The sequence below is a fragment of the Pseudarthrobacter naphthalenicus genome (assembly GCF_029076445.1).
Taxonomy (GTDB): Bacteria; Actinomycetota; Actinomycetes; order Actinomycetales; family Micrococcaceae; genus Arthrobacter; species Arthrobacter naphthalenicus.
In genome coordinates this window covers 1-57,671 of the sequence record NZ_JARESG010000001.1, presented here as the reverse complement: position 1 = coordinate 57,671, position 57,671 = coordinate 1, and the positions used below count along the sequence as shown (strand labels likewise).

The following is a 57,671-nucleotide window of genomic DNA, read 5'->3' as shown; positions in this document are numbered from 1 at the left end:
AGCACCACGCGGCCATCGATCTTGGCGTGCTTCATCTCGTCAAGGACTGCGTTGATTTCCCCGAGCTCCCGCACGGACACGGTGGGGTGAATTTTGCCCTGCGCGTAGAAGTCCAGCGCTTCCTCCAGGTCCTGCCGCGTGCCCACGATCGAACCGCGGACGGTCAGGCCCTTGAGCACAATCTCGAAAATGGGCGCCGGGAAATCGCCCGGCGGCAGGCCGTTGAACACAATCGTCCCGCCCCGGCGTGCCATGCCGATCGCCTGTCCGAAAGCGGACGGGTGCACTGCGGTGACAAGGACTCCATGGCAACCTCCGGTTTCGCGCTGAATGACTTCCACAGGATCCTCGTGCAGGGCGTTGACCGTCAGTTCGGCACCATGGGCCTTGGCGAGGGCGAGTTTGTCGTCCGCGATGTCCACCGCGGCCACCCGCAGCCCCATGGCCACGGCATACTGGACGGCGATGTGGCCCAGGCCGCCGATGCCGGAAATGGTGACCCACTGCCCGGGCCTGGCCTCGGTCATTTTGAGCCCCTTGTAGACGGTGACGCCGGCACAGAGCACCGGCGCCACCTCGACGGGGTCGGATCCCGCCGGTATGCGCGCCGCGAAGCGCGAGTCCACCAGCATGTACTCGCCGAAGGAGCCGTCCACGCTGTAGCCGGCGTTCTTCTGCGCCTCACACAGCGTTTCCCAACCGGTACGGCAGTACTGGCAGTCCCCGCAGGCGGACCACAGCCACGCGTTTCCCACCAGGTCCCCGACGGCGAGGTCGGTGACCCCCTCGCCGAGGGCCACCACTTCACCCACGCCCTCGTGGCCCGGAATGAACGGCGGGGTCGGCTTGACCGGCCAGTCGCCCTCCGCCGCGTGGAGGTCAGTGTGGCAGACGCCGGTGGTGAGAACCTTGACCAGGGCTTCCCCCGGACCCGGAGCGGGAAGCGTGACGTCCTTGATCTGGAGGTCCCTGCCGAATTCGGTTACTACTGCAGCTTGCATTGTCGTCGTCATTGGCGAAATCCTTAGCGTTTGAGTGCAGGTGATGAGGGTGGGCGGGCGGCCCTGGGGCCACCCGCCCGGACGGGCTTAGAAGAAGCCCAGCTTGTTTTCGTTGTAGCTGACCAGCAGGTTCTTGGTCTGCTGGTAGTGGTCCAGCATCATGGAGTGGTTTTCACGCCCGATGCCTGAGGACTTGTAGCCGCCGAACGCGGCACCCGCCGGGTAGGCGTGGTAGTTGTTGACCCACACACGGCCTGCCTGGATTTCGCGGCCTGCCCGGTAGGCAACGTTGCCGTTGCGGGACCAGACGCCGGCGCCGAGGCCGTAGAGGGTGTCATTGGCGATGCCCATGGCGTCGTCGTAGTCACTGAATTTCGTCACCGAAACCACGGGCCCGAAGATCTCCTCCTGGAAGATCCGCATCTTGTTGTGGCCCTCGAAGACGGTGGGCTGGACGTAGTAGCCGCCGGCCAGGTCGCCTTCGAGCTGGGCACGCTCCCCGCCGATCAGCACCTTGGCGCCTTCCTGCTTGCCGATGTCGATGTAGGAGAGGATCTTTTCGAGCTGGTCGTTGGAGGCCTGGGCGCCCACCTGGGTTTCGGTGTCCAGCGGGTTGCCCTGGATCATCTTTCCCACCCGGGCAATGGCGTCCTCCATAAAGGAGTCGTAGATGTCTTCCTGGATCAGGGCGCGGGACGGGCAGGTGCAGACTTCGCCCTGGTTGAAGGCGAAGAGCGCGAAGCCCTCCTGCGCCTTGTCGTAGAACGCGTCGCCCGTGTCCGCGGCAACATCGTTGAAGAAGATGTTGGGGCTCTTGCCGCCGAGTTCCAGCGTGACCGGGATGAGGTTCTGGCTGGCGTACTGGCTGATCAGCCGGCCGGTGGTGGTTTCGCCGGTGAAGGCGATCTTGCGGATCCGGGGGCTGGAGGCCAGCGGCTTGCCCGCTTCGACGCCGAAGCCGTTGACCACGTTCAGCACACCGGCGGGCAGGAGGTCACCGATGAGTTCCATCAGGACGAGGATGGAGGATGGCGTCTGCTCGGCCGGCTTGAGGACCACGGCGTTGCCTGCCGCGAGGGCGGGGGCCAGCTTCCAGACGGCCATTAGGATGGGGAAGTTCCACGGGATGATCTGGCCCACGACGCCGAGCGGTTCGTGGTAGTGGTAGGCGGTGGTGTCGTCGTCGAGCTGGGACAGCCGGCCTTCCTGGGCACGGACGGCCGAGGCGAAGTAGCGGAAGTGGTCGGCGGCGAGCGGGATGTCTGCGTTAAGGGTTTCTCGAATCGGCTTGCCGTTGTCCCAGGACTCGGCGACGGCCAGCATTTCCAGGTTCTCGTCGATCCGGTCCGCGATTTTGTTCAGGACCGCGGCCCGCTCGGCAACGGAGGTTTTGCCCCAGGAGGGTGCCGCCTTGTGTGCCGCGTCCAGCGCGAGTTCGATGTCCTCAGCGGTTCCGCGGGCCACTTCGCAGAAGACCCTGCCGGTGACCGGAGTGATGTTCTCGAAGTACTGGCCCTTGACGGGGGCAACCCACTCGCCGCCGATCCAGTTCTCATAGCGGTCCTTGAACGTGACCTTCGAACCCTCGGTACCGGGCTGTGCGTAAACAGTCATTGCTAGCTCCTTTGCTGTGCATGAGGCGGTGCCTTGAGGCCGGCGGCCGCCGTTGGACCCAGCGTAGGAGTGTGCAGGTTGCAGTCAGGTTGCAACCGTGTGAGTCAGCTCACAGGGAAGGTTGCAGGGCGCCTTAGGCGCTCAGTTCTGCTTCCAGCCGTTCAAGATCGGCGACGACGGCGGCCCGCTTGGGTGAGCGCGCCGGCAGCAGCTTCAGCGCCGCCGTCCGGACGTCGACGTCGTCCCTTGCCTCCGGAAGCGCCGCGTACTTGAGCAGGGTCTCGGCGCTGCCGTCGGTGAGCACCGCTTCGCGCATGAGCGAGGATACCCGGTGGCGCAGGTCAACAATGCCGGGCGCTTCGGAGCGCGGCAGGACGGCGCCGCGGTAGATTTCCAGCGCGATCCGGTGGGCCCCGCGCTGCAGGCAGTTCAACACCTGTCCGCTGTCCGGGACCAGGTCCATACTGAGCTTGTAGGGCCGGGATTCGGGGACGGCGGCGGGGTTGAGCTGCTGCAGGATTTTACGCAGCCGCACCATTTCGGCACGGAGCGTCATGGTGGATCCGTCGCCCGGATAGAGCAGGACACACAGCTCCTCGGCGTTCAGGCCTTCCGGGTGGGTGCTGAGGAGCGTGAGGATTTCGCTATGCCGGGCTGACAGCGCCACCGTTTTTCCTTCGATGCTGAGCAGCGCCTGGTCACGGCCCAGAAGCTGCAGGCTGTTGCGGTAAAGGCTGCCTTCCTTCAGACCGGCGCCCGCTCCCCCGGCCCGCGCCGCACCCGGGCCCGCCGCCCGTGACCCTGCCGCCGACGCCGAGCTCCGTCGTCGGGCCGGCCGGCTGGCAAGGGTTGCGGCCAGCTGCAGCCGCTCCACCCGGAGCTGCGCCTGTGCCGCGGCCACCGTGGCTTCCACGAGCGACAACGTATGGGGCGCCACCGCGCTGGCCTTGCCCGTGATGTCCACAACGCCCAGCAGCGCGCCGGAATCCGGATCATGGAACGGGACGGCGGTACAGCTCCACTCGTGCACGGACCGCTGGTAGTGCTCCGCGCCGGAAATCTGAATGCCGCGGCCCAGTGCGAGGGCAGTTCCGGGGGCGCTGGTGCCCACAGTGGCCTCCGACCAGTCGGCCCCCGGAACGAACATCATGCCTTCGGCACGCCGCTGCAGCGCCGGATCACCTTCCACCCAGAGCAGCCGCCCCACCTCATCCCCGACGGCCACGAGCAGTCCGCTGTCGTGGCTGGGCAGCACGAGGAGCTTATGGATCACGGGCATAATGCTGGCCAGCGGGTGCTGACGCCGGTAATCCTCGAGCTCGTCGGTGTCCAGGGCGAGGGGCGCTTCAGGGTTGTCAGGGTTGGCTTTCAACTGTGCGGATCGCTGCCAGGATTCCTCCACCAGGCTCCGCAATCCGGTGACCACCAGGTTTTCGGCCACGCCGGCGTCCAGCGGGCCCGAACCGGTCAGCCACTCATGGCCTGCCAGGGCATGCCTCTGGGCCTGCTCCATGGTCTCCGCGCCAGACGCTGACGGGTGAAGGGGATTCATCTTTGAACTCCTGCCGGGCACGGCCGCTTCCAGGGGCTGCCGGCACCGGGCCGGCAGGTGCTCCAGTCTAGTGGGGTACCGGCTGTTTGGAAACGCCGGTGTCAATGATCGCTTTGGGACCCCCGGTGCGGCCTTCGCCGCGGGAGCGCTCCGGGCGCCTAAGCGCGGGAGATGTTGATCATGTCCTCGCGCGGGACCACTTTGATGCGTTCACGGACGACGTCGGCAGTTCCGTCGCCGCCTACCCATTCGGCGCCGAGGGCTGCTTCGTGCGCATCCAGTTTGATCCAGCCCTCCCAGGTGGTGAACTCGATGCCGCGCTCGTGAAGGAGGTCGATGATGGCCTGCGGATCCGGGTTCCGGGCCGGGGGCAGCGAAAGCCGGTCCTCCAGCAGGAAGCCGATGGTCTCGAGGGCGTCGCCCTTGGTGTGGCCGATCAGTCCCACCGGGCCCCGTTTGATCCAGCCGGTGGCGTAGATTCCCGGGACCGGGTTGCCGTCAGCGTCCAGCACGCGGCCGCCCTCGTTGGGGACCACGCCGCGTTTGGCGTCGTATTCCAGTTCATCCAGCGGCGAGCCGTGGTAGCCGATGGCCCGGTACACGGCCTGGACCGGGTAGTCCACGAACTCGCCGGTGCCCTTCACGTTGCCGGTCCCGTCCAGCTCCATCCGCTCGAACTTGATGCCCGCCACGTGGCCGGACCCGCCGTCGTCGTATATCTCCACCGGGTTGTGCAGGAAGTGCAGGTGCAGGCGGCGGGAGGATGGTTCCTCCGCTTCGGCGTGCTCCTCCACCAGCCAGTTGGTGAGGGTGTTGACCATGGTTTTGATCTGGTTGTTGCTGCGGATGGCGTCATCGGAGGCTTCGTCGAACTCGAAGTCCTCCGGGTACAGCACGATGTCCACGTCCTTCATGTGGCTCAGTTCGCGCAGTTCCAGCGGGGTGAACTTAACCTGGGCGGGGCCGCGGCGGCCGAAGACATGGACATCCGTGACGGGCGAGTTTTTCAGGCCGGCGTACACGTTGTCCGGGATCTCCGTGGTGAGCAGTTCGTCGGCGTGCTTGACCAGCATCCGGGCCACGTCCAGGGCCACATTGCCGTTGCCGATCACGGCGATTTCCTTGGCATCCAGCGGCCACTCGCGGGGTACATCGGGGTGGCCGTCGTACCAGGAGACAAAGTCCGCCCCGCCAAAGGAGCCGGCCAGGTCGATGCCGGGGATGGGCAGGTCCGCGTCCTTGATGGCACCGGTGGAAAAGATCACGGCGTCATAGAAGGCCCGGAAGTCATGCAGGGTGAGGTCACGGCCATAGGTGACATTGCCGAGGAAGCGGATATCGCCGCGGTCCAGGACCTTGTGCAGGGCGTTCACGATGCCCTTGATGCGGGGATGGTCCGGTGCCACGCCGTAGCGGATCAGGCCGTACGGCGCCGGATAGGCCTCGAACAGGTCGATGCTGACCTCGAAGTCCCCGTCCTTGACGCCGTTGGACTTGGTCAGGATGTCCGCCGCATACACCCCGGCAGGTCCCGCACCCACAATGGCAACACGCAGTGGACGCTTGGGGGTGGTTTCGCCTGGGTGGGACACCGGGAGCCCTTCTGGAAGGAGGAGTTGCGCCGAAGGCGCGCGGTACAGCGCACCCTACGCACGAGCAGGTTGTGCACAGCGACGGTTGCGCACAGTGCCCCTATTCTAAATGTGCCTGGGCCCGGATGGTGCAAGGTTGGCCGCCGCTTCCGGGCCGCCGCCTAGCCGCTCCGTTGCAGCGGCACAACCTCACCCTCGCGGTACAGCAGCGCACGGAGCTCGGACTCGGCTGACTGCGGCCGGTGCGGATCGATGGTTTCACCCGCGGCATAGTGGTCCAGCAGCCGGGGATCAACATAGCTTTTGCGGGCAATCGACGGCGTGTTGCCCAACACCGCGGCCGCCTCCTCCATGGCCAGGCTGATGGCCCGTTTCCGCGCCGCCACCTTTTGCTGCGGCCCGCTGCGGGCCAGGCTGAGGGCGGCGGCGATGGTGCCGCGCAGTGTCCTGAAGTCCTTGGCGGTGAAGTCCTGGCCGGTGCGCTCCTTGACGTAGCTGTTGATCTCCGCGCTGGTCACCGGATGCCAGCTCCGCCCGTCCTTATATGCCAGCAGACGGGCGTTGCCGCCGCGGCGCTTCAGCGTCCGCACCAGGGCGGCAAGGTCGGCGTCGTGGATTTCCGATTCCCAGTCCTTCCCGCTCTTGGCGGGAAACTTCAGTTCCAGGCAGTCCTTGCGGACGTGGACGTGCGCGCACAGCAGGGTGGCCAGGCCGCGGCTGCCGTTCTCGTTGGTGTACCGTTCGGAGCCCACCCGGAGGGATCCGCTGTCCAGCATCCTGAACGCCGCCGCAAGGACGCGTTCCCGGCTGACGCCGTCGCTGCGCAGGTCCAGGGTGACCAGCCGGCGGGCGGAGGGCAGGGATTCGGCCAGCTGCAGCGCGCGGTCGAACTTCAGCCGGTCCTTCCGCTCCCGCCACGCCGGATGATAGATGTACTGCCGCCGCCCCACGGCGTCCACACCCGTCGCCTGGATGTGCCCGTTCTCGAACGGCGCGATCCAGACGTCCTTCCACGCCGGCGGGATCCCGATGCTTTCCAACCGGTCCCGGACCGGCCCGGGCGGCAGCGTGGAGCCGTCCAGGTCGCGGAAGCTGAAGCCCGTCCCCGCGGCCACCCGCCGGTAGCCGCGGCCGTTGGCGTTGCTGCGGCGGAGCCTCACGGGGTGGCATCCTGCCGGTTCGTCCATTCCATAAAGGCAAGCCTACTGATGAATTGGCGGAATACCCGCCGGGACCGTGATGTTATGGGAAACGTGCCTACTCCCCACGGTCCCACCCCAGCCGCCAAAGCCACCGCCGTCAAGCCTGCGGGGAAACAGGGTGCAGGGCCGCAGGGTGCAGGGCCGAAGGCCGTGGACAAAGAGACGACGGCGGGAATCCTGTTCGGCTTCGGCGCCTACGGGCTCTGGGGGCTGCTTCCGCTGTACTTCATTGCGCTCCTGCCCGCCGGACCGGTGGAGATCGTCGCCAACCGGGTGGTGTGGTCGCTGCTTTTCTGCGCCCTGCTGATCACCGTCACCCGGTCCTGGCCCACACTGGCCACCGCCTTCCGTGACCGCTCGGTTTTCGGCCCCCTGGCCATTGCCGGTGCCCTCATTGCCGTGAACTGGCTGACGTACACGTACGGCGTGACCACCGGGCAGGCTGTTGAAGCCTCGCTGGGCTACTTCATCAACCCCCTTGTCTCGGTCCTCCTGGGCGTCATTGTCCTCAAGGAGAAGCTGCGGCCCCTGCAGTGGGCCGCCGTCGGAATCGGTTTTGTTGCCGTGGCGGTGCTGACGGTGAGCTACGGCAAACTGCCGTGGATCGCCCTGACGCTTGCCTTCAGCTTCGGCCTGTACGGGTTCGTGAAGAACCGGGTTGGCCCCAAAGTGGATGCGGTGACAAGCCTCAGCGTCGAAACCATGGTGCTCGCACCCCTGGCCGGAGTCACCATGGTGGTCCTCGGCGCGACCGGCACGGCCACTCTGGCCACCCAGGGTCCCGGTCACTTCTGGCTCCTGGCGGCGTCCGGCGTGCTCACCGCCGTGCCGCTGCTGTTCTTCGGCGCCTCGGCCCGCCGGCTTCCGCTGACCACCATCGGGCTGCTGCAGTACGTGGCGCCCATGCTCCAGTTCGTGGTGGCGCTGGTGATCTTCCAGGAGGCCATGACCACCGACCGCTGGATCGGTTTCGGCGTGGTCTGGCTGGCCCTGCTGGTCCTGACCGTGGACATGCTTCGCACAGCGGGGAAGAACTCGACGGCGAGGAAGCGGGCAAGACTCAATGAAGCCTCATAACGTTGACCGGCCGCGCCCAGGCAAGGCCAACGCGGTGAACTGACGGTGCGGCGGTCAGCCGCCCAGAACCTGCCTCATCGCGTCGTACGCGGGCGTGGGCTGCCCGTCATGAAACAGGAAGTCGTGGCCCTGCCGCAGGTTGCCGTCGTGGTCGATGCTCCAGTCGTAACGGTCGTCCACGCCCCAGGTGGTGTAGGAGACGCAGGCACGCGAGCGCAGGCAGCCCGCCAGTACCGTGGCGTATTGCTGCGCCTGCGTGTCTGTCCCTTGGTCATCCGTGACGTCGTTCTCCGAGATGCGCACGCGGAGGCCGGCGGCATCGAAGGCGTCGAGCGTCTTGCTGAGGTCCCCCGCGGAGATGGCGTCCGTCCCGATGTCATAGACGTGTGCCTGGAGGCCGACACCGTAGAGGTGGCCGCCCTGGGCATTGGTGTCCGAGGCCAGCTTGCGCAGGGCGTCCTGGCGGCGACCCGGTACGTCGGCCCCGTTCTCGTTGATGAACTGCTTGACGGCCGGATCAGCGGCGTACACGGCTTTGGAGACCACCGCAGGGTACCCGGATCCGAAGACGCGGTACCAGATGTTCTGCTGGAAGCTGGTTCCTTGGTCCACATCGAACGGTTCGTTGACGACGTCCAGCGAGTCAAGCCGTCCCTTGAAGTGCGTCACCACGGTGGTGACGTAGTCGAGGAGGGCGGCGGCGCTGGACTTGCGCTCTGCGTCCGTGCCGCTGGGCAGTTCCCGCATCCAGCGCGGCATCGCCTCGGTGAACGCAATGGTATGTCCGTGCACGATCATGCCCTTGCTTTGCGCCATCGCGATGATCGCGTCCGCCTCCTCGAAGGTGTAAACGCCCTGCCTCGGGGAAAGGAACTGGGGTTTCATCGCGTTCTCCGGCGTGATGGAACCAAAGTTGCCCACCAGCACCCGCGCGTAGTCCTCGTCGCTGCTCAGGGGGCCCAGTGCCACGGCCGCGCCGATCCGCAAGTCCGGCCTGGTTTTGGCCGCCAGTGCCTGCAGGCCGTCCTCCGATTGCCAGACGTCGGCGGCTGCGGCCCCTGATGTGCGCAAGCCGGCGCTACGGGGCGCAGCCGCCGTCAGCGAGGTGACGTCGAAGCCTCCGGAGTCGCTCGAGAATCCGAGCCAAAGACGCCCCGAGGAGAACACCTTTCCGAGGGCAAGCGACGTGAGGGTCTCCCCGCCGCTGGCGACGGTCAGGGTGTCTCCGGACCGGTGCACGGTGAGCGGCGCTTCCGGGTTGTTCAGCGTCACCCGTTCGTCGTGCATGGGGACCGGCCGGGCCAGGTCTTTGTTCTGTGTGCCGTCGAAGACGGCGATGTCCAGTTCCTTGCCCTGGAGTGTGAGCCGCAGGCCCGCCGGTTCGACGCGGAACTCGTCCGCGATCACGGGCGGCTTGTCGTACAGCGCCCAGGACGCGTCAGCTGTCATATCGGCGAACGTCGCGCTCAGCGTGAAGTCCCCGCCGACCATCAGATGCGTGCCGGCCAGATTGAGGGGCGGGTCCGGCTGGCCTCCCCTGCCGTCCTGCCCGACGATGCTCCGGGCGGAGGCGGTGACCTGCAGGCCGTCGCCGCCGGCCGTTACCCCCGTGACGTCCTTCCAGTTCTCGCGCAGCAGGTCAATTGTCACATCGGGTTGGGGTGAGGAGCAGCCGCCGAGGATGACAAGAAGGCCGGACGCCAGCACCACCAGCACTGTGCGCGCGCGTCCGGCCATCCTGTCCTCTTCCCTCGCGGTCAGGACCTGGTCCAGCGGACGTCGTCGAAGTACCCCTGCAGTCCCGAGTTGCCTGGGACGATAACCTGCAGGCGCGCCTTCGCGACGGCGGTGGTGCTAGGCGAGTACGTCAGGTCGACATTGGTCACGCCGGCGGCATTCACGCCGAGCTTGTATTGCCCGGAGATCCACTGCCCGGCCGCGTTGTACTCGTCAATGTAGAAGCCCACCTCCCCGCTGGTTCGTGCGGCGACGTTGAGGTAGCCGGCGATGCTGTAGTTACCGGCCGTCACCGCGACCTGCGGGGAGAGCAGATGCTTGTTCTCCGTGGTGGCTGTCATCTTCACCGAGTTCACCGGGTTGGCCGGGCTACCGTGGTTCGCCGCGTCTGCCGCGATGGTGGTTGCGGAGTCTGTTGTCCAGCCCGAGCTGATGCCGGCGTCAAACGTGCCGTTGGCGAGGAGGTTGGACGCTGCCGGCGGGGTGGCATCCGCGCCGATCGCCAGCATCTGCACGTTGTCCACATAAGCAGTGATGCCGGTGCCGATGACCCAGATCTGGAGGCTTGCCGAAGCCACATCGGTCGAGCTCGGCGTGTAGGTGAAGTTCATCGACTCCACCCACCGTGAATTTTCCCGCTTGCGGAACTGCCCGGAGATCCACTGTCCGGCCGCGTTGTATTCGTCCACGTAGAACCCCACCTCACCCGTGGTGATCGCAGCGACATTGAGGAAGGCCTTGAACATGTAGTTCGTCCTCGGTGTCAGGGGAACGATGGGCGAGAACAAGTGACCCGTGGCAGTACCCGAGACCAGCTTCACGGACCGGGCAGCGTCGGGGAAGCTGCCGTTGTTGGCGGCGTCGGCCGTGATCGTTGACGGCGCGTCGGTCCGCCAGCCATCCCCGAGGCCGTTGTTGAACGTGGGGTTCGGCATCTTGTTAGGGGTGCCGTTCACCAGGCCCTTGCTGACGTTGACGTTCTTGATCTGACCGGCGGTCACCTTGGTCTTCACGTACGCCGCCAGTTCGTCAAGCTCAGCCGTGCCGTACTGGTAATCATCCGGAACTTGGCTCGGACCCGGCCTGATGTCATGGAAGGTAAAGACGACCCATTGCTTATTCGCGATCGCCGCGTCCACCTGGGCCTTCAGAGCGGCCACCGGTGTGGTGATCTCCTGGACGGGGACGTCCCGGAGCAGGTAATCGCCGAGCGGCCAGACGTTGTTGCCTGTATCGGCGAAGCCGCGCATGGAGCTGTAATATTTGGCCACCTGGGCGACGGCCGACATGTCGTAGTCGCCGTACGGCGGGGCGAACGCGGTGGCGTTGAAGCCATTGGCCTTGAGCGCGGCCCTGCTGTCTGCCAACTCGGCGTCCACCTCGGCGGCCGTCAGCTTGGTGGCTTGGCAATCGTTACCTACACTCACCAGGCACTGGTGATCGACGGTGTGCGATCCGATTTCCCAGCCGTAGGCGTTCTGCAACTGCGCGATCTGAGCCCACGTCATATGTGGAACCTCCGCACCGGCCCGGCAGGTATTCGGCACTTCTGTCATGCCGACGCAATCCGTGATCACATAGTTGGTGCCGGTCAGCCCGTACTTCTGCAGCGTGGGTGCCGCCTGGGTGAGCGCACTGGCCATACCGTCATCGAAGGTGAAGGACACCATAGGAGTCGGGGCAGGGTTTTCCATGGCGGCGTTCGCGGTCATGGGGGACAGCAGTGCGGTGGCCACGGCCCCCACCGCCCCGATGGCCGCAAGCCGGGCACGCCCGCGTGCCCAGCCGGATCTGACTCTGCTCATGAGATTCTCCGTTCTTTTCGGATGTCCGACGGCGCCAAGTGGACACAGCCGAATGGTGATCACTGACCCTGCAACTGCTTGAATGCCTGCGTCACGGGCAGGACTTGAATGCGGCTTTGGTCGATGATCTGCAACTGAGTGTCGAGGACATCGCTGGTGATGGTGCTCCGGTCCGCCGCGATGGTTCCGGTTTCCTGAGTGCCGGTGGATTCAGGGGTTGCGATCTGGTGGTAGACGAGGATGAGCCAGCCGTTCAACCGGGACGTCTCCGCAAGTGCTTCGGTCAGGGCCTCCGGCGTGGTTTGGTCGGTGACGTAGAACACCTTCAGGTCGTGTGGGTTGAGGTTTTGCCGGGTGTTGATTCCGTCGTCCGTCCCGCGCACGATGTCGAAGTACTTGCTCGCATACCAGTCGACCTGGGGATCGGACCGCCCGTACGGGGTTGCCAGATTGTCAGTGCTTAGTCCGGCATCGGCCAGCGCCTCCTCACTCTTTCGCAACTGCTCATCCAACCGGTCAGCGCTGATCGAGGTGAGATCGACGTGTTCGTAGCTGTGCGCGGCGAACTCATGCCCGGCGTCGTGCATCTGCTGCACCTCGGCGGCAGTCATGAAGTTCGGCGTCTCGATGGAGCTGGCATTGACGTATTGGGTGGACCGGAAGCCGTGCTGGTTCAACAAAGGCAGGGCGCGGTCATAGATGGACTGCCAACCGTCGTCAAACGTGATCGAGACCATGGGCCGATCCCAACGCAGAGGTCCTGGTTTGGTGGTGTCGGTCAGGGAAAAATCACGGACGCCGGTGGTGCCTTCCCCGTGCGAAATGAGGGTGACCATTGCCGCATTTGCCCCGGCGGGGACTTGGAATGACTCCTTGATCGTCGTCCACTCCCCCGCCGGAGGCACCGTCTCCAGGTTCTTGAACACGCGCCCGCCTGCCGCGAGCTCGAACTCCGCCACCACGTCCACGTCGCGCTCGGACTGGTAGGTGGCACCGAACTCGAAGTACCGGTCGGCGGTGACAGGAATCGGATCGTACTGCCACTTCGCCTCGCCGTTCTGGTAGTTGGCGACACTTGTCCACAGGAAGGTGCCGTTTTTGTCCTCACCCCGTCCGGACTTCACAGTGGATACACCTGAGCTGTACGGGGACCATGGGTCCGGTGTACCCGGCGGGGGGATGGCCAGCTTGGGGTTGGGGATGAGGTTGGGCGCCGCCGTCGTCGTTCCGGCAGGGGCGGCCGCCATCGTCGCGGCAGGGCCGGCCACCCGGACGTCGTCCGCCGCCTCGACGTAGGCGCCCTCCACCCGGAGGCTGCCCTTGGCTGAAAGTCGCAAGACGTACTCAACCGCGGTGATCGAATCCCCGCTGTTGAACGCGTCGCTGACCGTGAACGTGGTATCGCCCGGCCGTTCGAGAGGGTTTCGCAGCTGCTCCAAGGTGGTGCTGCCGTCGGCGTGGTACCTGCGGGCCAGTAGCCTGAAGTCCTCGTCGCTGCTGATGAACGCCTTGAACAGGTAGGTCTTGCTGCGTTCCACACTGACCCGTGGGCTCGTCAGCGCAACGTCGCCGGAGGAGTACTCACTAATATCGAGTTCCAGCGCCTGACTGGTCATCTGTCCCTTGACCAGCTCCAGCGAGGTCCGGGCATTCCCGCTGTGCCGGACGTTCCAGCCGCCCGCGGGGCTGGCCGGGCTGGCGGGCGCTGAGGGGTCCGCCGCCGCCGGAGTTCCGGCTGCGGTCGCAAGGAGCGTGGGAAACAGGTTCGCGCCGGGCCGGGCCTGGGAGAGGCTGCTCTTCCCGCCGGTATAGAGCAGCCACCCGGCCGCCAGCAGGACGACCACAATCGAGATAACTACAAGGGGATTGAGCAGCACGCGGAGAAACCACCGGCGCCTACGCACGAGCCACCACCAGCACGCTGCCCGCCCGCGGCGGCGACTGCCAGGTGTTGATCTCGGGACGCCGGAACAGGCCCCGCGAGCGCACGATGCAGCCCACTGCGGCCGTCAGCTGAACCAAGTCCATGATGTAGAAAAGGAAGTAGGCCGTCGGCGCGTAACAGGACAGCCGAATGCGTTCCCGCGTGGTCAGGTTCTCGTCCAACCAGACAGTCAGCAGTGTGTAGGCCGTGATGGTCGCGTAGGCACCGAGTAGCAGGGTGGGCGTCTTAGTGACCAGCGACCAGTACACCGCATACGTCCAGGCCAGGGGCGAGACGAGCAGCGTGAACTCGCTGAACACCGCCATCGGCATCCGGTAGTACGCCAAAGTGCCGCTGTAGCGTCGACTCGGGTTGAAGATCATGGCGCGATACTTGATGAGGTTCTGGATGCTGCCGTACTTCCACCGGTAACGCTGCTTGGCCAGGGCACGGAGCGTGAGTACGCCCTCGGTCTTCGCAACGATGTCAGCGCCGTAGACCATGCGGAAGCGCCGGTTGCCCAGGCTGGTGACCTTGGCGCTCAGGCCGATGTCCTCCGTCACGGTGTCAGTGTCGTAAAAGCCGACCTTGCGCAGGACGCGCATCCGATAAGTGGAAGCCACTCCTCCCACCACGAACTCGCAGTTCAGCAGCGAATAGAGCTTCTTCGAGCGGTAGCCGATCATGTGCTCGAACCGCTGCAGGATGCCGAGCGCCGTCGACTCTTCCAGGATCTGCACATTGGCGGCCACACCGGCCACGTATGGATCATCGAAGTAGGACAGCGCATTGAAAATGGAGTCGGGCTCGATGATCGAATCGGCGTCCAGCGTCATCACGAACTGGCCGCGCGCGAGGCGGCGAAGGACCACGTTCAACGCTCCGCCCTTGCCGACGTTCTTATGCATCCGCACGATCCGCAGGTTCATTTCGGGGTGGCGCACCTGGTAGTCGCGGACCAGCCGGCCTGTGAGGTCGGTGGACGCGTCATCGGCGACGATGGTTTCGATCGAGCGGTAGGTGCTGCGCCGGATCGAGTCAAGAGTCCGGACGATCACCGCCTCCTCGTTATGGGCGGCAATGATGATGGAGACCAATCCGGGCACTTCGGGAAGCGCTCGGCAGGTCCATGTTGCCGTGGCTGCGCACTCCGCCTCGTACTCCACGGGGAGCCGGACGGCTTTCACCCCCCTCCTGCGCTGCTGCCAAACGTCATAGAAGTTGGCGCCTACCAGGTAAAAGCCGAAGTGCACGACGTAGAGGATGCTGACGCCGGCGAACAACCAAAAGATCACGAGGGGGATGTCCATGCCGGTGGCTCCGTGGAATTGGAAGCGAGCGCGGGCGGCACCTGGACGGTGACCGGCTGGACCACCTCCGCAGTGGCCGTGGTGGTTGACGCGGCAGCCGGAGCGGGGTCGCTCGGCGGCACGGCCTGGACAAGAGCCATGCGGGCGGCACGTCGGCGGGCTCCACGCCGATAGAGCCCGATGCCCACGAAGCGCACCACCACGGTGAGCAGCACCAGGCCCCATAGCACCACGCTCAGCTGTGACACGAAGCCAAGCAGCCCCTCAAACAACGCGCCGTCCCGGCCGAAGGTCGCCTGGGCAGGCAGTGAGACGCTTTGGAGGGGCGTCATTGGAGGCTCTCCGCTGCTGCAAACCTGCAGGCCCCAGCGGCCCTGCCGCCGGCCCGATCCTCGGTTTCTGTGAAGACATGCGCCATTGCATTTCCCTGTCTCGAGCAGGATCAAGATGTTGTCATTGGCCGTGGGCGGGGTTGCTTCCGCCCCTGGGCGTAGTCAAGCCGGGCTCGAAGTACCCTCGGTACGTGCCACTGCACGCATCAGACGCAGGCGGACCGCGCTGTCCGTGGACGGCGGCTGAGACGGCAGGAGCGGGAACGGGGTTCCGCTTACTGAAACCGGCAGGCAACGGATCGGGCGGGCAGTGCCGCGACGCTCCCCATCTAGGCTCCGGGGTGTCGATACCTATTGAGGGGTTTCATGACGAGTCTCTGAAGCGGGGCCTTCCAGGAGCAGTATTCCCGGCCCATTGGTAAATCCAAGTTACGTAGCGCTGAGGAGGCCAAACACGAGTAGTCGGTACTCGAAAAGATTCTTGGGGGTACTTACGGAAGGGGCCAGGTTAACGTCGGGAATTAGGTGGCAGCCCAGAAGGCAGGGGTACTGGGTACCTCCCCGCAATGAACGTTAGGTAGCCCCCAGTGGAAGCCGCCAGAGGAAGCCGCCAGGACAACGAGAAGGCAGCACCCCGGACGCCCGGAGGTGCTGCCTTCTCCCGCACTCTTAGGTGCGGGCTTGCTGCGCTAGGCGTTCGCCCTGATGGCACCGGCCAGGACATCCAAGCCGTCGATCAGGAGCTCGTCGCTGATCACCAGCGGGGGCAGCAGGCGGATGACGTTCCCGTACGTGCCGCAGGTGAGGATGATGACACCCTCCTTCAGGCAGGCCGCTGCCACGGTTTTGGTCAGCTCAGGGTTGGGATCCTTCGAACCGGCGTGGACCAGTTCGATTGCCAGCATCGCACCGCGGCCCCGGACATCACCCACGACGGCCTTTCCGGCGCCGGCCAGTTCTTCCTGCAGGGCCTGCAGCCGGCCGGTAGCCAGTTCCTCGATATGCCGGGCCCGCCCGGCCAGGTTGTACTCCTCCATGGAACCGATCGCAGCCAGCGCCGCCGCGCACGCCACCGGGTTTCCGCCGTACGTTCCGCCCAGGCCCCCCGCGTGGACGGCGTCGAGCAGGTCGGCGCGGCCGGTGATGGCGGAGAGCGGCATGCCGCCGGCGATGCCCTTGGCCATGGTGATGATGTCCGGGACCACGCCTTCGTGGTTGACGGCGAACCATTCACCGGTGCGGCAGAATCCGGACTGGACCTCGTCGGCGATGAGGACGATGCCCTTGTCCCGGGCCCAGGCGGCCAGGGCCGGCAGGAAGCCCTCGGCCGGGACAATGAAGCCGCCCTCGCCCTGGATCGGTTCGATGATGACCGCCGCCACCAGGTCCGCACCGATCTGCTTTTCAATCATGGTGATGGCGCGCTGGGCGGCCTCGGCGCCGGTGAGCTCCGGGTTTTCCTCGCGGTACGGGTAACTCATGGGCATGCGGTAGATCTCGGGCGCGAACGGGCCAAAGCTCCCGCCGGGCCCCGACTTGTACGGCATGGCCTTGGCCGTCAGCGCCATGGTCAGGTTGGTGCGGCCGTGGTAGGCGTGGTCAAAGGCGACGACGGCGTCACGCCCCGTGGCGATGCGGGCCACCTTCACGGCGTTCTCCACTGCCTCCGCGCCGGAGTTGAAGAGTACGGTGCGCTTCTCATGCTCGCCGGGGGTCAGCCGGTTCAGCTGTTCGGCGAGGGCAACATAGCTTTCGTACGGGGTGATCATGAAACAGGTGTGGGTGAAGTGTTCCACCGCTTCTTTCACGGCCCCCACCACGGCGGGATCCGACGCGCCAACGCTGGTCACGGCGATGCCCGAGCCGAGGTCGATGAAGGAGTTCCCGTCCACGTCGTGGATGATTCCGCCGTCGGCATCGGCCACATAGACCGGGACGCTCGAGGCGACGCCGGCGGCAACCACGGCCCGGCGGCGTTCGGTCAGGGCGATGGATTTGGGGCCCGGAAAGTCGGCCTGGACACGGCGCTTCTGTTCCAGGCGGAAGACGATGTCATGTGCGGTGGTAGTCATGGGTATCTCTTTCGTGGTTCCTGCGGAGGAAGTTTGGTTAGGCGGCCGGGTCAGGCGTCAAGCGCACTCATCACGTGCTTGATGCGCGTGTAGTCCTCGACGCCGTACATGGACAGGTCCTTGCCGTAGCCGGACTGCTTGAAACCGCCGTGGGGCATTTCGGCAGTGAGCAGGATGTGGGTGTTGATCCAGACGGCCCCGAAGTCCAGGTCGCGGCTCATCCGCATGGCCGTGCCGTGATCGGTGGTCCAGACGCTGGAAGCCAGGGCGTAATCGACGTCGTTTGCCAGCTCCAGCGCCTCGGCCTCCGTGGTGAATTTCTGCACGGTGATGACCGGGCCGAAGGTTTCCTTCTGCACAATGTCGTCCGTCTGCTTTGCCCCGGTGATAATGGTCGGTTCGAAGAAAAAGCCCTTCTCCCCCGCCCGGTGGCCGCCGGTGACGATCCTGCAGTTCTCCGGGAGGTGCTCCACCACTGAGGTGACGGCGTTGAAGTGATTGACGTTGTTCAGCGGGCCGAAGTAGTTCTCTTCATCGTTCTGCGAGCCGGTGTGCAGGGTCTTGGTGTGCTCCACCATGGCCGCCACCACGTCGTCATGCACGGAATCCTCCACCAGGACACGGGTGATGGCCGTGCAGTCCTGGCCGGCGTTGAAGAACGCGAATTCGGCGATGGCGGCGGCGCTCTTCTTGATGTCCGCGTCCTTGAAGACGATGGCCGGCGCCTTGCCGCCGAGCTCCAGGTGGGCGCGCTTGAGGCCGCGTGCAGCACCGGAAGCCACCGCAATGCCGGCCCGGACGGACCCGGTGATGGATACCAGGCCGGGAACCTTGTGCTCCACCATCAGCGCACCGGTTTCGCCCGTTCCCAGGACCACGTTCAGGACCCCGGCGGGCAGGATGTCCCCGGCAAGCCGGGCCAGCACCAGGGTGGACTCGGGCGTGGTGTCCGAGGGCTTGAGCACCACGGTGTTACCGGCAGCCAGGGCCGGGCCGATCTTCCAGATGGCCATCAGGAAGGGGTAATTCCACGGCGCCACCTGCGCCACCACCCCGATGGGCTCGCGGCGGACGAACGAGGTGTGCCCCTCGAAATACTCGCCCGCGGATTTGCCTTCCAGGATGCGCGCCGCGCCGGCGAAGAAACGCAGCTGGTCCGCTCCGGTAGCCACTTCCTCGGCTGCGATCAGCGAGCGCACCTGGCCTGTGTTGCGGTGCTGCGCCTCGACCAGTTCGTCGCTGTGTGCCTCAATGGCGTCGGCGAGCTTGAGGAGCATCAGCTGGCGTTGGCCGGGGGTGACCTGTTTCCAGCTTTTGAAGGCATCCTTCGCCGCGGCCATGGCGGCGTCCACGTCCGCCTGCACGGAAACCGGCGCCTTCGCCACCAGCTCACCGTTGGTGGGGTTGACGATGTCCAACAGGGTGGTGCCGGCCGGGGTGACAAACTCGCCGTTGATGAAGTTCTGCAAGGTCTGAACCACGGTGTACAACCTCTTTCAGGGGAAACGGTAGGGTGTTGCAGCTGCTCTGAGCCTATGCCCCCGCCGAAAGGACGGGAATAGCCACCTGCACACCGTCCAGGGCCATGTTTAGTGCGGCCGCCCAGCGCACGTCTATTCTTGGCGTATGACCATTTCCCTCGCGATGCTGCTCGGTGTCCAGTCGCTGCACCTGTCCAAGGCCGGGCTGGCGGAGACCACCTGGCACCACGACATCAATTGGGTGGCGGTCACGGAACTGGAGGACCCGCAACGCTTCCTCAACGGCGGGGAACTGGTCCTGACCACCGGAATGCGCCTGCGCTCCGCACCCGAACAGCGGCGGTTTGTCCGCCAGGTCCAGCGTGCGGGAGCCGTAGGAATCGGATTCGGCACCGGACTCACGCACGATGACGTCCCGCCGGCGCTCCTTGCCGAGGCGAACCGCTGGGGACTTCCGGTGGTCCGGGTCCCCTACGAAACGCCCTTCATCGCCATCGGAAAACTGGTGGCGGACGCGCAGTCCGCGGACCATGTGGCCAAGCTGGAACGCCTGATCGCCGGCCACCAGGTCCTGGCGCGCGCACTCCTGACCGGCGGCGGCCTGACCCAGCTCCTGAAACACCTCGGTGGCATGCTCCGCACGGACATCGCCCTGACGCAGTTCACGGCCCTCTTGTACAACAGCTCCCCCGAGCATCCCTCGGCCCGTACCTGGGCCTCCTACCCCATCCCCACCGGACGCCGCGATGCCTGCACCCTCTGGGTGCGCCTTCCTTTCGAGGATTCCGGCATCATCAGCTACGCCCAGAACCTGATCAGCGTGGAGCTGAACAACATGGTTAAGCAGCGCCAGTCCCAGCGGGCCCTGTGCGGCCAGGTCCTGGAAGACGTCATCCACGGGGCCCTTGAGACGAGCGAGGCCCAGCGCCGGCTGGCCGGCGTGGGCGTGAACAGCACCCGCCGGAACGTGGTGCTGCTGGCCGTATCCGCTGCCCATCACAAGGCATTGGTGAGCACCTCGGTGCCGCAGTCGCTGGAGAACGCGGTTGCCGCCGTCGTCGGCCAGGACCTGGTGGTGGTGGTGCACGACGACGGCAGCGGGGCAACCGAGCTGGCGCGCCAACTCAGCTCGCACCTGGCCGAGGCCGGGATTCACGCGACGATCGGGATCGGGGGCGCGTACACCAAGCCGAACGGCCTGCGCTGGAGCTACTTCGAGGCCAGGGACGCGGCCAGCCACGGCCTGCCCGTCAACGAGCCCGAACGCCTCAGCCTGACGTCGCTGCTCCTGGCCAGCGAGGACGTCCCCCTCGCGGACATGGCAAACGAATCCCTCAGCCCGCTGCGCACGTTCGACGCCACGCACGGCTCCGAGCTGATGGCAACGCTGGAAAGCTATCTGAACCACAACGGCTCCGTGGCCGCCGTCGCCGAGGCCCTGACCCTGCACCGCAACACGGTGCGCTACCGGCTGGCCCAGATCACCGAACTGACCGGCTACGATCCCTCGCTCACCGCGGACAGGGTCCAGCTCTGGCTCGCCCTCGCCGTCACCCGGCTCGGCGCACGGCAGGTCTGACGTCCCCGGCCTCAAGGCAACGGGGGGTCACTAAACGCCCGATAAACCGCGGCGGAGGGACGTTATCCGACCCCGCGTTTGAGTAGCCGGCGGGACTTCCTGCGCGCTTTCCAGTACTTGGCCTCTGCCTCTGCTGCCAACTGGACCTGCCGGGTATGCAGCGTGACGAAGGCCGAGGCTTCCGCTTCCGGCAGGTCCGGGCCGGCCGCCAGCGTGGCCAGCAGGTCCCGGGCCACCACGCTGTCGTGGAAGTCGCCGAGGATGGACTGCTGCCGGTGGGCGGCCTTGACCATTTTCGCGGCGCGTTTGCCGTGGACCGGCACCACGGACTCGGTCACGTGGCGCAGCCGCTTGGCATCTTTCCTGACATCGTGCAGCGCCGTCTCGTGCTGAGCTCCCCGCCGGGACCGCTTGACCGCCTTGGCTGTGCGCCGCAGCCGCCTGGCCGCCTTGGCCACCACTTTTCCGGCCGTCTTCCGGGCCGCGGCCGCGGCCTGGGGCCGGACCGGCGGCCGGCTGCTGAAAGCATCGAGGTCGTCAAGAAGCCGGAAGTACCGCTCGGACAGCAGCGCCTTCTGGAGCTTCCGGTAGGACGTGTCCAGGCGGTTGCCCAGCTCCTCCTCCAACCGGGCCGCCACCGCCGCCGCTGCCTCACCCTCCGGGAGCTCGGCCGCATGCCCCCGCAGCCGGTCCAGCATCACATCGGCGTCCCGCGGCGCTCCCAGCACGCCCCCGAGCCACTTCAGCTCATCCCGCAGGCGCCTCACCGCCCCGGCACTGTACAGCCGGCGGTAAGCCGCCAGCGCGGACCGGGCCCTGCGGGTGGCAGAGCGAAGCTGGTGCACCGCTTCGGGCTGCTCCAGCCGGACCTCCGGATCATGGGCAAGGATTTCGCGGATCTGCGCAGCCAGGTAGGCAGCCAGAAGCTCTGAGGCGGGGCCCTTTTTACGTGGACCCGCATTGTGTGGCGGCACGGCGCCGGTGACGTCATCCGCCGGGACCATGGCTTCGGTCCCCTGCAGGGCCTTGGCCAGCTTGGAGCCGTGCCCGGCAGGGCTGGCCCCCGCAGCCGTGAGGACGTCCTCGGCGGCAGGAAAGAGCTCCGGGCTTCCATGAACCAGTTCGAGCTCCCATTCCCGCCACTGCCGGGTATCCGAGTCACCGTCCTGCGCGCCGCTGCTCTTGAGGATTTGTGCGGTGACCTGATCGTCCGCCAGGTCCGCGAGATGCACCCCGTCCTCCCCATAAAGCGGATAGGTGGTGCGCTGGGTCTCCAGCCGGACAACGGGCAGCGGATCGTCGCCGCGCAAATACACCAGCAGGTGCGCCAGCAGGCTGTCAGGCACGACGCCGGGCTGGCCGAGCGGCGCGTGAAGCTCGCGGCGGCGCCGGGGTCCTGACGCGGAATCCGCGTCCTGCTGGGAGGCTTCCGGCGGCAGCTTCGCGTGCCACCCGGCGTCGTGGCCGCCCACCCTGCGGCGGAGGGTGATCCCGCGGGCAGCGAGCGCCGAGCCTTCGGTGTCGAAGTACACCGCCTCGAGACGGTCCACGCGAGGCTCCCCCACCCGGGCGACCCCGGGGACCAACCGAAGGTCGGGCACCTCGGCGTCAGCGCCGACGTCGTACTTCTTCTCGACCTCAACTTGCTGGGAAGCCATAACCAGCCGTCCTTCCGCCTTCGCCGGGCCCCGTGCGACCTGCTGGCCTGAGTCTATGCCCGGGAGGTTAACTGCAGAGAGATTCCCCACAGAAACTCAGACATCAAACGTCTAACGTCTAACCTGAAAAGCATGACTGCCCCGCCCGCGCCACCCGCTTTGTCCGCTGCCCCGCCCAAGACGCGTACCGCCGTCGTACTCGGGGTTGTGGCTCTGGTGCTCATCGGCCTGAACCTCCGGGCGGGAATCTCCGGCGCATCGGCACTGCTGCACGATCTTCAGCAGGTCCTGGGCTACGGGCCGTTGCTGGCCGCCGTCATCCCCTCCGTGCCCACGCTCTGCTTCGCCTTGGCCGGGGCGGCGACTTCGTGGCTCACCGGCCGGCTGGGCGTGGAGAAGGCCATCCTGCTGGCGTTGGCGTTCCTGGCCGGCGGCCTGCTGCTGCGGGGCATCCCTTCCACCGGCATGCTGCTCGCCGGCACGGTGATCGGGATGTCCGGACTGGCGGTCTGCAATGTGGCCATGCCGTCGTTCATTCGCGAGCACTTCGCCCACCGCACCTCCACAATGACCATGCTGTACACCGTGACCATGACCATCGGCGCCACGGCCTCGGCGGTCGCAGTCATCCCGCTGGCCCAGGCCCTGGGTTCGCCGTCGTCCGCCGTGGGTGCCATCGGGTTCCTGGCAGTGGCGGCGTTCCTGGGTTTCCTGCCCGTGGTGCTGCACACTCACCGGCACAGCGTCCGGAAGGCGAGCACGCACATTTCGCCGTGGCCCCTGCTGCGCACCCGAAAGGGCCTGCTGCTCACTGCCATCTTCACCCTGCAGGCGCTGCTGGCCTATTCGCTGATCAGCTGGTTCCCGTCCATGCTGATCACCATGGGAGTTGCGGCGGCGGAGAGCGGCCTGCTGTACGGGCTGATGCAGCTTGTTTCCGTGCCGGCCGGCATGCTGGTCATCGCCATCGGCTCGCGTCCCCGCATGCTCCGGCCCGCCCTGTACCTGGCCAGCACGGTGATGCTGGCCGGCCTGGCGTCGCTGCTGTGGCTGCCGGTCAGCCCTGCGGTCATTCCTGCCGTCCTGCTGGGGGTCGGCCTGGGCATCTTCCCGCTGGTCATGGTGATGATCAGCCGGAGCGGAACCAGCACTGCGGAGACCACGGCCCTGTCCACGCTGGCACAGTCCATCGGCTACCTGCTGGCCACGGCGGGCCCGTTCGGCACCGGCCTGCTGTACGGCATTACCGGTAGCTGGACCCTGCCCGTGGCGTTGCTGCTGTCCCTCGCGGTGGTCCAGGTTGCGGTGGCCCACCTGATCTCGCGCGCTCCCCTTGCCGGCCGGAAGAGCAGGACCCCATGACGCTCAGCACCTCGCACCGCCAACCCCTCGCCGACGAAGTCACGGCCAAACTCCGCCAGATGATCCATTCCGGCGAATGGCAGCTGCAGCAGCGCATACCGTCCGAGACGGAGCTCATGGCCGGGCTGGGGGTATCCCGCGGCACCCTCCGCGAAGCCATCAAAGCCCTGGCCCACAGCGGCATGCTCGAGGTCCGCCGCGGTGACGGCACGTACGTCCGTGCAACCAGCGAGATGTCCGGCGCCGCCCGGCGCATGTACCAGGACCACACGGAAGAACACATCCTGGAGGTCAGGCTGGGCCTGGACACCCAGGCAGCCCGGCTCGCCGCCCGCAACGCGACGGCCGACGACGTCTCCGCCCTCCGCGCCGTCCTCGCCACCCGGGAACTCGCCTGGCAGGCCGCGGACTTCGAGGGGTGGGCCCGGGCTGACTGGCAATTCCATGCGCGCGTGGCCCAGGCCTCCGGCAACCCGCTGCTGCACGAGCTGTACGTCAGTTTCGGTGACGTGTTCCACCGGGAGCTGTTGAAGCAGCAGCGCAGCGGCAGGCTTAACGGCCTCACGCGTACGGGCCACGGCGAACTGGTTGATGCGATCGAGGCCGGCGACCCCGACGCCGCTGTGGACAGCGTCAGCCGGAACCTGAATTCCTGACCCGGCCCGGGCTGCTGGGGCGTCATCTCCGGGCGTGAGTTAACATCGACGCACACGACGGCGGTCCGGCACCCACGTGCCGGACCGCCGTCGTGCGTTTCCTGCTTTTGCTGCCGCGGCTCCCGTTAGCGGCTCCCGTAAGGAGCTCCCGTTAGGAGCGGAGGCCGGCGAACACGTTCTTGGGCCGCTGCATCTCACCGTGCTTGGCGCCGAGGATGATCACCGCTGCGGCGAAGCCCGGGATGGCCCACTGCAGCATCTTGAGCTGCTGCTGCGCCGACTTCAGCTCATCCGAAGCTCCGGCCCTGGGCTCGGTGGCACCCTCGCCGCCCTGGTCCGCCAGCTGGTCCACCTTCTTGCCCAGGATGCCTGCATAAAGCGTCACGGCCGCGCCGGCCACGGTCACCGCGGTCTTGATGACCGTGTCCCGGGCCACGCCCTCCTGCTTGGCAATGCGCCCCTTGTTCTCCCACGCAATGGCCAGGTCCGCCACCAGGTGCGAGGCGAACGCCGCCGTCTGCACGGGCGCCCACTTCATCCAGCCTGCGCTGGAGAGCCGGGTACGTTCGGCCGGGTCCTTGGCTTCCGCAGCCGCCCCGTTCAGCCCGATTGCGCCCATGAGTGAACCGCCGAACCACGCCGCGGCCGTCAGGTCGTGAACGGCGCGGGCAACAAGATTTCCTGCCATGATGTGTATTCCTCACGTTGAGCTGGTTCCGAATGCTTGTACGGTCGTTGCCGATTTCCCGAAGGTCAGGCACACGCCATGGTAAGCACACTTAGTAATGTTACGGAAGTCCGCCGTCCATGACGGGGACGCGTAACATCGTGGCCATGGAAACAGGGACTTTGTTCGGTTGGGCTTTCGGCGATCCTGCCAGGGAAAATGACGGCGGCTATATGGCCGGCCTGGAGAAGGAAGCCCTGGACAACGCGACCCAGACGGCAAAGGCCCGCGGCGTCACGGTGGTGGAAGGCTCGGAGGTCTTCACGTCGTTGAGCGCCAACGACAGCCTGGTGGAGCTTGACCACGCCCCGGGCAAGCTGGTGGTCCGCTGCACAGTCCATGTTGAGGGCCCCGGCGCCGGGAAACTGCACGCAGAGGGGCCCATGAACGGCTAAGTCATGACAAACGGGGATTCCGGCATCAGTGAAGCGGCAGACGCCGTCGAGGAAGCGTCCGACACCAAGGCGCTCGACGTCGTGGCGCGCTCGGGATTTGCCGTGATGGCGCTGCTCCACATCATCATCGGCGCCATCGCCATCGCGCTGGCCTTCGGGCAACCTGGTGAGGCGGAACCCACCGGGGCCATCGAGCAGTTGGCCGCCAACCCGTGGGGACCCGCCATCCTGTGGGTCTGCGTGGTCGCCTGCACCGGCTTGGCCCTCTGGCAGCTGAGCGAAGCCACCCTCCGCGCCAGGCACCTGCCCCGCAAGGAGCGGTTGGGCAAACTGGTCTCCTCCGGCTTCCTCGCCGTCGCCTACGGAAGTGTGGGGCTCAGTTTCGCCGGGTTCGCCGTCGGAATGCGCGGGGACTCCGGCGAAACCACCCGCGACTTCAGCACCGCCCTGCTCACTACCCCGCTTGGGCTGCCTGCGCTGGTGGCGCTGGGCCTCACCGTCATGGGGGTGGGAGTCTACTTCGTAGTCAAGGGACTCCGGCGCGGGTTCAAGGAGGAACTCTTGCACTTTGACGGGACCCGCCGTGGCCGGCTGATCGACTCCCTGGGCGTCACCGGGCACGTGGCCAAAGGCATCGCCTTGAACCTCGCGGGTTTGCTCTTCGTCATCGCCGCCGGGAAGCGCAGCCCCGAAGAGTCCACCGGCTTGGACGGAAGCCTGAAGGCGCTCCGCGACCACCCGTTTGGCCCCTACCTGCTCGTCGCAGTCGGGTTCGGTTTCATCTGCTACGGCGTCTTTGCCCTCGTCCGTGCCCGCTTCGGACGCATGTAGCCTTTTCCCACCATGTAAGGGCTTTTCGCACCACCAAAAGGAAGGCAAGCCATGTCAACCGTTTCCCGCGTATTCAACTCCCCGGCCGAAGACGTCTGGAAGGTCATCGCCGATGGCTGGCTGTACTCCGGCTGGGTGGTGGGCGCCTCGAGGATCCGGGCCGTTGACGGCCACTGGCCCGAACTTGGGGCCCGGCTGCACCATTCCGTGGGCGCCTGGCCGCTGCTGATAGACGACAGCAGCCGCGTGACCGCCGTCGAGCCCGGCCGCTCGCTGGAACTGGTGGCACGCGGGTGGCCCATCGGCGAAGCCAAGGTGGCCATCACCCTGGAGGACATGGGCGCACAGTGCCGCGTCACCATCGCCGAGGACGCCATCAAGGGCCCCGGAAAGCTGATCCCCAAGCTGGTGCGCGACCCCGTGATCGACGTGCGCAACACGGAAACCCTCAAGCGGCTCGAACTGATGGCCGCGGGCGGCGCCGGGCGTTGATATGGAAGGCCGCTGCTGGTGGGGCCGGCCCCAACTGGTGTGCCGGCCGCACAGCAAACCCCTATCTGATGGCCGCCCCCCCTATGTGACCCCAATGCCGTACCCCATGGTTGTCCCCGGCGGCGGCCTGCCCGGAAATTAGGTGTTTACAGTGCCCGGGTGCCGCCGTAAGGTGCTCCTCTAGCAAGGTTGCAGACACCCTACGGAAGGGAAGATGAGCACCATGAGAAAGAGCAAGATTGCCGTCACGTCCCTGGCGGGCGCGAGCCTGGTCCTGGCTTTGCTGGGCGGCACCCCAACCGTGGCGGCCCAAGCCGCCGACAAGCCGCTGATCGGCCTGACCTTCGACGACGGGCCCTCGGCCGAGCGCACCGCATTCGTCCTCGACGTCCTCAAACAGAAGGGGGTCAAGGCGACGTTCTTCCTCCAGGGCTCCCACGCACAGCAGTACCCCGACCTCGTCCGCCGAATCGAAGCCGAGGGGCACGTCATCGGCAACCACGCGTGGGATCACGCCAACTTCCCGGACCTCAACCAGGCAAGCCAGAAGCAGGAAATTGACCGCACCAACACCGCGATCCAGACCATCACCGGCACGGCGCCAAAGCTCGTGCGTTTCCCGTTCGGAAACAGCACCCCCTACTCCCTCGAGTACATTAGGGGCCTCGGCATGAGCGGCGGGATCCAATGGCACTGGCACGTAGGCCAACCCGGCGATTTTGAATGCCCCGGTGCGGCCGGCGTCCAGAAGTACGTCCTGGACGAAGCGGCGCCCGGCGCGATCATTCTGCTCCACGACGGGAACGACGTCCTGTCCTGCCCGGCGTCGCAGTGGACCTACCTTGCCGGCACCATCGACGCGCTGCGGGCGCAGGGCTACGACTTTGGCGTGGTGGCTCCCTCCGCGACGGCCGACGCACTCAACGAGGGCTCCTTTGGAGTCGTGGTGCCAGCCGGTTCGTGACCCGGCCGGCTCAGAAGCGGAATCCGGAACGCAGCAACGCGGGGTCACTTTCCGCTCAATTCCGCGGTGAAATCGGGCGTAAAGTGACCCCGCGTTGCTTGTCCTGGCTGCTAGACCGTGGCGGTGACGCCGTCGCGGGAGATGGCAACCATGTCCTCGCGCGGCACCACCTTGATGCGCTCACGCTTGACCTCCACGCCGTGGGAGCCGCCGGCCTCCGTGGCCGCCGCGCCGAGTGCGAGTTCGTGGGCGTCCAGGGCAAGCCAGCCCTCCCAGCTGGTGAACTTCACACCGCGGGCGTCGAGAAGTTCGACGACGGCGTCCGCCTCGGGTGCCTGGGCTAAGGGCAGGTTCTGGCGGTCTTCCAGCAGGTACGTCACGGTCTCGAGGGCGTCGCCCTTGGTGTGGCCGATCAGGCCGACGGGGCCGCGCTTGATCCAGCCGGTGGCGTAGATGCCCGGCACATGGGTTCCGGAGGCATCCAGGACGCGGCCGCCGTCGTTCGGGACCACGCCCTTTTTGTGGTCGAACTCCACGTCCGGCAGCGCCGAACCGAAGTAGCCGATGGCGCGGTACACGGCCTGGACAGGGTAGTCCACGAACTCGCCGGTGCCGCGGGCGTTGCCGGTGCCGTCCAGTTCGGTGCGCTCGAACTTCATGCCGGCAACCTGGCCCGGGTTCTCCGGGGAATCGTAGATTTCCACGGGGCTGTGCAGGAAGTGCAGGTGCAGGCGGCGGGAGGCCTTGAGCTCGGAGAGGTCCTCGGGCTGTTCGGCGATCCAGTTGGTGAGGGTGCCCACCATGGTTTTGGTCTGGTTGTTGCTCTGGATCTGGCGGTCCGATTCCTCGTCGAACTCGAAGTCCTCGGCGTACAGGATGATGTCCACGTCCTTGGAGTGGGACAGCTCGCGGAGCTCCAGCGGGGTGAACTTGACCTGGGCGGGGCCGCGGCGGCCGAAGACGTGCACGTCCGTGACGGGCGAGGCCTTCAGCCCCGCGTAGACGTTGTCCGGGATTTCGGAGACCAGCAGGTCGTCGGCGTGCTTGGACAGGACGCGGGCCACGTCCAGGGCCACGTTGCCGTTGCCGATCACGGCGATCTCCTTGGCCTCGAGGGGCCATTCACGGGGGACATCCGGGTGGCCGTCGTACCAGGAGACGAAGTCCGCGCCGCCAAAGGAACCCTCCAGTTCGATGCCCGGGATGTTCAGGTCCGCGTCCTTGATGGCGCCGGTGGCGAAGATGACGGCGTCGTAGTGGGTCCGGAGGTCCTCGATGGTGAGGTCCGTGCCGTACTCCACGTTGCCGAAGAAGCGGATATCGCCACGGTCCAGGACCTTGTGCAGTGCGTTGACGATGCCCTTGATGCGCGGGTGGTCCGGTGCCACGCCGTAGCGGATCAGGCCGTAGGGTGCCGGGTAGCGGTCAAAGAGGTCGATGCTGACGGTCAGCTCGCCGCTCTTGACGGCTTCGCTCTTGGTGATGATGTCCGCGGCGTAAACGCCGGCCGGGCCGGAGCCCACGACGGCAACGCGCAGCGGACGCTCGGCAGATCCTACGGAGGTGCTTGATGACACGGCTGTGTTCCTTCTTCTTCGGTCCGTCCCAACTAGGTAGCGCTATCTGTCGTTTTGAGGGCTCATAACGACACTTGCTGCTACCTAGTTGGGTGGGGGCTAGGGGGTGAGGACGCTGGTGGTTCTCGGGGTGTTGCTTGGTGTGGTCTGGTTCGTGCGGGGGCGGTTCGGGGTGGTGGTGCTGTAATCGGCGGTCTTGAAGTGCGACGGCGCGAAGGGGCTGACGCGGACAACGTCACCGATCACGATCACCGCAGGATTTGCGACGCCGATGGCCTCTGCCTGGTCGGCGATGGAACCTAGCGTGCCGATGGTCACGCGCTGATTCGGCAAATAGCCGTTTTCAACAATACCAACGGGGGTGTCCGCAGGGAGACCGGCTTTGCCCAGAGCGGACGCCGAATCGCGGAGCTGGCCCACTCCCATGAGCAGCACCACAGTGTGGTCGGCCCGGGCAGGAACCTCGGACAGTTCCTCGTGGCCGGTGACCACGCTGAAGCCCTTGGCCAGGCCGCGGTGCGTGACGGGGATGCCGGCGGCGGCCGGAACGGAGATCGCGGAGGTGACGCCGGAGACGACTTCCACCTCGACGCCGTGCTGCCGGCAGTATTCGGCTTCCTCGCCGCCGCGGCCCAGCACGTACGGGTCGCCGCCCTTGAGCCGGACCACGCGGTGGCCCTGCTGCGCCTCATCGACGAGGATGCGGTTGATGTCGGCCTGCGGGACAGGGTGGTGGCCGGGGGTCTTGCCCACTTCGATGACGCGGACGTCCGGGGCGAGTTCGTTCAGGAGTTCGCGCGGGCCCAGGCGGTCAGCCACCACGACGTCGGCCTGGCCCAGGAGGCGGCGGCCGCGGACGGTGATGAGGCCGGTATCGCCCGGTCCGCCGCCCACGAGGGCAACGGAGCCGCGGTGGGCACGGCGGCGGCGCAGCGGGAGGTCGCCCGTTTCGAGTGCGGTGGCGACGGCGTTGCGCAGGGCCATGGCGCGGCGCGGGTCTCCCCCGGCGTTGACGGCAATGTGCACGTCATCCACCACGGCGACGGCGGGGGTCCAGGCCGCTGAGGCTTCGTGGTCGGAGGCGTTGACGCACCAGATGCGCTGTGCCTCGGCGTCTTGTGAAACTTCGGTGTCCACGGCGGGATCGCCGGTTGCCGTCTGGACGAACCAGACGCCGTCCACGTCTTCGCGGCGGTAGGGCCGCGGCTCCCAGGTGAGGAGCCCGGCGTTGGCCAGTTCCTGGAGAGCGGCGGAGGCAGCGGGAGCCACGACGGTGACCTGCGCACCGGCGTCGAGCAGTCCTTTGGCGCGGCGGGCAGCCACCGGGCCGCCGCCCACCACCAGCACGGGGCGGCCGAGGAGCCGCAGCGCGGTGGGGTAAATATCCTGAATTGCCATGGATCAACGGTAGGGCCGCGCCGTATGACCACCAATGGCGGCGGAAACACCCGTTCACGTAAGGTAACGCCGCGTCACATATGGCCGGGGCGCCGTCGGGGGGCATATTGCCGGTGACCGGGCCCCGGGCGGGCTCAGGGGGCGGCGTTTCCGTGTCAATGTGCCCCGGTTCGGCTGGTGGCGCCGGCCAGGAACCTCCCACGGTGGGCGATGAGGCGCTCCAGGTATCGGCGTAGGACCAGCTTCTCGACGAGGCGCCCCAGGATCCCGAAGAGCGCGGTGAACTCCACCCGGTCCGTCATGATGCATCCGCTCGGGCGAGGTCGAACAGTCGCTCCCGCGGATGGGTGGACTCGGTGCGGCATACAAAGCCGACGGTCATGGCGCCAGTCTGCCAGAGCCCTCAGGCCCAGCCGCCCGCCGTCCTGGGGCACATTGACGGGGCTCGGGCCCCGAACCGGCCGAATCAGCGGCGTGTCCGTGTCGAAGCGCCCCGGTTTGGCCGCTGGCGGAGGAAACAGCAATGCCCGACGGCGGGACTCGCCGTCGGGCATTGAGCGGAACTTGTGTGCCTCTTAGGTAGAGCGGCCTAGCGGGTGCTGCCGGCGAGGAGGCCGCGGCTGCGGAGGAGTCGCTTCTCGATGGGCCCGAACACCAAAAGCTCGATGAGGATGCCGACGGCGAGGATCAGCAGGATGGCGGCCATCACGATGGTCATGTCGGAAAGAACCCGGCCCTGATCCAGCAGCGAACCCAGGCCAAAGCCGATGGTGCCGCCGACGGCAATGATTTCAGCGGCCATGAGGGACCGCCAGGAGAAGGCCCAGCCCTGCTTGAGACCGCTGAGGTATCCGGGCAGCGCGGCGGGAAGGATGATCTGCAGGGCCATCTGGAAACGGTTCGCGCCCAGGACCGTGCCCACCCGGCGGTATTGGGGCGGGATCTGGTCCACGCCGGAGATCAGCCCGTTGATGATGGAGGGGATGGCTCCCATGAAGATGACGAAGTACACGGTGGCATCGGTCAGCCCGAACCAGATGATCGCGGCCGGAACCCAGGCCACGGAGGGCAGCACCTGCAGGCCTGAAATCAAGGGCCCGAAGGCACGGCGGAGCGGAGCAACCTGGGCCAGGAGGAGTCCGACAGGAGTGGCGATGGCCACCGAGATCAGGAACCCCACTACTCCGCGCTGGAGCGAGGTCCAGACCGCTTCCTGCAGCTTGCCCTCGCCCCAGAGCACTCCAACCTGTCCCAGGACGTCGAGCGGGCCCGGGACGAGGTCACGGCGCTTGACGCCCAGCGAGACGTAAAACTGCCAGACCAGGACCAGGACCACCAGGGCGGCCACGGGCAGGAGCACCCGGCTCCAGTCGATCCGGTGCTTGCGCGAGGTATCGGACTGCAGCGAGTCCAGCCCGGATTCGAGCTCCCGCAGGTCCTCGGTCCCGGTGGACGTGCGGGTCAGGGCGGCATGGACGTGCTCGCGGGCTGCGGGCGCAGCGCCGGATGCCGCCCAGGGAGTGGCATCGGGCCTTCCTGAGCGGGACGCGATGCTGCTTGCAGCATCGCCGTCCCGTGAAGGGGCGGGGGCGGCATCCGGCGCGGAGCCGGACAGGAACTTACTTGGCATGGCGGCGGATCTCCTCACGGAGCCGGGCGGTGATGACCCCGGTCAGCTGTCCGGCGAGGCCGGCGTCGGTTCGGTGTTCCTCGGTGACGGCCCATTCCTGGACCACCCGGCCGGGGCGGGAGGACAGCAGCAGCACGCGCTGGCCCAGCCGCACGGCCTCGCGGACGTTGTGCGTGACAAAGACGATGGTGCGCCCGGTTTCCTTCCAGATGCGTTCCAGCTCATCGTGGAGGAGGTCGCGGGTGATGGCGTCGAGGGCGGCGAACGGCTCATCCATCAGCAGCAGCTGCCGGTCCTGCGAGAGTGCCCGGGCCAGTGCCACGCGCTGGCGCATGCCGCCGGAGAGTTCGTGCGGCCGCTTGTCCCCGGCCCCGCCGAGGTGCACCAGGTCCAGCAGTTCATCGGCCGTGACACGCCGTTCGGCCTTCCCCACACCGCGCAGTTTGAGGGCAAGTTCGATGTTCTCCCGGGCGGTCAGCCAGGGGAAAAGGGCGGCGTCCTGGAACATAAAGGCAGCGCCGTCGCTGGGTACTTCGAGGGCGCCCGACGTCGGCGCCTCCAGTCCCGCCATGATGTTCAGCAGGGTGGACTTGCCGCAGCCCGAGGCCCCGAGGAGGGCGACGAACTCACCCGAACCGATGGTGGCGTTGACATCCTCCAGCACCGGGGCGCCGTCGCCGAAGCGCTTGCCCAGCTGTTCCAGTACGACTGGCATGGTCCCGTCCTTACGTTGGTGGTGGTGCGGTGGCCGCGAGGTCAGTCCTGGCTCAGGTCAGTCCCGGCCAAGGCCGGCGGCGGAGATGTGCTGGCCGGCGCCGATCACGTCGTTCAGGGCGCGGAGGTCGAACAGGCCGGCGATGTCGGCCTGTTTGGTGGTGCCGGCCGCCACTCCGTCTTTGAGCAGTTTGGGGTAGGTTCCGGCGAGCGGGTCGACGGTGAAAATGATGCTCTGCAGGGACCGTTCCAGCACGCCGGCAGGCAGCGCCGCACCGGCCGATTCCTGGAGCGCGGAGTTGATGACATCCGCCTTCTCCGCGGCTGGTGCGGTGTTCAGCCAGGCCACGGATTCGGCGTGGCCGCGGAGGAGGGCCTTGACGGTGTCCGGGTGTTCGGCGGCGAACGTCCTGTTCACGATCAGGATGGTGGTGGGGAACTCGCCGGCCTTGCCGGACAGCGAGCCGTCCCACAGGTCCTTTTCGTCCACCAGCACCTTCGCCCCGGCGGTCAGCACCAGACGGGAGGCCCACGGCTCAGGCAACCACGCGCCGTCGAGCTTTCCGTCCTGGAACAGCTTCAGCGTCTGCGCGTTATCCGTGGGGTTGATGGCGACGTCCCCGCTGCCGTCCACGTTGGTTTTGTAACCCTGCGAGGACAGCCACGCCCGGAGCGCCACATCCTGGGTACCGCCCAGCTGGGGGGAGGCGAGGGTCTTGCCACGCAAGTCAGCTGCGGAGCTGATGCCGGGCTTGACCACCAGCTGCGCCCCGCCCGCGGCGGCGCCCGCGATGACGCTGACGGACTCCCCGTGGCTTTTGACGAACGAGTTGATGGCCGGGTTGGGGCCGATGTAGGTCGCATCAATGGCGCCGGCATTCAGGGCTTCGATGGCTGCGGGCCCGGCGTTGAACGTTTCGGTGCTGAGTTTGGTGGTGCCGAGGTTCCGGGCCAGGATCCCCTGCTTCACGCCCACCAGCGCGGCGGCGTGGGTCAGGTTTCCGAAGTAGCCCAGCTTCAGTTCCTCGGCCGGTGCGGGCGCCGGGGCAGCCTCTGCGGCCGCATCGCGCGAAATGCTGGACGCCACCACGGCGCCGATGCCAATTAGCAGCACGAGCCCGATGGCCAGGGCTGCTTCGACGGCGCGCTTGCGCCGTGGGACAGCATTTTCGCCTGCCACTATGCGGGTCATCCCGGGCTTGGAACTTGTCATTGTTTCACCATAGGGAGTGGCTTAAACCCATTCAATGAAGCAGAAACGGGGGGTCACGCACGTTCACGCGGCGTCATATTCCAGGCCCCATACCCGGCGGCGGGGCGTCGCCGGGGTTAGTCCTGCATGCGCTCCAGCCGGTGCGTCAGCTTCGCTTCCCGCTTGGGGTCATCCCCCAGCGACTTGGTGCGCGCAATGTAGTCCGGGCCCCAGGTCTTCAGCAGGAAGTCGTCGGCGATGCGGACGTGCCCGGCGCGGAATTTGTAGTCCATCCGCTTGGCCACGCCAGACCAGTCCGCGGCACCAAAGAGCCCTTCGGCGTCGGCCACCGTGCGCACGCCGTTGGCAGCCAGCAGGTCCCCCAGCCAGGTGTATTGGCGGGCCTGGCTCCTGGGGTGCTCGGGCAGCAGCCGCGCGAGCATGTCCTGGAGGATGTCCCCGGTGAGTTCGGTGGCGGCGGGGTCCACCGCAAACCCGGCCGTGCTTTCAGCCTGGCGGCGCTTGACGATGTCGTTGATGGCCGAGAACTGCGCGTCCGCCAGTTCGATCAGCGTTGACGCCATGGTGAACGCGCGGTCCACCTCAGCGTTGGACTCGGCGAGGCCCTTGTAGCGGATGTCATGCTCAAAGGCAGCCCAGGCATGCTGCAGCACGGTCCTGATCTGAACCTCGAAACGCTCACCGATATAAGCCTGGCAGCCCACCGGCACGTTTTCCGCCGGGACTTCGAGGATGAGGTGCCTCCCGGCGTAGCCGATCTGGCCGTTCCGCCGCTGGGAGCTGGTCTTGTCATCGTCCTCGCGGCAGTTGAACTGGCCCTTGAGTGCTGTGGCCACGTCCGCGATGTCCGGCTCGAGAAACATGATCACGCGGACCCCGATGAGGTCGTCGAGCTGTTCGAGGCCGTGTTCATACTTGAACCGTCCGTCCGCGGTGAGCCGGTCAAGCTTTCCCCTGACGGAAACCGGGTCCTTCACCCTCGACTGCACGGTGTGATGGTTCAGGCCATCGTCCCGGAGCCTGGCCCGGATGGCGTGCCCGATCGCATCAGATGCCCTATTCAGGCGCGGCAGGCGTGCCTCGTATTGCTCCAGGGAGCGGGCAACGAGTGACTCATGATCTTCCAACCGGTCCCCCTCGGATTCCCGCGTGGCCTGTACCCTGCAGAGTATCCAAGGCAGCAGGATTCAGCCACTGTGGCCCTGGTCAGTCACCCTTAACGTTGATCAGCTGGCGCAGCTTGTGCCGCACCGTGACCAGGTCCGCGGCGTCCTGCATGACCTGGTCGATCGGCTTGTACGCCGCCGGAATCTCGTCAATGAACGCCTCGGTGGCCCGGAACTCAATCCCCTGCATGGCCGTCTTCAGCTCCGCCAGCGAGAAGGTCTTGCGCGCCGCGGTCCGCGAATACTCGCGGCCGGCGCCGTGCGGGGAGGAATTGAGGGAAACGGGGTTGCCGAGGCCCTCCACAACGTACGACGCCGTCCCCATCGATCCGGGAATCAGTCCGGGATCGCCGTGCTCGGCTTTGATGGCCCCCTTGCGGGAGACCCACACCGACTTCCCGTAGTGCGTCTCCTGCCGGGTGAAGTTGTGGTGGCAGTTGATCCGTTCCCGCTCGGTGACGGGGCCTCCCACCCAGTGGCTGAACTGCGTGATGACGCGGTCCATCATTTCCTCGCGGTTCAGCAGCGCGAAATGCTGGGCCCAGCGGAGCTCCTCGATGTACCGGTCGAATTCGGACGTGCCTTCCTCCAAATACGCAAGGTCCGGATCGGGCAGCGTGGTGCCACGCTTCCGGTTCACCTGTTGGGCGACGCCGATATGGTGCTGGGCGATCTTGTTGCCTACGCCGCGGGACCCGGAGTGCAGGAACAGCCAGACGGCGTCGGATTCGTCGGCGGAGACCTCGATGAAGTGGTTGCCCGAGCCCAGGGAGCCCAGCTGCAGCTCCCACTTTTCCACGTACTGGGCAGGGTTGAAGCCTGCCTTGGCTGCGAGCTTCCTGAGCTCGGCGATCCGCGGCTCGGCAGTGGCTTTGACGGTCCGGTTGTTGTGGCCGGCGGACAGCGGGATCACGCGTTCAATGTCTTCGCGCAGCCGCTTCCGGTCCCGGGGCAGGTCCTGGACCGAGTACTGGGTCCGGACGGCGATCATGCCGCAGCCGATGTCCACGCCCACGGCGGCCGGGATGATGGCGCACAGGGTGGGAATGACGGAGCCCACCGTGGCGCCCTTGCCCAGATGCGCGTCCGGCATCAGGGCAAGGTGGGGATAGATGAACGGCAGCGTGGCCGTGGCGATGGCCTGCGCCCGGGTGTTCTCATCCAGGATCGAGGCCCAGTTGATGAGCTTGGGTGTGATGGATTCCAACGGTCTGCCCTCCCACTCCCGATGATGGGCCGGAGGGCAGGCGGGAGGCAAGGGTGCCCGGGGAAGCCCGCAGACGGCCCTGCCCCGCATGACCGGTGCCGGGCAACACCGGTCATGCGGGGCAGCGCCGCTCAAGCTGCTAGCAGCTCAGGCACGGACTCAGATGGAGTAGCGGTCGTCCTCGTGGTCGCCCGGGTGGTCCTTGACCAGGCCCGCGGCCAGCGTGTTGCCGTCCTGCGGGTCGATCACCAGGAACGCGCCGGTCCGCCGGTGATGCAGGTAATTCTCGAGCGGCAGCGGCGCAGCGAGCCGGAGCTGCGCGTGCCCGATGTCGTTGAGGTCCAGGCTGGACGCACCCTCGAGTTTGAAGGTGGCCAGGTCCAGCTTGCCGCTGACATTGCGGACCAGCGCCTGCACGGTGCGGGTCCCGTGCTTGACCAGCACCTTGGCGCCCTCCCGGAGCGGCTTGGGCGAGAGCCAGCAGAGCGCTGCGTACAGGTCGGCGGAGGACTCGCGGACGGTGCCGGCTGCGGCGATCGTGTCACCGCGGGCGACGTCAAACTCGTCCGCCAGCCGGAGCGCCACGGACTGCGGGGCGAACGCTTCCTGCAGGGACTCCCCGGCGAAATCGATGCCAACCACCGTCGTCGTGCGCGGATCCTGGCCCGGCGTCAGCACGGAAACCTTATCCCCCACCTTCACGGAACCCTCGGTGATCTGCCCGGCGTAGGCGCGGTAGTCGCGGAAGGCCTCAACGTCCAGGCCGGCGGCCACGGCGTCGGGAGCCAGCGCACCCTGCGGCCGGATCACCAGCTGCACGGGGAAGCGGAAGCTCTCCAGCTGGGTGTCGATCTCGTCAGCGGCGGGCAGGGTTTCGAGGACCTCCAGCAGCGCCGGACCGTCGTACCAGGGGGTGCGGTCGGACCGGTCCACCACGTTGTCGCCGTCGAGGGCGGACACCGGAATCACCAGCAGGTCATCGATGTGGTCAGCGGTGCCCAACTCGGCAGAGCCGATGCCCAGTTCCCGCGCAACCTTCTGCACGTCGGCCTGGATCTCGCGGAAAACGGCCTCGCTGAAGTCCACCAGGTCGATCTTGTTCACGGCCACAATCACGTGCGCCACGCGCAGCAGCTGCAGCACGGACAGGTGCCGGCGGGTCTGCTCGAGGACACCCTTGCGGGCGTCAATAAGTACGACGACGGCATCCGCCGTGGACGCGCCGGTCACCGTGTTCTTGGTGTACTGAACGTGCCCGGGGCAGTCGGCCAGGATGAAGCTGCGGCGGTCCGTGGCGAAGTAGCGGTAGGCCACGTCGATGGTGATGCCCTGCTCGCGCTCGGCGCGCAGGCCGTCGGTCAGGAGGGCGAGGTCGATGCCGCCCTTCTCGCCGCCAAAGCCGCGGTCGGAGGAGGTGCGGGCCACGGCGTCGAGCGTGTCCGCGAGGATCGCTTTGGAGTCATGCAGGAGGCGGCCCACCAAAGTGGACTTCCCGTCGTCGACCGATCCTGCGGTGGCGAAGCGGAAAAGCGTAGTGGGCAGGGCTGTTTCCAGGCCACCGGCGGAGCCGGACAAAACAGTTTCGGTGCTCATTTAGAAGTACCCATCCTTTTTGCGGTCTTCCATGGCGGCCTCGGAGATACGGTCATCTGCCCGGGTGGCGCCACGTTCGGTGATGGTGGAGGCGGCAACTTCAATGACGACGTCGCTCACGGTGGCGGCGTCCGATTCCACGGCGCCGGTGCAGGACATGTCCCCCACCGTGCGGTAGCGGACCTTCTTGGTGATGACTTCCTCGTGCGGCAGCGGCTGGGACACCTCGCCGACCGCTCGCCACATGCCGTCGCGGGCGAACACCTCGCGGTCGTGGGCGTAGTACAGGCCTGGCAGCTCGATGTTCTCGCGTTCGATGTAGCGCCAGATGTCCAGCTCGGTCCAGTTGCTGATGGGGAACGCGCGGACGTGCTGGCCCACGGTGTGGCGGCCGTTGTAAAGGTTCCACAGCTCGGGCCGCTGGTTGCGCGGATCCCACTGGCCGAACTCGTCGCGCAGGCTCAGGATGCGCTCCTTGGCGCGGGCCTTGTCCTCGTCACGGCGGCCGCCGCCGAAGACGGCGTCGAACTTGTTCTGCGTGATGGCGTCCAGCAGCGGCACGGTCTGCAGCGGGTTGCGGGTGCCGTCGGCGCGCTCGGCCAGCTCACCGCGGTCAATGAACTCCTGGACGCTTCCGACGACGAGCTTCAGTCCCAGCCGCTCCACCGTCCGGTCGCGGAAGTGGATGACCTCGGGGAAGTTGTGGCCGGTGTCCACGTGCAGGACGGGGAACGGAACCTTGCCGGGCCAGAATGCCTTGGTGGCCAGGTGCAGCATCACCACCGAGTCCTTGCCGCCGGAGAACAGCAGCGCAGGCTTCTCGAACTCGGCCACGACCTCGCGGATGATGTGGATCGCTTCGGATTCGAGGGCGTCCAGGCTGGAGAGGCGTGTGGAGACGGCGGTTTCAGTCACCTGCGTGGTCTCCTCAGTTAGGAAAGTACTCATACGTGTAGTCCGCATTCTGTCTTGTCGGAACCTGCCCAGCGGCCGGCGCGGGGGTCGTCGCCCGGCGCCACCTTGCGGGTGCAGGGCTGGCAGCCGATGGAAGGGTAACCCTGGGAAAGCAGCGGGTTCACGGGCAGGAGGTTGTCATCGGAGTACTGGACCAGCTGGTCGAACGTCCACGCGGCCACGGGGTTGACCTTGACCAGCCCGTTCTTTTCATCCCAGGTCACCAGCGGCGTGTTGGTGCGGGTGGGGGCTTCGTCGCGGCGGACACCGGTGAACCACAGTTCGTAGCCGGCCAGGGTGCGCTGGAGCGGGGCCACCTTGCGGAGGGCGCAGCACTGGGCGGCGTCGCGGGCAAAGAGGTCCTTGCCCAGGAGCCGGTCCTGCTGCTCCACCGTGTTCTCCGGCAGCACGTCCACCACGTTGACGCGGAGGTTTGCCGCCACCTCGTCGCGCGTGGCGTAGGTTTCCGGGAAGTGGTAGCCGGTCTCCAGGAACAGGACGTCGACGCCGGGCATCTGGTCCGCGACCAGCGCCGGCAGGACGGCGTCTGCCATGGAGCAGGCGACGGCCACCGCGGGCAGGTCAAAGTTGCGCTCCACCCAGGCGATCACGTCGCGGGCCGGGGCGTCCCAGCCGAGCTCGGCGGCGCCGGCTTCGGCGAGGGCCTTGAGTTCTTCCACAGGACGCTTGGCAGGTGCGGGTGCTGCGTGCTTGCTCACTGGAGGGCCTCCTCGTCTGCTGCGTGGGCCCACTCGGCGAAGGTCTGGCCTGCGGCGCGCTGGGCAACGAAGGTGCGGACCACGCGCTCCACATAGTCGGGCAGGTCCTCGACGTACACCTTGAGGCCGCGGACGGTGCGTCCCAGCCCGGCCTCTTCGCGGTCGGAGGAAGCCAGCCCGCCACCGAGGTGAACCTGGAATCCCGGGGAGGGATCGCCGTCGGGCGTTGGCAGCATCATGCCCTTGAGGCCGATGTCCGCGGTCTGGATGCGGGCGCAGGAGTTGGGGCAGCCGTTGATGTGGAGGGACAGTGCGTGCGGCAGTTCGCCGGACCTGGCGAGGTCTGCCAGCCGGCGTTCCAGGTCGGCGACGGCGGTGGCGGCGGTGACCTTGGTCTCGACGATAGCCAGCTTGCAGTACTCGATGCCGGTGCAGGCGATGGTGCCGCGGCGGAACACGGACGGGCGGGCGGACAGGCCCAGGGCGTCCAGCTCGGCCACCAGCGGCTCAACCTGGTCCTTCGCAACGTCCAGCACCACGAGCTTCTGGTGCGGGGTGGTGCGCAGGCGGTAGGAGCCAGCGGCCTCGAGCGTGTCCGCGAGCTTGACCAGTTGCGAACCGGAGAGCCGGCCGGCCAGCGGGGTGGCGCCGATGAAGAACTTGCCGTCCTTCTGTTCGTGCACGCCGATGTGGTCGCCCGGGGTGGTGGGCTTGGGCGCGGCGGGACCGTCAGCCAGCTTGTAGCCCAGGTACTCGTCCTCGAGGATCTGGCGGAACTTCGCCGGGCCCCAGTCGGCCAGCAGGAACTTCAGGCGGGCCTTGGTGCGCATGCGGCGGTACCCGTAGTCACGGAAAATGCTGGTGACGCCGAGCCACACGTCGGCGGCCTCTTCGGGGCGGACAAAGGCGCCGAGGCGCTTGGCCAGCATGGGGTTGGTGGACAGCGCGCCGCCCACCCACAGGTCATAGCCGGCGCCCAGCTCGGGGTGGATCATGCCCACCAGGCCGAAGTCGTTGATCTCGTGGACCACGTCCTGGCTGGGGTGTCCGGTGATGGCCGTCTTGTACTTGCGCGGCAGGTTGGACAGCAGCGGGTTCCCGATGAACCGCTCCCCCAGCTCGGCGATCAGCGGGGTGGGGTCGATGATCTCGTCCTTGGCGATGCCGGCCACCGGTGAGCCCAGGATGACACGGGGAACGTCGCCGCAGGCCTCGGTGGTGGACAGGCCAACACCCTCGAGCCGGTTCCAGATCTCGGGGATGTCCTCCACGCGGATCCAGTGCAGCTGGATGTTCTGGCGGTCGGTGAGGTCGGCGGAATCCCGGGCGAAATCAACGGAGATCTGGCCGATCACCCGCAGCTGCTCGGTGGTGAGCGCGCCGCCGTCGATCCTTACCCGGAGCATAAAGTACTTGTCTTCGAGCTCGTGCGGTTCGAGGGTTGCGGTCTTGCCGCCGTCGATCCCGGGCTTGCGCTGGGTGTACAGGCCCCACCAGCGGAAGCGGCCGTGCAGGTCCTGGCTGGGGATCGCGTCGAAGCCGTCCCGGGCGTAGATGGTCTCGATACGCTCGCGGACGTTGAGGCCGTCGTCTTCCTGCTTCCAGGTTTCGTTGGCGTTCAGCGGGGTTTTGCCGTCCACTTTCCACTGCCCGTGCGGCTTTGCGGCGGGGCGGTTGGTGCGCGCGGGGCGCGTGGCGACAGCGGGGTCCGCGGACGCTCCGGCTAGAGCTGTATCAGTCATGCATCGACTGTAGGTGCCCCCGAATTGCGTCACAAAGGGTCGGGAAACCCTGAGTCACCTAGGGAAACAATTCGTCACGAATCGCCGAAGAGCCTTGAAGACGGCCGGTTCCTGTGCTTGGCCGCGCCATTATTTCCCGGCGGCTTTCGGGGTTGGGAAGGTGCCGTTACTGACCGCGTGCGACGGCGGCGTCGAACCTGTCCAGCGCGATCTCGGCGAGCACTTCCGAAGGCAGCAGCGGTTCCGTCACGAGGTCAGCGCCCGCCTTGGTCAGCTGGTCGTGGAAGAAGCCCGGCGCGAGGAGGTAGGAGGCAATCACCACGCGGCCGCCGAGGTCGACGCCCCCGGCGGACGGTCCCGCCCCGGCACCACCCTCGGCTTCCTCGCGCAGCATGGCAACGGCGTCGGGCACTGTCGGCTTGGCTGAGGCGCCATAAGCGGCCTCGATCCGGTTGCTTCGCAGTTCCCGCAGCTGGCCCCTGAGCTGTTCCACGCTGACCGCGGCGTTGGGGTTGGAGGACCCTGCCGCGGCGAGGACAATGAGGTCACGGTCCGTGACGCCGGCTTCGCGGAGGCGCCGGTCCAGCAGTGCGGCGAGCCGCGGGTCGGGGCCCAGCGGCGCCGCCGCCAGCGTGCCCGGGCGGCTCTTGACCGCCCGCGCGATGTCCACCTTCACGTGGTAGCCCACACTCAGCAGCAAGGGGACCACAACGGCGGGCACCCCCTCAGGCAGGCCGGCCACCACGTCCACGAGGTCCGGCTGCTGGACGTCCACGTAGGCTTCGCGCACGTCAAGGTCCGGGCGGAGGGCGGCGATGGCGGCGCGCAGGGCGTTGACCTCTGCGGCGCCCTGCTGGCTGGATGTCCCGTGGGCACAGGCCACCATGATGGGTTTGTTCATAGCGGCTAGCGTAACGTTGGCACCACCTTGTCCGCCCACTTTGACTCAGCGGGGACGCCCATGACATTCGCTTTTGACTCGGCTCCAGTGTGGCTGGACCTCGTGGGCGTGTTCTTCTTCGCAGTGTCCGGCTCACTGCTGGCGGCCCGGAAAAACATCGACATTGTGGGGTCCCTGCTCCTGGCCTCCCTCGTGGGCCTGGGCGGCGGCATCATCCGGGACCTGATCCTGAGCAATGGTCCGCCCGCTGCCTTCAGCAACCCGGCCTACCTGTTCCCGCCGCTGCTGGCCACGGTGCTCGTCTACTCCCTCTATACCAGCGTGGAGCGCTTCACCTCGCTGCTGGTCCTGTTCGACGCCGGCGGGCTGGCCCTGTTCTGCATGACCGGCACCGTCAAGGCCCTCGACGCCGGCATGAATCCGGTGGCCGCGGCGCTGCTGGGTGTGATGACAGCGGTGGGCGGCGGCCTGTTGCGCGATGTCACGGCCAACGAGGTTCCTGAGCTCTTCAACCCCAGGGACATCTACGCCCTGCCGGCCTTCCTGGGGGCCGGGCTGACGGCCGGGCTGTGGAGTGCGGGTGCCTTCAACGTGTTCACGGCCGCAGCGGTGGCCGCCGTGGTGTTCACGTTCCGGGTCCTGGCCTGGCGCCGGTCCTGGCGGGCCCCGTTGGCCGTCCACGGCTGGCACCGGCGGGGTGACGATGAGGCCGGTTCCGGGCCTTCTGCCGCAGGGGGGGCCCGGGGACGAACCGCGGCCCGGCAGCGGCGGCACTTCGGGCCCCGGCAATTAGCTAGGATTGGGTCCATGACTGACATGTTCCTCGAGAAGTTCCGTGCGCTTGTTCCGAAGTACCTCGAGGACGAATGGCAGGAAGAGGACGGCCTGTCCGAAGCGGAACTGGACGCGGCACTCGCCGAACACCAGTTCCAGGTTCCGCTGGTCCTGCGCGAGTTCTACCAGGCCCTCGGCGGCTGCGAAGACCTCATGGAGGCCTACCACTACTTCTGGGACCCCGAAGAGCTGGAAGTTGATGACGAGGGCTTCCTGATGTTCCTCGAAGACGAAGAGGAACAGTTCACCTGGGGCTTCCGGGTGGGCGATCTCGGCGTCCCGGACCCCATCGTCTACCGCCGCAACAACGCCCGCGGCCAGTGGAAGAGCGAGGAAGGCACCTTCTCCGAGTTCGTGTTCGACATGTTCGAGTGGGCCTTCAACGACGAAGAGGACTAGCCGGCGTCCCGGCTGCCGGCGGTGCTGGCGCGAGCCGGCGCGAGCCGCCGCCGTCGTGGGGCACTTTGACGCAGCTGTGGCGTCATTTTCGTCTGGTTCCGCGGCAGAGGCCACCAAAGTGCCCCGCGACGGCAGTGAAGCACGACGGCGGCAGTCACCTTCTGCGGAAAGCTCCGCTCCGGAACTGCTCCAGCACCGCGAGCACCTCCGCCACCATCCGCTCAGGGTGATGGACGACGTCGTCATAGCCGAATCTGAGGCCGAGATGCCCGCCGATGAGGGTGGCATTGTTGCGCTTCCGGTCCTTTTTCACCTGCCGTGGCTCCAAGTGCGTTTCTCCGTCGGTTTCCACCACGAGGCACTCCTCAATGAGGAAGTCCACCTCGCCCACCCCCGGAAGCTCTACATGCCTGCGCACATGCAGCCCCGCCCGCCGGAAGTGGTAATTAGCCAGCACTTCAAGGATGGAATCCGCCCTCGGGATCAAGCTGTCCAGGACGGCCCTGGCCCGGGCATTGCGGTTGCCGGGTAACTTGCGCCGCAGGAACTCCACGGTGACGTCTCCCCGCTGGGTTGCGGACTGAAGCATGACCAACGCCTCCGCCTCGGGCAGGCAGCGTAGGGCGTGGATCAGGACATCAACCAGGCCGGCCACCGGCAGCCAGGGGTGGCGCGGATGAGGGCATCGTCCATGCGCCACCGTCCCCGCCGGCGCCCTCTTGTGCCCCGGACTCAGATGCACGGAAGTCGTATCATTTAGCGTCCAAAGCCTGTACGTGGGGGCGGCCGACAAACAGGTCAGCAGGGCATTGTGCTGCAGCGCCAGGCCCAGGGCCCCGCCCTCTCTCGGCAGGCCGTAGACGCCGCGCCGAATCCGCACAATGCGTCCGGCCGAGACTGCTTTGTTGAGGTGCGCCCGCGAAAATCCAGCCCCACGGAGCGTCGAAGTCCGGGTTACGCCGGCCCGCAGGCCAAGGAAGGTCTCCATATTCATGGTTCGACCGTGCCAGCGGGCTGCAGGTGATGGCAGGTCCGTGCCTGGCCATGTGGACAACTCCCGCTCCCGGGGCACTTTGACACGGACACGCCGGCTCCGAGGCGTGGAAGGCGCTCTCAGGGCAGCAATGTGCCCCGCGAAGAATCCGGAAAGTTTATGACACACCCGTAACAGCAGGCTTGCACTCTGTGACAGACCTGTCATAAACTATTCACGGATCCGCTAAACGCCTCCGGCGGGTCTGATGCGAACGGAGATATAGCCCCGGTTCGATGCAGCGTATGACTCGTGACGCTGCTGAGAACCGGGGCTATTGCATTTAAACCGGCTGCCCCGCGGGCAGATGGATAGTCCCAAGCCAACAAAAAGCGGGCCCCGCCAAGGTGTCCCCCGGCAGGGCCCGCTTCAACGACAGCAGAATCAGCTCGCGCGGTCCACTACGGCAAGCGCGAAGTTGGACAGCGAGTCCTTCACTACGCCCTCGGGCAACGGCGCCAGCGCGGCAATGGCTTCGTCGGCCCAGCGCCGGGCAATCACCCAGGACTCGGCAGTTACGGGGTGCTCGCGCAGCCCGGCAACGGCAGCGGCCAAGGCAGTATCCGATGACAGATCCCCGTCAATGAGCTTCAAAAGCTCGACGGCGGACTGGTCGCCGGCCGCTGCGTCGCGGCGCAGGAACAGCACTGGCAGGGTGGGGACACCTTCGCGAAGGTCGGTGCCCGGGGACTTGCCCGACTTAACCTTGACGCCGGTGACATCGATGACATCATCGGCGAGCTGGAAGGCCACGCCCACCTTTTCGCCGTACTCCACCAGAATGTCCTCGAAGGCCTCATCGGCGCCGGAGAAAATGGCGCCGAACTGGCCGGAGGCCGCCACCAGCGAGCCGGTCTTGTCCGCGATCACCGAGAGGTAGTGCTCCACGGGATCCTCGTCCGGGCGGGGGCCCACGGTTTCGTGCAGCTGGCCCAGGCACAGGCGTTCAAAGGTGCGGGCCTGGATGCCCAGCGCACGCCCCCCGAGCTCTGACACCAGGATGGAGGCGCGGGCAAAAATGAGGTCGCCGGTCAGGACAGCGACGGAGTTGCCCCATACTTCGTGGGCCGTGGGGGCGCCGCGGCGGAACGGTGCTGAGTCCATAACATCGTCGTGGTAGAGCGTGGCAAGGTGGGTCAGTTCCACCACCACCGCCGCCTGCACCACAGCAGGCAAGGAAGCGTCGCCAAGGTGGGCGCACAGCAGCGTCAGCAGCGGCCGGACACGCTTGCCGCCGGCCTCCACGAGGTGCCGCGATGTTGCGTCAGCCAACGGATCGGAGTTGGCAATGGCCTCGCGGAGCTTCTTCTCCACCCTGGCCAGGTTGGTGGTGATGGCGGGGCCTAGCTCGGCATCCTCCGCGATCGCCGCGAAGCCTGCCGGCAGCTGAAGTGCCGTGGCAATCGCGGTGGTGTTGAGGCTGGGTTCGGTGTCCGGCAGGCCGTGCCCGGCATGCGTCCAGCTGTGGTCTGCAGAGTTGGTCACGGGTTAACCCTAACTTTTTGTTGCGGATACCGCTGGTTCGTAGCCGATGGACTGTTGGACGTGGCCGGGACAAGGGATTCCAGGACGCGGATGACCCGGTCCTCAAAGCCCTTCGCCGCCGGGTCTGTCAGGTTAGCGAGCAGCCGCACCACAAAGCGCATCAGCACCGGAATCGGCATCCCGGTCCGCAGGGCGAGCTTCATGACAGCGGGCTTTCCGATCAGCGCGGCAAATGCCCGCCCCAGCGTGAAGTGCGATCCCCACTGATTGCGCACATAGTCCGCGTATCCGGCGAGGTGCGCGTCGGCGTCGTACGTTGGCCCCGCGGAAACAGAGCGCGCGGAGGCGTCAATGATGAACTCGGCGGCGAACCGCGCGGACTCCATGGCGTAGGAAATGCCCTCGCCGTTGAACGGGGACACCATGCCGCCGGCATCGCCCAGGAGCAGCAGGCCGGGCGAATAGTGCGGGGTGCGGTTGAAGCCCATGGGCAGCGCCGCGCCGCGGATTTCGCCCACCTGGTTCTCCGGGCTGAAGCCCCACTCGGCGGGCATGCCGGCGGTCCACTCGCGCAGGACCTGCTTGTAGTCCAGCTTGCCGAATTCCTTGGAGGAGTTCAGGATGCCCAGGCCGACGTTGGAGGTGCCGTCGCCGACGCCGAACACCCAGCCGTAGCCGGGAAGCAGTTTTCCGTCGCGGCCGGGGAGCTCCAGCCAGCCTTCCATCCAGTCGTCGTCGTGCCGGGGCGAGGTGAAGTAGGTGCGGACCGCGACGCCGAGGGGGCGGTCGTCGCGCTTCTGGATACCCAGCGACACGGCGGTTCGCGTGGAGTTGCCGTCCGCTGCGAGTACGACGTCGGCACTGAAGTCGCGCGTCTCCCCCGTCTTGCGTCCGGACTCGTCCAGGAGCGCTGCGCGGACGCCGGTCACCCGGCCATCTTCAGACCGCAGGGCTTCCGTGACGCTGTGCCGCTCGAGGATTTCGGCGCCGGCGGCCTGGGCGTGCCGGGCCAATTCCTCGTCAAAGCCCAGCCGGGTGCGGATGAGGCCGTACTCCGGGAAGTCGGAAACCTCGGGCCAGGGCAGCTCGATGGTCCGTCCGCCGGCAATGAGCCGCAGGCCCTTGTTGCGGCGCCAGCCTTCCGATTCGGGGTGCGGCAGGCCGAGCTTCTGGATTTCGCGGACGGCGCGCGGGGTAAGGCCGTCGCCGCAGACCTTCTCGCGCGGGAAGCTGGTCTTTTCCAGGACGGTCACACTGATGCCTGCCTTGGCAAGGTAGTAGGCAGCGGTGGAGCCGGCCGGCCCGGCGCCGACAATAAGTACGTTCACAGGTATCAGCGGGTGATGTTGCGGCGCAGCTTGGCCACGGGGCCCTTGTGCGCGGCGATGGCGGCAGCACTGCCGTCGGGAGTTGATTCGAGCGGCTTGGTTGCCCGGTGAACGGCCACAATCCCGCCGGTCAGGTTGCGGTAGGTGACCTTTTCCCAGCCCGATTCCTCCAGCCATGCGGCCAGATGGTCCTGGTCCGGCCAGGCTCGGATGGACTCGGCGAGGTAAACATACGCGTCCGGGTTGGAGGCAACCTTCACGGCGATGGCGGGAAGGGCACGCATGAGGTATTCGGTATACATCGTGCGCCACAGCGGGACTACGGGCGCCGAGAACTCGGCGATGACAAGCTTGCCGCCGGGCTTGGTGACGCGCAGCATTTCGGCCAGCGCCTTCTTGGGCTCGTTGACGTTGCGCAGCCCGAAGGAGATGGTGCTCGCGTCGAAGCTGTTGTCAGCGAAGGGCAGGTTGGTGGCGTCACCGGCAACGAAGTTGATGTCCGGGCGGCGGCGTTTGCCGACCTTCAGCATGCCGAGGGAGAAGTCACAGGCCACGACGTCTATTCCCGCGTCGGCATACGGCTCGCTGGAGGTCCCGGTTCCGGCTGCCAGGTCGAGTACCCGCTGGCCGGCTTTGGCGTCCACCGCGTCGACCACGATCTTGCGCCAGCGACGAGTCTGGCCCATCGACAGGACGTCGTTGACGACGTCGTACTTCGGCGCGACGTCGTCAAACATCGTGGCTACTTCGTCCGGACGCTTTTCCAAGGATGCTCGGTTCACTATGACATTGTCTCAGACAAACCTCAGGAGGACTTTCGACGAGCCGGTCCCCCGGTCCGACGCCACCGCAAACGCCTCGGAGACGTCGCCGGCGTCGAATGTGTGGGTCAGCAGAGGTTCCACGTCCAGCCCGTCGGCCAGGTAGGCAAGGGCATCGTCCAGTTCGTCCGCAAAGCGGAAGGTTCCGCGGTAGTCAATCTCACGGAAGACCAGCGCGGCAAGCTCGGTGGTCACCGGCCCGGCGGGCAGGTTGCCCACCTGGACCACGGTGCCGCCACGGCGTACGGACGCCAGGACGCCGCCCAGGGCGCCGGGGGCGCCTGAGGCCTCGAACGCCACGTCCACGTCAGGGAGCCGGGCACCGGAACCCACCAGCACCACACGGTCGGCCCCCATGCGCTTCGCGATCGCCAAGGATGTTTCGGACAGGTCGCTGGCCACGACGGAGGCAGCACCGGCACGGCAGGCTGCCGCCACCACCAAGGCACCGATGGGCCCGGCACCGTTGACCAGGACGTCCTTGCCGGCCAGGCTGCCTGCCCGGCCCACCGCGTGGATCGCCACGGCGAGCGGTTCCGCGACGGCGGCATGGCGTGTGCTGACGCCCGCAGGCAACCGCCGAAGCTGCCTAGCCGGGACGGCCTTCCGCGATGCGAAGGCACCGTCTGTGTGGGGCCGGTGCGCGGCACTGCCGTAGTAGGTGACCTGCGGGCACAGGTTGGTGCGGCCGGCCAGGCAGTCCGCGCATTCACCGCAGAACACGGCGGGGTGGACCGTCACGGCATCGCCAACTGCGAAGTCCGCCACCCCCTCGCCGAGCCTGGAGATCCGGCCGGCCACCTCGTGTCCGAGCACCATGGGGTCTGCCAGGATGCTGAGTCCGGAAGCGCCATGGCTGACGTAGTGCAGGTCCGAGCCGCAGATTCCGCCGTATTCGACGTCGATAATCACCGAGCCGGCCGGGCACTCCGGGTCGGGACGATCCTCAAGACGCAGGTCTCCGGCGGAATGGACCACTACTGCTTTCATACTGCGTCCTCCACGAGGGTCAGGTCCCGTCCCTTGGTTTCGGGGGCGAGGAATGTGGCCACGAAGGCGATGGCTGAGTAGAGGACCATCATTCCGGCGACGGGCCACCAGGAGTTGGTGAACAGGGCCAGCAGGCCTGCAGCGATGATGGGGGCCAGTCCGCCCGAGAGCACGCCGCCGATTTCCTTGGCCAAAGCCAGCTGGGTGTAGCGGTTGCGGGAGCCGAAGAGTTCGTTCACATAGGCAGACTGGACCGAGAACATGCCGAGCACGGAGATGGAGAGGCCGATGATCAGGGCCAGTGAGACCAGCAGCGGATCGCGGGTCTGCATCATCAGCAGGGCCGGGATGGCGAAGAGCATCTGGAAGCCGGACAGTGCGCGGTACATGGCGCGGCGCCCCACCTTGTCGGAAAGCCAGCCGGCGAGCGGGACCGTGGCGAAACCGAGGAACGAGCCGATCAGCAGAGCGAACGTTCCCACGCTCTTGTCCATGCTCAGGCCGGTCACGATGTAGCCGATGAGGAAGGTCTGGATCATGGCCGAGTTGCCGGATTCGCCGATCCGCAGGGCCATCGCCAGGAAGAAGGCCTTGCCTTTGCGCTTGGACTTGGCGGCGGTGGGCGCGCCAACTGCAGACTGTCCGACGGTGGTGGAGTTCGCCGCGAAGGCGGCGGCAGCAGCGGCGTCGGCGGCGTCCAACTCCCGGGTGGCCTCGAAAACGGGGCTTTCCTTCAGGTTGCGGCGCATCCACAGCGCGTAGAGGGTGATGCCGATGCTGGCGATGAACGGCAGGCGCCAGCCCCAGCTCATGAGCGCTTCCTCCGGCAGCAGTGTCAGCAGGACCCACAGGCCGGAGGCCAGCAGCGTGCCGGAGTTGGTGCCGAGGCAGACGAATGAAGCGATCAGGCCGCGCTTCTTCGGCGGCGCGTATTCAGCCAGCATGACTGACGCGCCGGAAAGTTCGGCGCCGGCGCCGAAGCCCTGGGCCAGGCGCAGGACCACGAGCAGGATCGGCGCTGCGAGCCCGATCTGGGCGTAGCCGGGCAGGAACCCGATGAGCATCGTGGATATCCCCATCATCATGATGGTGATCACCAGGACCTTCTTGCGGCCCACGCGGTCGCCCATCCGTCCGAAGAACCAGGCGCCGACCGGGCGGGCCAGGAAGCCGACGCCATAGGTGATGAAAGCGACCAGCAGTCCCACGACGGGGTCGAAGTTGGGGAAGAAGATTTTGGGGAAGATGATGGCTGCTGCCAGCGAGTAGAGCTGGAAGTCCATATACTCCATGGCTGTTCCGAGCCAGCCGGATACTGCTGTCCTGATGAGGTCTTTGGATGAGCGCTGGGTGGCGCCGACCTGGATTGCTGCCGTCATGAACCCCTCTGTTCTACGGGTCTGGCCGGATGCACAGCTTCAATGATGCGGCATGGGCGAGACGTTTTTTTGTTCCCACATTGGAACAACGACTGCCATTCAAGCACTGCCATACCAGTGTGTCAAGAGGTGTCTGGCAGCCTTCGGGGGCTCCGGACTGAAGGCGCCGTAGCCCGTCAGCCCGGCTAATGTTGAGGCATGGCCGCCACCGACAGCACCCCGCGCATCTCTGCCAGGATGATGGCGTATGCGCAGATCCGTGAGCGCATCATCTCCGGCGAGGATGCGCCCGGCACCCTTCTCTCCGAGAACGAGCTTGCCCACCACCTGGGCACCAGCCGCCAGCCGATCCGCGAGGCGCTGATGCTGATCGCGCAGGAAGGGCTGGTGGAGATCCGCCCGCAGAGCGGCACGTACGTGACTTATCTGGACCCCGATACGGTGGCCCAGGCCCAGTTCATCCGCGAAGCCATCGAGGTAGCGTCGCTGGCTGACTGCGCCAACAAAATCACGCCCGATGCCGCCGCCGCGCTCTACGAACTGCTGGACAGGCAGGACGCGTGCACCAGCCGCGAGGAGTTCTATCCGCTGGACGAGGACTTCCACCGCACCCTGCTTGCCCTTGCCGGCCATGAAACAGCGTGGGCCACCGTCTCCAACGCCAAGGGCCATCTGGACCGCGCCCGCTACCTGGGACTGAGCGGCTACCGCGGCATCACGGAATACGCTGCAGACCACCGTCAGGTGCTTGACGCGCTCCTGGCCGGGGACCTGCCGGCCGCTCAGGATTGCCTGCGCAGTCACCTGCGCTTCATTCTGGATGATGTCCGGAGCATGCGCGCGTCGCGGCCGGAGCTGTTCTCGGCCCCTGCCGTGCCGGAACGCCGGACGGGCAGGCCGGCCCGGGTCTGAGGGCCGAGGCTCCCCCGAGCCGGGTCCAGGGCCGGCTTGGGACCGGGTCCAGGGCGTTCCGGCAGGGCCGACACAGCCCGCATCGGCCGCCAGAGTACTGTTGTCTCATCATGACGAGCACGTTCCGCACCCTCACGGTCCCCCTGGATGGCAACGCGTCTGCCGGCGGCCTTCCGCAGTTCCTGGTCCGGGACGATGTCCTCTGCTGGACCCGCCGCGAAGCCGGCCTCGTGGGCTTCGGCGAGATCACCCGTTTCACCGCAACCGGCCCGGAGCGCTTCCTCGAGGCCGACATCTGGTGGCGCCACCTCGTCCTCGAGGCAGATATCACCGACTCGGTTGTCCTGCCGGGCACCGGCCCGGTCGCCTTCGGCTCCTTCGCCTTCTCCAAAAAGTCCGCCCACGAATCGCGCCTGATCGTTCCGGAGATCGTGGTGGGCGTCCGCGACGGCCAGTACTGGCTCACGCAGTTAACCCTCGACGACGGCGAACTCACCAGGGAGGGCGCCCTCGCCGCCCTGGACCGCTGGCTCAGTGGTGGCAGCACCGCCCCCGCCCCCGCTGCGGCGGGCGGCACCCCCGGCGAGGTCCCCGCACCGGCGGGTGGCGCCGTCGTCCGTCCTGTGCCGCTGGCTGCCGGGGCCACCATGCATACAGGGTCGCTGAGCGAGGAAGACTGGATGGCCGCCGTGACGGCCGGAGTGGCGGAAATCCGCACCGGGGCGCTGGAGAAGCTGGTGCTGGCGCGCGACATTGTGGCCACCGTTCCGTCGGGCGTGAACGCGGCAAAGGTGCTGCGTGAACTCGCCGTCCGCTACCGGGAATGCTGGACGTACGGGGTGGACGGGCTGGTGGGCGCAACGCCGGAGATGCTGATCCAAGTGGAGGGCCGCACCGCCCAGGCGCGTGTTCTGGCCGGCACGCTGGACCGCCGCGACGCGCACGGCGAGGACGGACTTCCGATGGAGTATGCCGAGCGTGTGCTGGCCGGCTCGGAGAAGCAGCGGCACGAACACGAGATCGCAATCCAGTCGCTGACCTCCCAACTGGCGCCGTTCTCCGAGGCCATGAACGCCCACGACGAACCCTTCATCCTTGAACTGCCCAACGTCTGGCATCTGGCCTCGGACGTGAAGGCCGAGCTCACCGAGGTGGAGGGGCACGTGCCCACCTCCCTTGCGCTGATCAACGCGCTGCATCCGACGGCCGCCGTCTGCGGCACTCCCACGGAGGTAGCCGGGGCGCTGATCCGGAAGCTGGAGCATCTGGACCGCGGACCGTATGCGGGGCCGGTGGGCTGGCTGGACGCAGCCGGCAACGGCGAATGGGGCATCGCGCTGCGCGGAGCGGTCATCGAGGACCCGCATACCCTGAGGTTATATGCCGGCTGTGGAATTGTTGACGGCTCGCTGCCGGAGGCCGAACTGGCCGAGACGTGGGCGAAATTCCGGCCCATGCTGGAGTCGCTGGGCATCGCCAACTAGGTAGCGCTAAGTGTCGTTTTGGGGGCTCAAAACGACACTTAGCGCTACTTACTTGGGCGGGGGGTCCGGGATTCCGGACACCCGCCCGCTTGGGACGCTTGCACTGGGCTCCGAAATAGTTATCCAATAGTGAAACTTAGTTTCGTGTGATGCACATCTCTCATTCGGCGATACACTATGAACCGATTTAGTACCGCATACCCCTGCAACAAAAGGTTAATAAACATGCAGCTCAAGTCCCTGGCCCAGGCCAAAATCGCCGCCAAGGCAGCAGCAATCCTCGCCGCCGGCGCCCTCACCCTCACTGCCTGCGGCGGCACCTCCGCCCCGGCAGCCTCGGAGGGCGGCGTCCAGCTCATCAACGCCGGCAAGCTCACTGTCTGCTCCGACGTCCCCTACGAACCGTTCGAATTCCAGAAGGACGGCCAGATCGTCGGCTTCGACGTGGACATCGCCAAGGAAGTCGCCAAGGACCTCAACGCCGAACTGAGCATCGTGGACAGCTCCTTCGAAGCCATCGAGACCGGAACCGCCCTGACCGGCTGCGACGTCTCCATCTCTTCGGTTTCCATCACGGACGTCCGCAAGTCCGTGATGGACTTCTCCAACCCGTACATGGATGACGACCTCACCCTGGCCGCCACCACGGCGTCCGGAATCACGGACATCAACAGCGCCAAGGGCAAGAAGGTCGGCGTCCAGCAGGCCACCACCGGCGCCAAGTACGCGTCCGAAAAGGGCATCGACGCACAGCAGTTCGAGGACAGCGGCCTCCTGGTCCAGGCCCTCCAGGCCGGCACCATTGACGCCGCCCTGGGCAACCAGTCGGTCCTCGGCTACGCCATCAAGGACGATCCCAAGTTCAAGCGCGTCGAGAACTACGCCACGGGCGAGAAGCTGGGCATCGCCATCAAGAAGGGCAACACTGCCATGGCGGACAAGGTCAACGGAACCCTGAAGCGCCTGACGGATGACGGCACGCTGAAGAAGTTCCAAACCACCTGGTTCGGCGAAGCCGCCAAGTAAAGTTCTCGGACAGAGACCTTCACAGACCTGAGAACTACGCCGCTGGGGCCCCTGATGAGCTGCACCGCAGCCCGTCCGGGGCCTCAGCCACGCAAATGAATGTGAGCACCCTATGGCAATGACCGCACGTCAACGGGCCAGAGTGAGCCTGTATGTCCAGATTGGCATCTTTGTTGTGGCCGTGGCCGCGCTGGTCCTGGCTACCGACTGGAAGACCATCGGCACCAGCGTCTTCAACTTCGGCAAGATCGGCCCGATGTTCCCGGACATCTTCCTGGTGGGCCTCAAAAACACCCTGATTTACACGTTCCTGGGCTTCGTGGTGGGCCTCTCGGGCGGCCTGCTGCTGGCCCTGATGAAGCTCTCCAGCTTCCCGCTGTACCGCTGGATCGCCACCGGTTACATCGAGTTCTTCCGCGGCGTGCCGGCGCTGCTGGTGTTCATTGCCTTCGGCTACGGTGTCCCGCTGGCGTTCGGCGTCCAGTGGAACGTCACCCTGATCGTCATGATCTCGCTGGGTATGGTTGCGTCGGCATATATCGCTGAAACCCTCCGCGCCGGCCTGCAGGCGGTGCCGAAGGGCCAGCTGGAAGCTGCCCGGTCGCTCGGCATGCCCCAGTGGCGGGCGATGGTTTCCATCGTCATTCCGCAGGCGTTCAAAATTGTGCTCCCGCCGCTGACCAACGAGGTCATCCTGCTGACCAAGGACTCCTCGCTGATCTACGTCCTGGGCCTGACCGCCTCCCAGTATGAACTGACCAAGTTCGGCCGCGACGGCATCTCCAGCCTCGGTGCTGGCCTCACGCCGCTCCTGGTGGCGGGCGCCTTCTACCTGGTCATCACCATCCCGCTGAGCCTCCTGGCCCGGAAGTTCGAAAGCCGCTCCGCGCGGACCAAGCGATAGGCAGGGAAGCCATGAACGACGTCGTAAATTCCTCCTCCGGCAGCACCAGCACCATCCATGCAGCCGGGGTTTCCATCAAAGACCTGCGCAAATCCTATGGGTCCAACGAGGTCCTCAAAGGCATCAGCCTGAACGTGGCGCCGGGCGAGGTGGTGTGCCTGATCGGGCCCTCCGGCTCCGGCAAGTCCACGCTCCTGCGCTGCGTCAACCTCCTGGAACAGCCCAATGAGGGCGCCATTCACGTGGGCGGCTTCGAAGCCACTGACCCCGACGTGGACATCGATAAGATGCGCCGCAAGGTGGGCATGGTGTTCCAGCAGTTCAACCTGTTCCCGCACCTGAACGCCACGGCGAACTGCACCATCGCCCAGACCAAGGTCCTGAAGCGTTCCCAGGAAGAGGCCACCAAAGTGGCCAAGCACAACCTCGAGCGCGTGGGCCTGGGCCACCTGGCCGACCGTTTCCCGGACCAGCTGTCCGGCGGCCAGCAGCAGCGTGTGGCGATTGCCCGCGCGCTGAGCATGGACCCGGAGCTGATGCTCTTCGATGAGCCCACCTCCGCGCTGGACCCCGAGACCGTGGGCGATGTCCTCTCGGTCATGCGGAACCTGGCCAAGGAAGGCATGACCATGCTGGTGGTCACGCACGAGATGGGCTTTGCCCGCGAAGTGGCGGACCGTGTGGTATTCATGGATGGCGGCGTGGTGGTTGAGGAAGGCGTGGCCGAGCAGGTCATTTCCGCTCCCACCCAGGCCCGCACCAAGGAATTCCTCCGCCGCGTCCTGGATCCGACCCACATCGAGATCGAAGAGTAGGCCGGGAGTCGCGAGCTAGCCGCCGAGAACGCCCGTCACCGCGGCAGATACGGCGGCCCGGATCCGGGCATGCAGGTCCCGCAGGCCCACCCTGTCCGTCCGGACCTCCACGATGCTGCGGCCTTTGAGGGGCGCGGCAAGCGCTTCGGCGAGGCCCGCCGTCGTACTGACCGAGCAGTGCCCGACGCCGTACGCTGCGGCGAGTGCCGCAATGTCCACTGTGTGCGGGGTGCTGAAGAGGCGTTCGACGGCGTCCGGGTAGCCGCCCGCTTCGCGCACCGCGCCGTGCTCGAGGAGGTCAAAAATCGCCCCGCCGGCGTCGTTGAGCACCACGATCCGCAGGTCGGGCACCGCCTCACCCGGGCCGAGAAGCAGGCCGCCGGCGTCGTGCAGGAAGGTCACGTCGCCGAGCAAAAGGGTGGTTCGCTGGCGGCCGCCGAGTGCGATTCCGGTGGCGGTGGAGATGGTGCCGTCGATCCCGGCGAGGCCGCGGTTGGCGTAGACCGTGGCCGCGGGTTCGGCGGCGGGCAGGCCGGCGAGATCGACGTCGCGGATGCCGTTCGAGGAGCCCAGCACCAACTGCCCGCGGGACTGGGCCCAGACCAACGCGCCCGTGGCCGGGCCGAGCGCAGCGTGTTCACCAGCCAGAACCCCGTCGAGGGCGTGCTGCGCGGCCGACCCCGCCAGCAGCCAGGTGTCCAGCCAGTCGGAGGGGCCGCGTCCCGCAAAATCTGCGAGGTCGGCCAGGCTTTCCAGAGGCAGTTCGGTGCGCCGGCCGGGCTCATACCAGGCCACCGGAACCGGCTGGTACAGGGCGGACGGCACGTCGGCCCGGGCCAGCAGCGCAGAAACCGGCCGGGACAGCGTGGGCCGGCCGAAGAGCACCACGCGCTCGATGGGCTGCGCCGCGTCCGGTCCGAAGTGGGACAGCAGCAGCCGGTACGGGCCCACGGCGTTCGGCCCGAAACGGGCGTTGGAGGACGGCTCGGCCAGCAGCGGCAGGCCGTGGGCGCGGGCGAACGCTTCGGCCACCGGACCGGCATCGTGCCCCGCCAGCACCACGGTACGGCGCTCCTCGAGGGAGGAGGCGGCGGCCGGCAGGTTCATGGTGAGCGGCTCGGTGGCGACGCGGAATTTGGACCGCCCGGCCGCCGTCGGAAGCTGCTCCCCCGGCCGAGGCACCAGCGGGTCGCGGAAGGTCAGGTTCAGCTGGACCGGGCCGGGAGCGAGGTCGGAGAACGCGCCGGTGGCGGCGGAAATGGCTGTTTCCACGGCCCGGAGCGGGCTGCTGCCGGCAGGGACGTCAGCCGCGAACCGGACGTGCTCGCCGAACAGGTCCAGCTGGATGGTGGTCTGGTTGGCGCCGGTACCCAGCAGTTCCTCGGGCCGGTCGGCGGACAGCACCACCAGCGGGACCGCCGCATGGTTCGCCTCCATCACGGCCGGCATGAGATTCCCGACGGCGGTCCCGGACGTCGTGAGGACGGCAGCCGGGGAGCCGGTGGACAGGGCAAGTCCGAGCGCTGTGAAGCCGGCGGACCGCTCGTCGATCCTGACCAGCAGCTCCACCTGCCCCGCCGCGGACGCTTCGGCCAGCGCATACGCCATGGGGGCCGAGCGCGACCCCGGCGAGACCACCACGTACTCCACACCGCCGTCGACCAGGGCCCCGACGGCGATCCGGGCCGCCTCGAGCGACGTCAGCGAAGGCGCGGCCTCCGCGGAATCTGCGTCGTCAACATGGGAGGCGTCCGGGGCGGGGTCATTCAGCGAAGTCACCGAACCAGTCTGCCACCCCCGGACGCTCTCTCACTTAATGTCGCTTTAAACCAAACGCTCCATCACTGCCCGCCGCCGCAGCAGAGGGAAGTGATAGAGCGTTGGTCAAAAACCCGCATTAAGTGAGAGAGCGTCCCACCGGGAGGGGTGCGTCGCTGAGGGGTGCGTCGCGGGAGGGCTAGTATTACAGTCGCGTTTATTTTCAGTGCTGTCGGCGTTTTAATCGGACTTCGGCCCAGGATCCTGTTAATCATGACGGGTGAGCGATGATGTTTGGGTGGCAGAAATCCGGGAATGGGCTCAGG

Annotated in this window: 48 protein-coding genes and 1 pseudogene (1 of these 49 running past the window's edge); 15 read left to right on the top strand and 34 right to left on the bottom strand. The window is 66.8% G+C overall.

Translation table 11 applies throughout. From position 1 onward, the window contains the following. The 5 genes from adhP to PY310_RS00225 all read right to left on the bottom strand — a co-directional run. Positions 1-1,013: the 5' portion of an alcohol dehydrogenase AdhP gene (adhP, locus tag PY310_RS00245; RefSeq protein WP_275212141.1), read on the bottom strand. The gene continues 10 nt to the left of window position 1, outside the view; the window shows 1,013 of its 1,023 coding nt (coding positions 1-1,013); its start codon is at positions 1,011-1,013; its stop codon lies off the left edge, out of view. Between the two features lie 75 nt (positions 1,014-1,088). Further along, positions 1,089-2,615, bottom strand: a complete 1,527-nt coding sequence (gene exaC, locus PY310_RS00240) for an acetaldehyde dehydrogenase ExaC (RefSeq protein WP_275212140.1) — start codon at positions 2,613-2,615, stop codon at positions 1,089-1,091. Between the two features lie 133 nt (positions 2,616-2,748). Beyond that, entirely contained in the window at positions 2,749-4,167 is a 1,419-nt protein-coding gene (locus PY310_RS00235) for a GAF domain-containing protein (protein WP_275212139.1), read from the bottom strand. Between the two features lie 158 nt (positions 4,168-4,325). Further along, positions 4,326-5,759, bottom strand: a complete 1,434-nt coding sequence (locus PY310_RS00230; protein WP_275212138.1) for an FAD-dependent oxidoreductase — start codon at positions 5,757-5,759, stop codon at positions 4,326-4,328. 161 nt (positions 5,760-5,920) lie between these two features. Beyond that, positions 5,921-6,919 carry a DNA topoisomerase IB gene (locus PY310_RS00225; RefSeq protein ID WP_275212137.1) on the bottom strand — a complete coding sequence of 333 codons (999 nt, stop codon included), beginning with the start codon at positions 6,917-6,919 and terminating at the stop codon, positions 5,921-5,923. Positions 6,920-7,003: 84 nt separating this feature from the next. Between PY310_RS00225 and rarD the strand changes: the two genes are divergently transcribed. Continuing rightward, on the top strand, positions 7,004-8,038 hold the full coding sequence (gene rarD / locus PY310_RS00220; RefSeq protein WP_275212136.1) for an EamA family transporter RarD: 1,035 nt from the start codon (positions 7,004-7,006) through the stop codon (positions 8,036-8,038). Positions 8,039-8,092: 54 nt separating this feature from the next. Here rarD and PY310_RS00215 read toward each other — a convergent pair whose 3' ends face one another. The 7 genes from PY310_RS00215 to PY310_RS00185 form a co-directional block, all read right to left on the bottom strand. Beyond that, positions 8,093-9,775, bottom strand: coding sequence for an endo-1,4-beta-xylanase (locus PY310_RS00215; protein WP_275212135.1), 1,683 nt, complete (start codon positions 9,773-9,775; stop codon positions 8,093-8,095). A 20-nt stretch (positions 9,776-9,795) separates the two neighbouring features. Continuing rightward, positions 9,796-11,580 (bottom strand): polysaccharide deacetylase family protein, encoded by a 1,785-nt coding sequence (locus tag PY310_RS00210; RefSeq protein WP_275212134.1) that lies wholly within the window; start codon positions 11,578-11,580, stop codon positions 9,796-9,798. A 59-nt stretch (positions 11,581-11,639) separates the two neighbouring features. Next, entirely contained in the window at positions 11,640-13,457 is a 1,818-nt protein-coding gene (locus tag PY310_RS00205) for a polysaccharide deacetylase family protein (protein WP_275212133.1), read from the bottom strand. Between the two features lie 19 nt (positions 13,458-13,476). Beyond that, positions 13,477-14,814: a glycosyltransferase family 2 protein gene (locus tag PY310_RS00200; RefSeq protein ID WP_275212132.1), complete on the bottom strand. Its 1,338-nt coding sequence runs from the start codon at positions 14,812-14,814 to the stop codon at positions 13,477-13,479. Continuing rightward, on the bottom strand, positions 14,796-15,146 hold the full coding sequence (locus PY310_RS00195) for a hypothetical protein (protein ID WP_275212131.1): 351 nt from the start codon (positions 15,144-15,146) through the stop codon (positions 14,796-14,798). Before PY310_RS00195 ends, PY310_RS00200 begins: the two co-directional genes overlap by 19 nt. Positions 15,147-15,835: 689 nt before the next feature. After that, positions 15,836-17,218 (bottom strand): 4-aminobutyrate--2-oxoglutarate transaminase, encoded by a 1,383-nt coding sequence (gene gabT, locus PY310_RS00190; protein WP_275212130.1) that lies wholly within the window; start codon positions 17,216-17,218, stop codon positions 15,836-15,838. Between the two features lie 50 nt (positions 17,219-17,268). Beyond that, on the bottom strand, positions 17,269-18,699 hold the full coding sequence (locus PY310_RS00185) for an aminobutyraldehyde dehydrogenase (protein ID WP_275212129.1): 1,431 nt from the start codon (positions 18,697-18,699) through the stop codon (positions 17,269-17,271). Between the two features lie 145 nt (positions 18,700-18,844). Here PY310_RS00185 and PY310_RS00180 point away from each other — a divergent pair, with 145 nt between their 5' ends. Next, positions 18,845-20,278: a PucR family transcriptional regulator gene (locus PY310_RS00180; protein WP_275212128.1), complete on the top strand. Its 1,434-nt coding sequence runs from the start codon at positions 18,845-18,847 to the stop codon at positions 20,276-20,278. Positions 20,279-20,340: 62 nt separating this feature from the next. Here PY310_RS00180 and PY310_RS00175 read toward each other — a convergent pair whose 3' ends face one another. Further along, entirely contained in the window at positions 20,341-21,936 is a 1,596-nt protein-coding gene (locus PY310_RS00175) for a CYTH and CHAD domain-containing protein (RefSeq protein WP_275212127.1), read from the bottom strand. A 132-nt stretch (positions 21,937-22,068) separates the two neighbouring features. On the opposite strand from PY310_RS00175, the gene PY310_RS00170 reads away from it, so the two are divergent. Further along, entirely contained in the window at positions 22,069-23,298 is a 1,230-nt protein-coding gene (locus PY310_RS00170) for an MFS transporter (protein WP_275212126.1), read from the top strand. Further along, on the top strand, positions 23,295-23,954 hold the full coding sequence (locus tag PY310_RS00165; RefSeq protein ID WP_275212125.1) for a FadR/GntR family transcriptional regulator: 660 nt from the start codon (positions 23,295-23,297) through the stop codon (positions 23,952-23,954). Before PY310_RS00170 ends, PY310_RS00165 begins: the two co-directional genes overlap by 4 nt. A gap of 151 nt (positions 23,955-24,105) precedes the next feature. Here the strand turns inward: PY310_RS00165 and PY310_RS00160 are convergent, their stop codons facing one another. Continuing rightward, the gene (locus tag PY310_RS00160) at positions 24,106-24,642 is read right to left on the bottom strand and encodes a hypothetical protein (protein WP_275212124.1); all 537 of its coding nucleotides are present in this window, start codon (positions 24,640-24,642) and stop codon (positions 24,106-24,108) included. 146 nt (positions 24,643-24,788) lie between these two features. On the opposite strand from PY310_RS00160, the gene PY310_RS00155 reads away from it, so the two are divergent. From PY310_RS00155 to PY310_RS00140, 4 genes are all read left to right on the top strand, one after another. Beyond that, positions 24,789-25,076 (top strand): hypothetical protein, encoded by a 288-nt coding sequence (locus PY310_RS00155; protein ID WP_275212123.1) that lies wholly within the window; start codon positions 24,789-24,791, stop codon positions 25,074-25,076. A gap of 3 nt (positions 25,077-25,079) precedes the next feature. Continuing rightward, the gene (locus PY310_RS00150) at positions 25,080-25,907 is read left to right on the top strand and encodes a DUF1206 domain-containing protein (protein ID WP_275212122.1); all 828 of its coding nucleotides are present in this window, start codon (positions 25,080-25,082) and stop codon (positions 25,905-25,907) included. A 51-nt stretch (positions 25,908-25,958) separates the two neighbouring features. Beyond that, positions 25,959-26,399, top strand: a complete 441-nt coding sequence (locus PY310_RS00145) for an SRPBCC family protein (RefSeq protein ID WP_275212121.1) — start codon at positions 25,959-25,961, stop codon at positions 26,397-26,399. Between the two features lie 214 nt (positions 26,400-26,613). Beyond that, on the top strand, positions 26,614-27,363 hold the full coding sequence (locus tag PY310_RS00140; protein WP_275212120.1) for a polysaccharide deacetylase family protein: 750 nt from the start codon (positions 26,614-26,616) through the stop codon (positions 27,361-27,363). 110 nt (positions 27,364-27,473) lie between these two features. Here the strand turns inward: PY310_RS00140 and PY310_RS00135 are convergent, their stop codons facing one another. The 13 genes from PY310_RS00135 to PY310_RS00075 form a co-directional block, all read right to left on the bottom strand. Continuing rightward, positions 27,474-28,940, bottom strand: a complete 1,467-nt coding sequence (locus tag PY310_RS00135; protein WP_275212119.1) for an FAD-dependent oxidoreductase — start codon at positions 28,938-28,940, stop codon at positions 27,474-27,476. Positions 28,941-29,039: 99 nt separating this feature from the next. Further along, complete coding sequence (gene cobA / locus PY310_RS00130; protein ID WP_275212118.1) at positions 29,040-30,338, bottom strand: uroporphyrinogen-III C-methyltransferase; 1,299 nt, start codon at positions 30,336-30,338, stop codon at positions 29,040-29,042. A gap of 155 nt (positions 30,339-30,493) precedes the next feature. Then, a complete protein-coding gene (locus PY310_RS00125) occupies positions 30,494-30,640 on the bottom strand; it encodes a hypothetical protein (RefSeq protein WP_342755725.1) in 147 nt (48 codons plus the stop codon). A 287-nt stretch (positions 30,641-30,927) separates the two neighbouring features. Continuing rightward, complete coding sequence (locus tag PY310_RS00120; RefSeq protein ID WP_275212117.1) at positions 30,928-31,968, bottom strand: ABC transporter permease; 1,041 nt, start codon at positions 31,966-31,968, stop codon at positions 30,928-30,930. Continuing rightward, on the bottom strand, positions 31,958-32,683 hold the full coding sequence (locus PY310_RS00115; protein WP_275212116.1) for an ABC transporter ATP-binding protein: 726 nt from the start codon (positions 32,681-32,683) through the stop codon (positions 31,958-31,960). The genes PY310_RS00120 and PY310_RS00115 overlap by 11 nt, the downstream gene beginning before the upstream one ends. A gap of 57 nt (positions 32,684-32,740) precedes the next feature. After that, entirely contained in the window at positions 32,741-33,874 is a 1,134-nt protein-coding gene (locus tag PY310_RS00110) for an ABC transporter substrate-binding protein (protein ID WP_275212478.1), read from the bottom strand. Positions 33,875-34,011: 137 nt separating this feature from the next. After that, positions 34,012-35,022: a GTP pyrophosphokinase gene (locus tag PY310_RS00105; protein ID WP_275212115.1), complete on the bottom strand. Its 1,011-nt coding sequence runs from the start codon at positions 35,020-35,022 to the stop codon at positions 34,012-34,014. 79 nt (positions 35,023-35,101) lie between these two features. Beyond that, positions 35,102-36,268, bottom strand: a complete 1,167-nt coding sequence (locus PY310_RS00100) for an RtcB family protein (RefSeq protein ID WP_275212114.1) — start codon at positions 36,266-36,268, stop codon at positions 35,102-35,104. A 159-nt stretch (positions 36,269-36,427) separates the two neighbouring features. Beyond that, positions 36,428-37,861, bottom strand: coding sequence for a sulfate adenylyltransferase subunit 1 (locus PY310_RS00095; RefSeq protein WP_275212113.1), 1,434 nt, complete (start codon positions 37,859-37,861; stop codon positions 36,428-36,430). Continuing rightward, positions 37,862-38,809 carry a sulfate adenylyltransferase subunit CysD gene (cysD, locus tag PY310_RS00090; RefSeq protein WP_275212112.1) on the bottom strand — a complete coding sequence of 316 codons (948 nt, stop codon included), beginning with the start codon at positions 38,807-38,809 and terminating at the stop codon, positions 37,862-37,864. Beyond that, entirely contained in the window at positions 38,806-39,534 is a 729-nt protein-coding gene (locus PY310_RS00085; RefSeq protein WP_275212111.1) for a phosphoadenylyl-sulfate reductase, read from the bottom strand. Before PY310_RS00085 ends, cysD begins: the two co-directional genes overlap by 4 nt. Continuing rightward, complete coding sequence (locus PY310_RS00080) at positions 39,531-41,276, bottom strand: nitrite/sulfite reductase (protein ID WP_275212110.1); 1,746 nt, start codon at positions 41,274-41,276, stop codon at positions 39,531-39,533. Before PY310_RS00080 ends, PY310_RS00085 begins: the two co-directional genes overlap by 4 nt. 166 nt (positions 41,277-41,442) lie before the next feature. Then, positions 41,443-42,177, bottom strand: coding sequence for a sirohydrochlorin chelatase (locus PY310_RS00075; RefSeq protein ID WP_275212109.1), 735 nt, complete (start codon positions 42,175-42,177; stop codon positions 41,443-41,445). A gap of 60 nt (positions 42,178-42,237) precedes the next feature. On the opposite strand from PY310_RS00075, the pseudogene PY310_RS00070 reads away from it, so the two are divergent. Both PY310_RS00070 and PY310_RS00065 read left to right on the top strand, forming a co-directional pair. Further along, positions 42,238-42,894, top strand: a pseudogene (locus PY310_RS00070) (trimeric intracellular cation channel family protein); the annotation flags it as partial. A gap of 90 nt (positions 42,895-42,984) precedes the next feature. Continuing rightward, a complete protein-coding gene (locus tag PY310_RS00065) occupies positions 42,985-43,410 on the top strand; it encodes a hypothetical protein (RefSeq protein ID WP_275212477.1) in 426 nt (141 codons plus the stop codon). 154 nt (positions 43,411-43,564) lie between these two features. Here the strand turns inward: PY310_RS00065 and PY310_RS00060 are convergent, their stop codons facing one another. The 6 genes from PY310_RS00060 to PY310_RS00035 form a co-directional block, all read right to left on the bottom strand. After that, positions 43,565-44,404 carry a type IV toxin-antitoxin system AbiEi family antitoxin domain-containing protein gene (locus PY310_RS00060; protein WP_275212108.1) on the bottom strand — a complete coding sequence of 280 codons (840 nt, stop codon included), beginning with the start codon at positions 44,402-44,404 and terminating at the stop codon, positions 43,565-43,567. 423 nt (positions 44,405-44,827) lie between these two features. Beyond that, a complete protein-coding gene (locus PY310_RS00055; RefSeq protein WP_275212106.1) occupies positions 44,828-45,928 on the bottom strand; it encodes a polyprenyl synthetase family protein in 1,101 nt (366 codons plus the stop codon). Next, positions 45,925-47,256, bottom strand: coding sequence for a geranylgeranyl reductase family protein (locus tag PY310_RS00050; protein WP_275212105.1), 1,332 nt, complete (start codon positions 47,254-47,256; stop codon positions 45,925-45,927). Before PY310_RS00050 ends, PY310_RS00055 begins: the two co-directional genes overlap by 4 nt. A gap of 5 nt (positions 47,257-47,261) precedes the next feature. Continuing rightward, entirely contained in the window at positions 47,262-48,038 is a 777-nt protein-coding gene (locus PY310_RS00045) for a demethylmenaquinone methyltransferase (protein ID WP_275212104.1), read from the bottom strand. A 12-nt stretch (positions 48,039-48,050) separates the two neighbouring features. After that, positions 48,051-49,067 (bottom strand): L-idonate 5-dehydrogenase, encoded by a 1,017-nt coding sequence (locus PY310_RS00040; protein WP_275212103.1) that lies wholly within the window; start codon positions 49,065-49,067, stop codon positions 48,051-48,053. Then, the gene (locus tag PY310_RS00035) at positions 49,064-50,446 is read right to left on the bottom strand and encodes an MFS transporter (RefSeq protein ID WP_275212102.1); all 1,383 of its coding nucleotides are present in this window, start codon (positions 50,444-50,446) and stop codon (positions 49,064-49,066) included. The genes PY310_RS00040 and PY310_RS00035 overlap by 4 nt, the downstream gene beginning before the upstream one ends. A gap of 198 nt (positions 50,447-50,644) precedes the next feature. Between PY310_RS00035 and PY310_RS00030 the strand changes: the two genes are divergently transcribed. From PY310_RS00030 to PY310_RS00010, 5 genes are all read left to right on the top strand, one after another. Continuing rightward, on the top strand, positions 50,645-51,358 hold the full coding sequence (locus PY310_RS00030) for a GntR family transcriptional regulator (RefSeq protein ID WP_275212101.1): 714 nt from the start codon (positions 50,645-50,647) through the stop codon (positions 51,356-51,358). Between the two features lie 110 nt (positions 51,359-51,468). Beyond that, the gene (locus tag PY310_RS00025) at positions 51,469-52,842 is read left to right on the top strand and encodes an isochorismate synthase (protein WP_275212100.1); all 1,374 of its coding nucleotides are present in this window, start codon (positions 51,469-51,471) and stop codon (positions 52,840-52,842) included. 225 nt (positions 52,843-53,067) lie between these two features. Further along, a complete protein-coding gene (locus tag PY310_RS00020; RefSeq protein WP_275212099.1) occupies positions 53,068-53,868 on the top strand; it encodes an ABC transporter substrate-binding protein in 801 nt (266 codons plus the stop codon). A 112-nt stretch (positions 53,869-53,980) separates the two neighbouring features. Continuing rightward, positions 53,981-54,772, top strand: coding sequence for an amino acid ABC transporter permease (locus PY310_RS00015; protein WP_275212098.1), 792 nt, complete (start codon positions 53,981-53,983; stop codon positions 54,770-54,772). An 11-nt stretch (positions 54,773-54,783) separates the two neighbouring features. Further along, on the top strand, positions 54,784-55,587 hold the full coding sequence (locus tag PY310_RS00010; protein WP_275212097.1) for an amino acid ABC transporter ATP-binding protein: 804 nt from the start codon (positions 54,784-54,786) through the stop codon (positions 55,585-55,587). 15 nt (positions 55,588-55,602) lie between these two features. Here the strand turns inward: PY310_RS00010 and menD are convergent, their stop codons facing one another. Continuing rightward, the gene (menD, locus tag PY310_RS00005) at positions 55,603-57,366 is read right to left on the bottom strand and encodes a 2-succinyl-5-enolpyruvyl-6-hydroxy-3-cyclohexene-1-carboxylic-acid synthase (protein WP_275212096.1); all 1,764 of its coding nucleotides are present in this window, start codon (positions 57,364-57,366) and stop codon (positions 55,603-55,605) included. Positions 57,367-57,671: the final 305 nt, after the last annotated feature.

What these genes read in the sequence shown, in the direction of transcription:
- exaC (WP_275212140.1), bottom strand. Translation starts at nt 2,615, where the DNA reads ATGACTGTTTACGCACAGCCCGGTACCGAGGGTTCGAAGGTCACGTTC.
- PY310_RS00235 (WP_275212139.1), bottom strand. Translation starts at nt 4,167, where the DNA reads ATGAATCCCCTTCACCCGTCAGCGTCTGGCGCGGAGACCATGGAGCAG.
- rarD (WP_275212136.1), top strand. Translation starts at nt 7,004, where the DNA reads ATGGGAAACGTGCCTACTCCCCACGGTCCCACCCCAGCCGCCAAAGCC.
- PY310_RS00215 (WP_275212135.1), bottom strand. Translation starts at nt 9,775, where the DNA reads ATGGCCGGACGCGCGCGCACAGTGCTGGTGGTGCTGGCGTCCGGCCTT.
- PY310_RS00210 (WP_275212134.1), bottom strand. Translation starts at nt 11,580, where the DNA reads ATGAGCAGAGTCAGATCCGGCTGGGCACGCGGGCGTGCCCGGCTTGCG.
- PY310_RS00200 (WP_275212132.1), bottom strand. Translation starts at nt 14,814, where the DNA reads ATGGACATCCCCCTCGTGATCTTTTGGTTGTTCGCCGGCGTCAGCATC.
- PY310_RS00195 (WP_275212131.1), bottom strand. Translation starts at nt 15,146, where the DNA reads ATGACGCCCCTCCAAAGCGTCTCACTGCCTGCCCAGGCGACCTTCGGC.
- gabT (WP_275212130.1), bottom strand. Translation starts at nt 17,218, where the DNA reads ATGACTACCACCGCACATGACATCGTCTTCCGCCTGGAACAGAAGCGC.
- PY310_RS00180 (WP_275212128.1), top strand. Translation starts at nt 18,845, where the DNA reads ATGACCATTTCCCTCGCGATGCTGCTCGGTGTCCAGTCGCTGCACCTG.
- PY310_RS00175 (WP_275212127.1), bottom strand. Translation starts at nt 21,936, where the DNA reads ATGGCTTCCCAGCAAGTTGAGGTCGAGAAGAAGTACGACGTCGGCGCT.
- PY310_RS00170 (WP_275212126.1), top strand. Translation starts at nt 22,069, where the DNA reads ATGACTGCCCCGCCCGCGCCACCCGCTTTGTCCGCTGCCCCGCCCAAG.
- PY310_RS00165 (WP_275212125.1), top strand. Translation starts at nt 23,295, where the DNA reads ATGACGCTCAGCACCTCGCACCGCCAACCCCTCGCCGACGAAGTCACG.
- PY310_RS00160 (WP_275212124.1), bottom strand. Translation starts at nt 24,642, where the DNA reads ATGGCAGGAAATCTTGTTGCCCGCGCCGTTCACGACCTGACGGCCGCG.
- PY310_RS00155 (WP_275212123.1), top strand. Translation starts at nt 24,789, where the DNA reads ATGGAAACAGGGACTTTGTTCGGTTGGGCTTTCGGCGATCCTGCCAGG.
- PY310_RS00150 (WP_275212122.1), top strand. Translation starts at nt 25,080, where the DNA reads ATGACAAACGGGGATTCCGGCATCAGTGAAGCGGCAGACGCCGTCGAG.
- PY310_RS00145 (WP_275212121.1), top strand. Translation starts at nt 25,959, where the DNA reads ATGTCAACCGTTTCCCGCGTATTCAACTCCCCGGCCGAAGACGTCTGG.
- PY310_RS00140 (WP_275212120.1), top strand. Translation starts at nt 26,614, where the DNA reads ATGAGCACCATGAGAAAGAGCAAGATTGCCGTCACGTCCCTGGCGGGC.
- cobA (WP_275212118.1), bottom strand. Translation starts at nt 30,338, where the DNA reads ATGGCAATTCAGGATATTTACCCCACCGCGCTGCGGCTCCTCGGCCGC.
- PY310_RS00125 (WP_342755725.1), bottom strand. Translation starts at nt 30,640, where the DNA reads ATGACGGACCGGGTGGAGTTCACCGCGCTCTTCGGGATCCTGGGGCGC.
- PY310_RS00120 (WP_275212117.1), bottom strand. Translation starts at nt 31,968, where the DNA reads ATGCCAAGTAAGTTCCTGTCCGGCTCCGCGCCGGATGCCGCCCCCGCC.
- PY310_RS00115 (WP_275212116.1), bottom strand. Translation starts at nt 32,683, where the DNA reads ATGCCAGTCGTACTGGAACAGCTGGGCAAGCGCTTCGGCGACGGCGCC.
- PY310_RS00110 (WP_275212478.1), bottom strand. Translation starts at nt 33,874, where the DNA reads ATGACCCGCATAGTGGCAGGCGAAAATGCTGTCCCACGGCGCAAGCGC.
- PY310_RS00095 (WP_275212113.1), bottom strand. Translation starts at nt 37,861, where the DNA reads ATGAGCACCGAAACTGTTTTGTCCGGCTCCGCCGGTGGCCTGGAAACA.
- cysD (WP_275212112.1), bottom strand. Translation starts at nt 38,809, where the DNA reads ATGAGTACTTTCCTAACTGAGGAGACCACGCAGGTGACTGAAACCGCC.
- PY310_RS00080 (WP_275212110.1), bottom strand. Translation starts at nt 41,276, where the DNA reads ATGACTGATACAGCTCTAGCCGGAGCGTCCGCGGACCCCGCTGTCGCC.
- PY310_RS00075 (WP_275212109.1), bottom strand. Translation starts at nt 42,177, where the DNA reads ATGAACAAACCCATCATGGTGGCCTGTGCCCACGGGACATCCAGCCAG.
- PY310_RS00065 (WP_275212477.1), top strand. Translation starts at nt 42,985, where the DNA reads ATGACTGACATGTTCCTCGAGAAGTTCCGTGCGCTTGTTCCGAAGTAC.
- PY310_RS00060 (WP_275212108.1), bottom strand. Translation starts at nt 44,404, where the DNA reads ATGAATATGGAGACCTTCCTTGGCCTGCGGGCCGGCGTAACCCGGACT.
- PY310_RS00040 (WP_275212103.1), bottom strand. Translation starts at nt 49,067, where the DNA reads ATGAAAGCAGTAGTGGTCCATTCCGCCGGAGACCTGCGTCTTGAGGAT.
- PY310_RS00035 (WP_275212102.1), bottom strand. Translation starts at nt 50,446, where the DNA reads ATGACGGCAGCAATCCAGGTCGGCGCCACCCAGCGCTCATCCAAAGAC.
- PY310_RS00030 (WP_275212101.1), top strand. Translation starts at nt 50,645, where the DNA reads ATGGCCGCCACCGACAGCACCCCGCGCATCTCTGCCAGGATGATGGCG.
- PY310_RS00025 (WP_275212100.1), top strand. Translation starts at nt 51,469, where the DNA reads ATGACGAGCACGTTCCGCACCCTCACGGTCCCCCTGGATGGCAACGCG.
- PY310_RS00020 (WP_275212099.1), top strand. Translation starts at nt 53,068, where the DNA reads ATGCAGCTCAAGTCCCTGGCCCAGGCCAAAATCGCCGCCAAGGCAGCA.
- PY310_RS00015 (WP_275212098.1), top strand. Translation starts at nt 53,981, where the DNA reads ATGGCAATGACCGCACGTCAACGGGCCAGAGTGAGCCTGTATGTCCAG.
- PY310_RS00010 (WP_275212097.1), top strand. Translation starts at nt 54,784, where the DNA reads ATGAACGACGTCGTAAATTCCTCCTCCGGCAGCACCAGCACCATCCAT.